This is a genomic window from Sphingopyxis terrae subsp. terrae NBRC 15098 (assembly GCF_001598815.1).
GTDB classification, from domain to species: Bacteria; Pseudomonadota; Alphaproteobacteria; order Sphingomonadales; family Sphingomonadaceae; genus Sphingopyxis; species Sphingopyxis terrae.
In genome coordinates this window covers 1-54,922 of sequence record NZ_BCZQ01000026.1, presented here as the reverse complement: position 1 = coordinate 54,922, position 54,922 = coordinate 1, and the positions used below count along the sequence as shown (strand labels likewise).

Genomic DNA, 54,922 nt, shown 5'->3' with positions numbered 1-54,922 from the left:
CGGCTTTCTCGGTCCTCGCCGCGATGGGCAAGGCCGAAGCGCGCGACCTGGGAATCGAGGGCGGCGCGCTCTATGATCCGGCGGTAAATTATCGCCGTGTTCGCGGTCAGATCTGGGATTGGGCCGACGATCCGAAGCCGCAGCAGCAGGCCACCGATACGCGCAGCATCCCCGCCGCCGATGCCAGCGTGCCTGCCATCGAGCCGCTTCCCCAACAATAAGGCTTGGCAAGCCCGCCCGCGCGCCGGTATGAACATGGTTAACCGGTATTTCCGGCGGAACTGAGGGGGCAAGCATGGGCGACATGTCGCGGGAGCCATCGATGGAAGACATTTTGTCGTCGATCCGGCGCGTCATCGCGCGTGACGAGGCCCCTGGCGCGCGCGCTCAGCGTGCGGCGGCGCCGAGCGAGGATATTCTCGACCTCAACGAAGAGGAAGACGACGCCGTCGCCGAATCGACCCTTGACGACAGCGGCGCCGCGACCGCGCAGGAAGAGCTGGTGTCGGTCGCCAGCGCCGATGCCGCGCGCCAGTCGCTCGAAGCGCTCACCGCGGCGATGGCGCCAGCCGCCGCGGCGGCCGCCGCGACGGTGCCCGCCGGGGGACGCAGCCTCGAGGATGTCGTCGTCGATGCGATGCGGCCGATGCTCAAGCAATGGCTCGACGCCAATCTGCCGGCGATGGTCGAATCGATGGTGGCGCGCGAAATCAGCCGCATCACCGGCAAGCGCCTCTAAGGCTCAGGCCACCCAATCCTCCAGCAGATAGCGCGCGATCGCCAGCGGCGGCGGTGCCATGAAGCTCGCGCCCATGTCGCCGGCGAGCGCCGCGCGCACCGCCGCACGATCCACCCACATCGCCGCTTCGAGTTCGGTCGTGTCGATCGTCAGCGCTGCGTCGCGCGCGACCGCGCGGCACCCGATCATCAGCGACGAGGGGAACGGCCAGGGCTGGCTCGCCACATAAGATACATCGGACACGGCGATGCCCGCTTCCTCGAACAATTCGCGCGCCACCGCTTCCTCAAGCGATTCGCCCGGCTCGACGAAGCCCGCAAGCGCCGAAAAGAAGCCCGGCGGGAAACCGGGCTGGCGGCCGAGCAGCACGCGGCCCTCATATTCGGCGAGCATGATAACAACGGGGTCGACGCGCGGAAAATGTTCGGCGCCGCACGAAGCGCAGCGACGCCCCCAGCCACCGCGAAACAATTCGGTCGGCGATCCGCAGACGGCGCAGAATCGGTGCCGCGCGTGCCAGTCGACGAGGCTGCGCGCGCCGCCATAGAGCGCCGCTTCTTCGGGCGAGAGCATCGGGAGCAGCCGCATCACGGTGCGCGAACGCGCATCGACGCGCGCCCCGGCATGCGCCTCGCGCACGAAGCGCGGCGCGCCGCTGTCGTCGATCCCGAGCAGCAACAGCGCGCGCTCGTCGGCCGGATCGAGCGCTTCCCACACCAGCCCGCCGCCCCCGCCCGGCACCGGATCGATGCCGTCGAGCAGCAGGCAGGTCGCGCGCGGATCGGCGATCGCCGCCGCGAAAGCGTCGGGATCGGTGCGGAGGCGGTCGGCGCGGTCGAGCCGCGCCCCGGTGAAGCCGAGCGGCAACGGCATCAGGCCATCACATCCTTGTAGAAGGCCTTGCCGAAGTCGCGCTGGAAGGGCAGCGCTTCCGACGGCATATATTGCGTATAGCCGCCGACGCGATAGCCGCGGCGGCGATCGACAAAGGCGATGGTGCCCGCTGCGCCGCCCCAGCCGTAAACCCCCTCGCCGGTCGGCGATCCGGCGAGCGACACGCGTCCGCCAGCGCCGAAGCCCTCACCGTCGATGAACGTATTCTTGCGATCGACCGAATCGGCAAGCAGGTTCGACATGCCGAGCCGCGCGGTTTCGGGCTTCATGATCCGCACGCCGCCGGTTTCGCCCTCGCCGAGCAGCATGGCGAGGAACCGGTCGTAATCGCGCGCCGTCGAAACGAGACCGCCGCCGCCATAGGGCATCGGCGGCGGGTCGAGGTAGATCGAGCTCGTCGCGGGATCGATCGGCAGCAGCACGCCGCCCAGCGGCGCATAGTTGGTCGACAGCCGCGCTTCTTCGTCGCCGGTGACGCGAAAACCGGTGCTCGCCATCCCCAGCGGATCGAAAATGCGCGCCTTCAGAAAGGCGTCGAAGGGCTGACCCGAGGCGACCTCGATCACGCGGCCCATCAGGTCGAGCCCGACCGAATAGCTCCAGCGGGTGCCGGGTTCATAGACGAGCGGCAGCGTCGCGAGCCGGTCGGCGAAAACCTCCAGACTCGGCGCGGGCGTGGTCGGCGGGAAGCCCGGAATCGGCAGACGGCTGACCTGTCCGCCCAATATCCCCGCCTCGTTATAGGCGTCGCGCAGCGGCCCCTTCTGGACAATATTGTAGCCGAGCCCGGCGGTGTGGGTGAGGAGCTGGCGGACCGTGATCGGCCCCTTCGCGGGATGAACGTCGGTGATCGACCCGTCGGGGGTGTTCTGCACCTTCATCGATGCGAAGGCCGGCAGGAAATCGGCGATCGGCTGGTCGAGGGTCATCTTGCCATCCTCGATCAGCAGCATGGCCGCCATGCCGGTGACGGGCTTGGTCATCGAATAGAGCCGCCAGATCGTGTCCGGGGCCACAGCGCGCTGCGAATCCATCGCCTGCTTGCCCGCGCCCAGATAGTCGGGCGGCGCCTGATCCTTGCCGATCGCAGCGATAGCGCCGGCGAGCTCGCGGCGGTCCACGAATCCCTTGATGAAGGCGTAGGTCGCCGGATAGAGCGCCTCGGCATTGGTCCAGGCGAAGGCGGCGCGCGGCAACAGCGTCGCGCTGCCCCCCAGCGCCAGGCTGCCGAGCAGCGCGCGGCGCGAAATCATCATCGTCATCGGTCACTCTCCCGCATCTTGTCGACCAGTTTGCGATACAGCGTCGGCAGACCCGCCGCGTCAAGCGCCGAAATCGGCCACCACTCACCTTCCCCTGCGGCATCCTCGACTCCGCGCCGGACGAGCGTCAATGTGAGGTCGAAATGGGTGAAGCCGTGCCGCACGGAGACGGCTCCGTCATCGGATGCGGGCGGTTCGTCCCACGCGCCGCCGGGCAATGCCCGCATCCCGCCGAGCATCCCCTTATCGGGGCGCCGTACCAGCCACAGCCGCGCATCCGATTCGATCCACCAGGCGCGTCCGTGGCGCTGCGGCTTCGCCTTTTTGGGCGGCTTGACCGGCAATGACTCGGCGGTGCCAGCCGCAAATGCGGCGCAATCGGCGACGACGGGACAGCGGGTGCAGGCGGGGCTGCGCGGCGTGCAGATCGTTGCACCCAGATCCATGAGAGCCTGCGCGAAGTCGCCGGGGCGATCGCGCGGAACGAGCGGCGCCAGCGCGGCACGGATCGCGCGCTTTGCGGCCGGCAGCGGCGTGGCGATCAGCCGGTGGCGCGCAATCACCCGCTCGATATTGGCGTCGACGACAACCGCGGGGCGGCCGAAGGCGATCGCCGCGACCGCCGCCGCAGTGTAATCGCCGACGCCCGGCAAGGCGCGCAACCCGGTCTCGCTATCCGGAAAAAGGCCGTCATGATCGGCGACCACCGCGCGCGCGCAGGCGAGCAGGTTGCGAGCGCGGGCATAATATCCGAGGCCCGCCCACGCCGCCATGACGTCCGCGTCATCGGCCGCCGCGAGATCGGCGACGCTCGGCCAACGCTCGGTAAAGCGGGCGAAATAGCCCGCGACCGCGGCAACGGTCGTCTGTTGCAGCATCACTTCGGCGAGCCAGATGCGGTAGGGATCGGGCGTCACCGCGCTGCCCGGCGCGATGCGCCAAGGGAGGTTGCGCGCCGCATGGTCGTACCAGGCGAGCAGCCGCGGCGCGAAATCCGCGACGGCCGCGATATCGGGGTCTGGCATCTGGACGCTCACCCCCCGCCTATGGCATGGCGGCGGCGATGGCGAAAGCAGGCTCCAGCGACGGCGACAAGCCCCCTAAAGCGCGCGCGAAGAAGGGCGCCAAAAAGGCGCCGGCGCGCAGCTATGAGCGGCCGCGCGGCGGCGAGGCGCGCGCGATCGCCGATATGGTTCCCGAAATCGGCCGGACCGCCTTTCGCAAATTCGGCTTCATCCAGTCGTCGGTCGTCAGCCGCTGGCGCGAAATCGTCGGCGACCGGCTCGCCGATGTCACCCAGCCCGCGATGATCCGCTTTCCCGCCGGACAAAAGGCGGGCGGAACGCTGCACCTGACGATCAGCGGCGCGCATGCACCCATGCTGCAGCATGTCGCCCCCGACATCGTGGCGGCGGTCAATCGCTTCTTCGGCTATGCCGCGATCGCGAGCGTCCGCATGACGCATGGTCAGGTCACGCCCGCCCCCGCCCCCGTTCAGCAGCCGGCAATGCTGAAGCCGGTACCCGCCGAACTGGGGGATAGCCTGCGCGACATCGGCGATCCGGAACTCAGGACCGTGCTCGAACGCATGGCCGCCGGACTTGCCAGCGCGCCGAAACTCCCGCGCATCAGTTGAAGGAAGACGGCACGTCCATGCCCAAGATATCCGGTCGCACCCTGTCCCGCCGCACCGCCATCGGCGCCCTGTCGATCGCCGCGCTGTCGCTGGTCGCCGCTGCGCCCGCCGCTCCGGCGCCGGCCTGGTCGTCGAAGATCAGCACCAGCGCGATCGGCGCCTATATCGTCGGAAACCCCGCCGCCAAGGTGCGTCTGGTCGAATATTTCAGCTATACGTGCAGCCATTGCGGCGAATTTGCGCGTGACGGCGACGTCCCGCTCAAGACCCAATATATCGACAAGGGACTGGTGGTCTTCGAATATCGCAACCTCGTCCGCGACCCGGTCGACCTGACCGCAGCGCTGCTGGCGCGCTGCGGCGGCGCCAAGACCTTCGCGGCCAACCACCACGCCATCTTCATGGCGCAGCCGGTCTGGCTGGCGAAAGTGCAAAAGGCGCCCGAAGCCATGGTCAAGAGCTGGTATGTTGGCACCGAGAGCGAACGCGCGCGCAAGATCGCGGCCGACACCGGGCTCGGCGCGCTGATGGCGAAGCGCGGCTACACCCAGGCGCAGATGAACGCCTGTTTCGATAGCGAGGTCACGCGCGCCGAACTCGAAGGCATGACCAATATCGGCTTGGGTGCCGACCATGTGCGCGGCACGCCGGCCTTCTTCATCAACGGACGCCATGTCGATGTGACCGTCTGGTCCGCGATCAAAACGCAACTCGACGCGGCGCTGAAGGCCTCGTAAAAGCCCGTTCACGCGAATTATCCGGAGACTATCCCCAATGACCAGATTGCCCCTTCGCCCGATCCTTCTCGCCTCGATCGGCGCCCTTGCGCTCGCCGGCTGCGGCAAGGGCACGACCGACCAGTCGAAGGAACAGGCGGTCGTCGCCAAGGTCGCGGCACCCGCAGGCAAGCAATGGTCGACAACGGTCACCAAGACCGCCGAGGGCGGCTATCTGATGGGTAACCCCGACGCGCCGATCAAGATCATCGAATATGCGTCGCTGACCTGCTCGCACTGCGCCGATTTCTCGAAGGAAAGCCACGAAGAGATCAAGCGCGACTTCATCGACAGCGGCCGTGTCAGCTTGGAAGTGCGCAACTTCATCCGCGATCCGCTCGACGCGATGGCCGCGGCGGTCGCGCATTGCAGCCCGGTCGATCGCTATTTCCCGCTACAGGAAAACGTCTTTGCCTCGCAAGCCGAACTGTTCGCCGGCGCGCAGGCCAATCCCAAGGGCGGCGAAGCCGCGATGGCGCTGCCCCCCGCGCAGCGCTTTCCCGCGCTCGCCAAGGCCGGGAAGCTTGAAGAGTTCTTCCAGTCGCGCGGCGTAACCGCCGACCAGATCAACGCCTGCCTGTCGAACGTCGACAATATCAGCAAGCTTGAGCAGATGACCAACAAGGGCATCGAACAGTTCAAGATCCAGGGCACGCCCACCTTCGTCATCAACGGCCAGGTCGCCGAGGGCATCACCACCTGGGGCCCGCTGCGTGACCGCCTGCGCACCATGGGCGCCCGCTAAAGGCAATAGTCCTCCCCGCCGCCCGCGACGGGGAGGCGGCACCCCTTGCGACTCGACCGCCCACGCGCCATGACGGTGCCAGGGGGATATGTGACAGCAAGGTTGCACCGGCTCCGATTCGCTGACCTGCACGAGGTGGCTTCGTGCAGATAAGACGCCTGCGCCTGACCGGTTTCAAAAGCTTCGTCGAGCCAACCGAATTGCGGATCGAACCCGGGCTGACCGGCGTCGTCGGTCCGAACGGCTGCGGTAAATCAAACCTGCTCGAAGCGATCCGCTGGGTGATGGGCGAATCGAGCCCCAAATCCATGCGCGGCGGCGGGATGGAGGATGTGATCTTCGCCGGCACGTCGCAGCGCCCGCCGCGCGATTTTGCCGAGGTTGCCATCCATTGCGATACCGAAGGCAATGTCGTCGCGGGCCTGTCCGACGCGAGCGAAGGGCATGAACTCGAGATCATCCGCCGTATCGAACGCGGCGCGGGCAGCGCCTATCGCGCCAACGGACGCGACGTCCGCGCCAAGGATGTCGCGCTGATCTTTGCCGACGCCGCGACCGGCGCGCACAGCCCCGCCCTCGTCAGTCAGGGCAAGATCGCGAACGTCATAGCCGCCAAGCCGACCGACCGCCGCGCGATGCTGGAGGAAGCGGCGGGCATCGCTGGTTTGCACGTCCGCCGCAAGGATGCCGAGCAAAAGCTGCGCGCGACCGAAACCAACCTCAATCGCCTGTCCGAAATCGTCGCCGACATGGAAGTGCGCGCAAATGCGCTGCGCCGTCAGGCGCGGGCGGCGGAAAAATATCGCAAACTCAGCGACGATATCCGTATCGCCGAAGGCCGGCTGATCTACGCGCGCTGGCGCGATGCCGCCGCCGTCGCCGATCAGGCGCGCCGCGACGCCGATGCCGCCGAAGCTGCCGTGAAGGCCGCGCAGACCGAACTCGAAACCGTTTCCGCCGCGCAGGTCGAAGTGGCGACGCGCGTCGGTAGCGCGCGCGCCGAGGCGCAGGCACAGCGCGATGCACTCGCCGAGGCGACCGCGACGCTTGTCCGCCTGCAGGGCGAGGAACGTGCCGCGCGGCAACGGCTCGACGATCTGGCGGCGCAGCAGGCGCGGCTCGCCGAGGACCGGGCGCGCGAGGGCGAATTGGCGCGCGACGCCCATGCCGCCCTGACCGCGCTCGACGCCGAAGCGAAGCGCCTGACGCAGGACATTGCCGCGCACGACGCGGGCAAGGCGGCGCTGGTCGAGGCGCATCAGGCGGCGCAGGCACGCCTCCGCGATGCCGAGGTCGCACTCGCGCAGGCACGAGCGAAGGCGGCGAGCGAAGCCGCCGACCGCCGCATAGCGGTGTCGGCGCGCGACACGGCCGAGGCCGCCGTCCGGCGCATCGCCGGCGACCGTCAGCGGGTCGAGGCGGAAATCGCCGCATTGGGCGACAGCGCCGCCCTCGCCGCGACGCAGGCCGAAAGCGCCCGCAGCGTCGAACAGGCCGAAGCGGCGATAGCTGCCGCGGAAACCGCGCTGCACGAGGCCGAGGCCGACCGCGAAGCGATCGCGGCCGATCTTGGCGCAATCGATGCCGGTCTTGCCGAAGCGCGTGCGGCGCTCGCCGCGCTCGACGGGGAGGCGGCAACGCTCGAACGCGCGCTCGCCGCCGCACGCACCGACGAAGACCGCATCCTCGACCGGCTGCGCGTGACGCCGGGCCACGAGGCGGCCCTCGCCGCCGCGCTCGGCGACGATCTCGACGCCGGGACCGACCGCGACTCCGCGCGCAGCTGGGGCGGCGCCGATGCCGACAAGAACGACCCGGCGCTGCCGGCAGGCACGCAGCCGCTCGCAGCCTTTGTCCAGGCGCCCCCGGCGCTCGCGCGGCGGCTCGCGCAGATTGCAGTTGCCGATCGCGACACCGGCCAACCGCTCGCCGTCGGCCAACGGCTGGTCACCCTGGACGGCGTGATGCGCCGCTGGGATGGTTTCGTCACGCGCGGCGACGGCGCGACGGCGACCGAGCGGCTGCAACGGCAGAATCGACTCGACGCGCTCGCCGCGCAGCGCCCGCAAGTCGAACTCGGGGTGCAGGAATTGCAGGATCGCCGCGATACTGCGGCAACGCAGCTTGCCGAGCGAACCGACGCCGCCGCGGCGGCGCGCAGGGCGCTCGCGAGCGCCGACGAGGCACGCCGCACCGCGCTGCGTGCCGCCGATCAGGCGCAGGCCGCGCTCGACCGTCACCGCGACGCCGCCGCGCTGTTCGACCGTCGGCTCGCCGAAATTGCGGCGGCCGGGAGCGACGCCGCTGCGGACCTTGCCGCAAAGGAGGCGGCGCTCGCCGCGCTCCCCGACGACAGCCTCGCGCGCGCGGCGCTTGAGGGTGAAGAAAGTGCAACCGACCGCGCCCGCAGCGACGCCAATGGCGCACGCGACGCGCTCGCCGATCATGAGCGCGCGCTCGCCGGGCTCAGCGAGCGGCACGCGGTCGTCGGTGCCGAGATCAAGAGTTGGAAGGCGCGCGCGGGCGAAGCGGCACGGCGTGTGACCGACATGGACAAGCGCGCAGAAGCGCTGACAACCGAAGCGGCGAAGCTTGCGGGCCTGCCCGGAAAGCTCGCCGCCGATAGCGAAGCCGCGGCGGCCCGGCAGGCGGAGGTGCGCGGCAAGGCGGGCGCCGCCGAGGCGCAGGAGCGCGAAGCCGAAGCGGCGCTGCGCGAAGCCGAAGCGGCGCTGACGACGATCCGCGAGCGCGTCGCCGCGGCGCGCGAGACACGCGCCGGCGCGGTGGCACGCTCCGAAAATGCCGAGCTGCGCCGCATCGAAATGGGGCGCCTGTCGGGCGAGCGCTTCGAATGTCCGCCCCCCTTGCTACCGCAGAAGGTCGGGTTCGAGAGCGATGGCGTCGACGATGCAAGTGCCGAGTCGGCCGCGCACGACCGGCTGATCGGCGAACGCGAGCGGCTGGGGCCGGTCAACCTCGTCGCCGCCGATGAGCTTGCCGAACTCGACGTCGAACGCGAACGAAGCGCCGCCGAGATCGAGGAGCTGCAACAAGCGGTCAACCGGCTGCGCGGGTCGATCGGCAATCTCAACCGCGAGGGTCGCGTTCGCCTGCTCGCCGCCTTCGCGACGGTGAACGAACATTTCCAGCGCCTGTTCACCACGCTGTTCAACGGCGGGCAGGCGCATCTCGAACTCGTCGATTCGGACGATCCGCTCGAGGCCGGGCTGGAGATCATGGCGCAGCCGCCGGGCAAGCGCCTCGGCACGCTGACCCTGCTCTCGGGCGGCGAACAGGCGCTGACCGCCGTCGCGTTGATCTTCGGCCTTTTCCTGACCAATCCGGCGCCGATCTGCGTCCTCGACGAAGTCGATGCGCCGCTCGATGACGCCAATATCGAACGCTTCTGCGACCTGCTCGACCGGATGACGCGCGAGACGAAGACCCGCTATCTGATCGTCACCCACAATGCGGTGACGATGGCGCGCATGCATCGCCTGTTCGGGGTGACGATGATCGAAAAGGGCGTCAGCCGCCTCGTCTCGGTCGACCTTGGCGGCGCCGAAGAACTGCTTGCGGCCGAATAGGCGCCCGCGTCAGGGCGCGCTGCCGACCACCAGCATCGCCGCGAAGACCAGCAACCCCGCAAAACGATTGCTGCGGAATTTGGCGAGCGCGTCGGCGCCATTGTCGGGGTCGAGCGTGACGACCTGCCCCGTCAGGTGCAGCGCGGCGGGGATCAAGGCAACAAGCACGAGGGCATCGGGACGAACATTCCAGAGCGCCCCCGCCCAGCCGCCAAGCGCTACGGCGTAGCAGAGCGCGACGCCGGCCTTCACATGCCGCCCCATCGCGCGCGCGCTCGATTTCACGCCGACGAGCGCGTCATCTTCGATATCCTGAAGCGCATAGATGGTATCATAGCCGATCACCCAGGCGATCGTTCCCGCATAGAGGAAGGGCAGCGCCAGCCCGCCTTGATCGTTCGCGCCGCCGCCGACCGCGATCCAGCCGACGAGCGCGCCCCAACTGAAGACAAGGCCGAGCCATGCCTGCGGCCACCAGGTGATCCGCTTCATGAAGGGATAGGCGGCGACCAGCGCGAGACTCGCCACCGCGACGATCTGCGCCGGCAGGGGCAGGCGCAGCAGTACAACGAGCCCGATCATCGACAGCAGCAATGTCCACATCAGGGCGTTGCGCACCGACACTTCGCCGCTCGCGACCGGACGCACCGCGGTGCGCGCCACCTTCGCGTCGAGGTCGCGGTCGACGATGTCGTTGTAGACGCAGCCCGCGCCGCGCATCACGATCGCGCCGAGCAGCATCCATAGCAGCAGCGGCCAGTGCGACCAGGCTCCACCCGCCAGCGCCACACCCCAGGCGCAGGGCCAATAGAGCAGCCACCAGCCGATCGGCCGGTCGAAGCGCGCAAGCAGCGCATAGGGGCGCATGCCTGCGGGCAGGATCGTCAGAAAGCCCTGATGCTGGCTGTCGGGGGTGTGCGTCGCTGTCATCGCCGCCCGCGCGATAGCAGGCGGCGCGGCGACAATAAATGGGGCATCGGCGTTCGGCCGCGCCCCGCGCGGATCAGGTGCAGGTCATCTTCGTTGCCGCCGGCGACGGATTATAGACGCCGTCGCCGCCCGCCGGGCCCTGCAGGTCGCGGCCTTCGCGGATATTGAAAGCCGCGGTCGTGCGGATGACGCGCGGCCCGAGCCAAGCGGCAAAGGCAAGCGGCTGATATTGGTAAGTGACTTCGACGAACATCACGGCGGTCCCGGTCGATGCGGTGACTTCCGCGCCCGGTTTGCCCATCCCTTTGAATGCGGTGCCCGTCTTGCCGGTCCCTTGCAGACCATAGGCCGAATTCACCGGATAATTCCCATAGCAGCGTTGCCAGTGTATCCACTGGCCGCCGCTCGAGTTGCGCTCGAGGCTCGACAGGATGATGCGGCCGTGCGCCTTGAAGTCCAGCCCGCGCGACTGCTCCTCGACGCCTGCGAAGACCTCATTGATATCGACTTCGCGCACCCGCGGCAGCGACAGGTCGCTGCCATAGGCGATACGCGATGCGTTATCGGCGGCGCTCAGCGCCACCTGGCTGATGCGCGTGTTCGCCAGCGTCAGATTGGCGATCTCCAGCCCCCCGAAGCCAAGAAACACGAGCAGCGGCATCGTGAAGGCGGTTTCGATGAGCACGACGGCCTTGTCGTCGCGCGCGAAGCGCACCAGCCGGGCGGTGCTGCGCCGGGCGTGGGCAAGGATGCGGGTCAGTGGCATATCACCTTACTCGTCACGGTATTGACGTTATACGGCTGGTTGCGGAGCACGGTCGTCGCGTAGAGATAGGTTTCCGGCGGCTGGCCGAGCATGCGCCACACCGGCAAAATGCGTTCGAACTTCATCTTCGCGGTATAGAGCACGACATCCTCGGCGCCGCCGTTGCCGTTCGCACCCTGGTCGGCATCCCAATTATTGTTGCCGTTGCGATCTTCGAAACATTCACCCGAATCATAGCGGTTGTTGTTGTTGGCATCGGTGAAGGGCTCGGGCTTGCCGACGTCGTTGAAACTTTCATAGGATTTGCGGGTGAAAGTGACCGGGGCGCCGGGAAAGACATTCTGAACCTGATCGCGCACCGCCGCGTCGATCAGCGTCTGGCTCGACGCCGCCGTTTCGAGGGTCGAGGCCCGCGCCGCGTTGCTGACGGCACCTTGCAGCACCTGCTTGGCGTACATCTGCCACGTATAATCGAACAGGCCCATCAACAGCAGGATGAAGACCGGCGCGATCAGCGCGAATTCCAGGATCGCCGTGCCGCGCTGGTGGCGGCGAAGGCGGCGGAGGAGCGACGGTATCCGGATCATTGCGAGAGCCTCAGCTTCGAAATCTGGCGCGCGATCGCCTGGAAATTGTCGTTGAGCTGCGAAGCGTTGGAGGCTTCATAGGCCTTGCCCGGCGTCGCGCAGGTCGTGAGCTGGGTGTTGAGCGAGGTGCCGAAGCCGACCACCCAGATGGTGATATTCTTCGCCTTCGCCTTTTCGCAAAGCTGGAGGAAGCGGTTGTTGTGCCGGTCGGTCAGATTGCTGTCGTTGGTTCCGCCGACACGCTGCATCGTCCATTCATAGCCCTGGAAGCTCAAATTCCCCATATTCGCCGACATGTCGCCGTCAGTCATGAAGACGATATGGCGGCTGATCGGGCGCTTGTTCGGCGCTTCGGCATTTTCGTCGGCAAACATGCCGTCGGGCGACAAGAGGCGGATGCCCCAGACCATGCCCGAATCATGATAGGTGCCGCCGACGGGCTGCAAGGCGTTGATGTAGGTGTTGAAGCTGGAACGGTCGCTCGCCGTCATCGTCGTCAGCTTCATCGACGGCGCAGGGCAGACGCCCCAGCCATTGCTCCAATATTTGGAGTAACGCTGCCAGCTGCCGTTCGAACTCGAGTCCGGCGTGATAACCTGCCGCCCGCGCGAGTCGGTTATGCTGACTGAGATGGCGCCTGTCGTCGATGGCGTACTTCCCGGACCGCTGGCGCGGGGAAACGCGATTTCTGGGATCAGCACCTTCCACTTGGTGTCGTCGTCGCTGCCAGGTGCGGTATCCACATCCATGTCGAGCGCGTCCGAGGGCGCCGACTGACTGGGGCCGAATGCCACCGTTTTGCGTTCGATCACGCAACCGCCCCAAGTTGCCGAATAGTTGGCCCCTAAGTCGCCGGTATTGGTGCTGATCGCAGATCCGGCCTTTGCTGCGCTGACGTCGAAGATACGATCTTGATAGGTATAAGAATTATCGAACTTCGGCGGCTGAGTCACCGTTTGCGGCGTAGTTGTTGTATACTGCATGGTACGACTCTGCAGATAGCATTTGCTCTTGCTGCTATTCCACGCATAGCGATATTCATAATATTGGTAATTTTGGGCTACATTATTGTTGGTGACCCGATTTCCCGAACTATCCATATATTGACCAGTTTGGGTGGTAGTTGGCGAACCGCTCGTCGTCGCCGTAGAGTTGGCGGGCGACGCGGTCTGGCCGCAGCTCGTGCTATTTTTGCCCGATATCGTTGTGCTTGTATCCTTCCAAGGCACCGCCTGGGTCGTCGCTCCGTTGGTCCCCGTGCCGTTTACCGTCGTTCCAGTTTCCCAACCGTTGTAGTTGGGGGTACGTGACGGCAGAAGGACGCTGTTTGCTAGCCAGTCGGGATTCTTCGCGTAGAGAATCTGGCCGACATTGGCGCTCGAGCTGTACGGCACGACGCCGAAACGCAGGCGACCATCGCCGACATCGGCGGTGGTCAGCGTGTCGAAGAAGTTCATCGTCGCGGTCTTGAGCGCGCTGATGCGGTTGACCGAGTCGCCCGAATTGGTCGTCGCCATCGATCCGGTAACGTCGAGGACCATCATGATGTCGGCGTTCGAGATTTCCAGCTTCGCGGTACAGTTGACCGCAAGGTCGAATTGCTTGGTCCCGAATATTTTCATGATATCGGTGGGCAGCGTAACCTTGGCTTCGCCGACGACGTTCGACGTCCCCTGCGCCTTCGATTTGAAATCGACGCCGCTGCTTGCATACATCCCCGACGGGAAGTTGAAGGCGAACATCTTGTTCGCTTCGCCTTCGGCGTTCGAATCATAATCGCCGCCCTGCATCGCGCGGCGGCCCGCGAGCACGCCCGCATCGCACGCCTGCTGCAGGCGAAGCTCGGCCATATAGGCACGGCCGATATCGACGCCCGACCCTACGAGCGCCACGATCGGCACGAGCGCGCCCGCCGTCAGCATCATCGTGTTGCCGCGCGTATCGCGGCAGAAGGTCGAGATGCCGGCCCGCAGGCGGCTGAAAACGGTCCCTCGCATGGTCTAAAACCCCTCTTGGCCCGGTCGCGCGACCCACCAGATGCGCGGCTGGTAGCCTTGCACCTAGGGGGAAACTGCTTACCAAATCGCTAATCGGCCTGACCGGGAATGGCAGTTTTTCGGGGATTCTGGCCCGAAACGGAACAATCGAGCCCGCGCAAAGCAAAAGATGCGCGAAGATTGTGCCTCTGCTATCGCCCAGCCATGCCCGCGACACCTGCCTGGCCGCCCGCCAGCACGCCCCGACTCTATACCGACACGCCGCTTGCCGCCGGCGCGATGGTGGCGCTCGACGGACCGGCGGCGCATTATCTGCTAAACGTCATGCGCGCGAAGCCGGGCGATCCGCTGCTGCTGTTCGACAATCGCAGCGGCGAGTGGCTCGGCGCGGTCGCCGAAGCGTCGAGGCGGGCGCTTTCGATCCGCATCGAACACCAGATGCGCCCGATCGAACGCGTGCCCGACCTCTGGCTCTGTTTTGCCCCGGTGAAAAAGGCGCGGCTCGACTGGATCATCGAAAAGGCAACCGAACTCGGCGTCGCGCGGCTCCAGCCCGTCATCACCGAACGCACCATCGTCGAGCGCGTCAAGCAGGAGCGGCTCGCTGCACAGATTGTCGAGGCCTGCGAACAATGCGGCCGGACCGCGCTCCCCGACCTCGCCGATCCGGTCAAACTCCCCCAGCTGTTGAAAGACTGGCCGGTCGGTCGCGCGCTACTCTTCGCCGACGAAGCCGGCGGGGCTCCGTTCGCTGCGGTCGCGGCACCCGCCCCCGCTGCCATTCTGACCGGCCCAGAAGGCGGTTTCACCGACCGCGAACGCGCGATGCTGATCGACCATGATTCGGTTAAGCGTATCGCGCTGGGACCGCGTATCCTGCGGGCCGAAACGGCCGCGATTGCAGCAACGGCGCTATGGATGGCGCAGCATGGCGACTGGCGCGGCGGTTAGAAGATGTTTCATATTGAAACAAGAATGCTGCCAAACTGGCAGTTATTAACTCCAAATTAGGGATGTCGCGGGCAGAGGGTCGCCATGCAACGGCGGGACCAAAGCCGAGGACGCTGGCGTGGGGGCCAGCGGACGCTGCCAATCAGGGCATGGACCATGCTCCTGTGGCTGGCGATGGCGCTCGTCGTTGCACCCGCTGCCCGTGCGCAGACCACCACGACATACAGCAACACGACCGGCGGCGCGATCAGCAACGGCACCCCCTGTTCATCGCCGCTCGTCCGCAATTTCACGGTATCGACCAGCTATATCGTCGGCGACGTCGATCTTGGCGTCCTCGCAACCCATACGTGGCGCGGCGACCTCAGGATCACATTGCAGTCGCCGGCGGGCACGCGGGTCCAGCTTGTGAATGGCGACACCAACAATATTTCGGGTGACAATTTCAACGTGCGGCTGAACGACGGCGGCGCGCAGACGGTCAACACCGACGGAAATAGCGTAACCCATTCGATCAGCGCGCCGCCCTATCAAAACGACTTCAGCCCCAATTCGCCGCTGTCGGCGTTCAACGGCGAAAATGCGCAAGGCACATGGCGGCTCGAGATTTGCGATCAATATCCGCAGGCGGACAACGGCAATTTCGTCCGCGCCGACCTGTATCTGACCAGTCTGCCCGCCAACTATGCCGATCTGTCGCTGACCAAGAGCGTCAGCAGTGCGGCTCCGGCGACGGGATCGAGCATCAGCTACACGCTGGCCGTCACCAATGCGAGCGGATCGCCGGCGACCGCGACCGGCGTCACCGTGCAGGACACGCTGCCCACGGGCTTCAGCTTCACGAGCGCGACCGGATTCGGCAGCTATAACAGTACGACCGGCGTCTGGACGGTCGGCAGCGTCCCGCCGGGTGCGACCCGCACGCTGACGATCAGCGGCACGGTCAACGCGACATCCGGCGCGACGATCCTCAACAGCGCCGAAATCACGGCATCTTCGGCACCCGACCTCGATTCGACGCCGGGCAATGGCGCGACCGGCGAAGATGATTATGCCGCAGCCAGTTTCACCGTCTCGGGCAGCCGCGTCGCGGGCGTGCCGCCGGTGCTGATCTGCCCGGCCGGATCGACGCTGCACGATTGGGACAGCGTGAGCTGGTCCGCCGGCACGGCGAGCGGCAGCTATGCGCTGACCGCCATCGGCACGATGAACTTCAACATCGCGATCAGCGGCGGCAGCTTTCTGAGCAACGCCACCTATGGCGGCCAGTCGCCGACACGGCAGAATGTCGTCACCGGCGGGCTGTCGCCTGCGCAATATTCGATCTTCGAGATCGTCGACTTCACAAGCCAGGCGGGCGTCGTCACGTCGACGATCAGTCTGCCGACCGCAGTGCCGGGCGCCCAATTCACGCTGTTCGACATCGATTATGCCTCGGGCCAGTTCGCCGACCGCGTGACCGTTACCGGCAGCTTCAACGGCACCATCGTCTATCCAACGCTGACCAACGGCGTCGCCAATTATGTCGTCGGCAACAGCGCCTATGGCGACGCCACCTCCGCCGACGGCAGCGCCAACGGCAATGTCGTCGTCACCTTTGCCGCGCCGGTCGACACCATCACCATCGAATATGGCAGCCACAGCCTTGCCCCGGCGAATCCGGGGCAGCAGGGCATGGCGATTCACGACATCAATTTCTGCCGTCCGGTCGCCAATCTGCTGATCGCGAAGACGAGCAGCATCGTCAGCGATCCGGTCAACGGCACGACCAATCCCAAGGCGATTCCCGGTGCCACCATGCGCTATTGCCTGCTGGTGACCAACGGCGGCAGCGCGACCGCGACGGCGATCTACGTCGCCGACCCGCTGCCCGCGACGACCAGCTTCGTTCCCGGTTCGCTGCGCAGCGGCACGAGCTGTGCCGGCGCGACGACCGGGGAAGACGACAATGCCACGGGGGCCGACGAAAGCGACCCGTTCGGCGCCGCAATCGCGGGGACAACGGTGTCGGCCTCGACCGCGGCACTTGGCCCCGGCAGCGCCTTTGCAACGGTCTTCGACGTAACCGTCAACTGACCCCTTCCAAGATGCCGCGAGGCCGCTTACATGCGCTGCCATGAGCACGCGGCAGGTTTCAGATCAAAACGATCCCATCATCGAAAGCCGCGACCAGCTCGCGGCCCCCATGATCAAGGGCGAAAAGCCCAAGGAGCGGTGGCGGATCGGCACCGAGCACGAGAAATTCGTCTATCGCACCAGCGATCACCGGGCGCCGAGCTACGACGAACCCGGAGGTATCCGCGACCTTCTGATGGCGCTCACGCGTTTCGGCTGGGAGCCGGTGATCGAGGGCGGCCATGTCATCGCGCTCGCGGGCAGCGACGGCACCGTCAGCCTGGAACCCGCGGGCCAGCTTGAACTGTCGGGCGCGCCGCTCGAAAATCTGCACCAGACCTGCGCCGAAACCGGCCGCCACCTGAAGCAGGTCAAGGAAGTCGGCGCCGAGCTCGGGCTCGGCTTCCTCGGCGTCGGCATGTGGCCCGACAAGACGCGCGCCGAACTGCCGGTCATGCCCAAGGGCCGCTACAAGATCATGCTGAACCATATGCCGCGCGTCGGCAGCATGGGGCTCGACATGATGCTGCGCACCTGCACCATCCAGACCAACCTCGACTATGCGAGCGAGGCCGACATGGTGCAGAAGTTCCGGGTGAGCCTGGCGCTTCAGCCGCTCGCGACCGCTCTCTTTGCTTCCTCGCCCTTTACCGAGGGCCGCCCCAACGGCTTCATGTCGTACCGGAGCCATATCTGGACCGACACCGATCCGGCGCGCACCGGTATGCTGCCCTTCGTGTTCGAGGATGGCTTCGGCTATGAACGCTATGTCGATTACATGCTCGACGTGCCGATGTATTTCGTCTTCCGCGACGGCCAGTATATCGACGCCGCGGGCCTCAGCTTCCGCGATTTCATGAAGGGCGAGCTGGCGGTCCTGCCGGGCGAATTGCCGCGGCTTTCCGATTGGAACGACCATCTGTCGACCGCCTTCCCTGAAGTGCGTTTGAAGAGCTTTCTCGAAATGCGCGGCGCCGACGGCGGCCCGTGGAACCGCATCTGCGCGTTGCCTGCACTCTGGGTCGGGCTGCTCTACGATCAGGGCGCGCTCGATGCCGCATGGGATCTGGTCAAGGGCTGGAGCATCGAAGAACAGCAGGCGCTGCGCGATGCGGTGCCCAGCGAGGGCCTCGACGCGCCGGCGCCCGGCGGCGGGACGCTCGGCGAACTTGCGCACCGCGTCCTCGATATCGCGGCCGCGGGCCTGGCGGCGCGGGGCGAGGTCAATTCGATGGGCGATAACGAGGTCGGCTTCCTCGAACCGTTGCGGCGTATCGCCAAGAGCGGCAAATCGCCCGCCCACGACCTGCTCGACCGGTACGAGGGTGCCTGGCATCACGACCTGTCGAAAATCTACGACGAGCAGAGTTTCTGAGCGCACTGGCGGGTCGGTGCGTCAGTCCTGCTGCGCGCCTTCGAACTGCTCGATGACCCAGTCTTCGGCCTGCGCGCCGCCGATCCATTCCTGCATATGCGGATGGCTGACGACCGCCTGGCAGTAAGGCAGGGCAAAGCGCGGCAACGGGATCGAATAGGTGATGAAGCGCGTCACGACCGGCGCGAACATCATGTCGGCGGCCGACCAGTCGCCGAACAGATAATCGCCCTCGCCCCCGAACCGCGCGCGCGCCTCGGCCCAGATCTGGAGGATGCGGACGACGTCGGCCTGCACCTCGGGCAACAGCTCCGCGGCGGGATAGATGCGGCGGATGTTCATGCTGTGGTGGCGGCGTAGCGCCGAGAAGCTGGCGTGCATTTCGGCCGCCATCGACCGCGCCATTGCGCGCGCCGCCATGTCGGCAGGCCAATAGCCGCGGGCGCCGCCCGTTTTTTCGTTGAGATAGTCGATGATCGCCAGACTGTCCCAGACGACGATATCGCTGCCGTCCCACAGGATCGGCACCTTGCCGCCCGACGGCGCGAATTCATCGCCCTCGCGGCGGCGATTCCAGTCCTCGTCATAGAGCGGAACCGTGACTTCCTCGAACGGCAGACCGCTGTGGCGGGTGGCGAGCCAGCCGCGCAGGCTCCAGCTCGAATAGGCCTTGTTCCCGATGAAGAGTTTCATGCGGTCTCCATATTCCCATCCCGCTTGCGGGAGGGGAGACATTTCGTCAACTCTCCACCGCCTCCAGCACCGCGGTGCGCAGCTCGGCGATGCCCATGCCCTTTTCGCTGCTCGTCACGATCACCTCGGGGTGCGCGGCGGGATGCTTGCGGGCCTCGGCCTCGGTGGCGGCGTGGACCGCGGCGAGTTCGCTCGCCTTGATTTTGTCGGCCTTGGTCAGCACGACGCGGTAGCTGACCGCAGCGGTGTCGAGCATTTCGAGCACCTCGCGGTCGACATCCTTGAAGCCGTGCCGGCTGTCGATCAGCACCAGCGTCCGTTTGAGTACCTGACGCCCGCGCAGATAGTCATTGACCAGAAAACGCCATTTCTTGACGACATCCTTGGGCGCCTTCGCAAAGCCATAGCCCGGCATGTCGACAAGGCGGAACACCAGCGGATTGCCGACGTCGAAATAGTTGAGCTCCTGCGTGCGCCCCGGCGTGACCGAGGTGCGAGCAAGCCCGTTGCGATTGGTCAGCGCGTTGAGCAGCGACGATTTGCCGACGTTCGAGCGGCCGGCAAAGGCGATCTCCGGCACGCTCGGCGCGGGCAGATGCTGGAGTGCGGGCGCCGATTTCAGAAAGGCGATCGGACCCGCAAACAGCTTGCGGGCGCGTTCGCCGCGATCTTCGGCCGCCGGATCGATCTCGCTCACTTTACCGGCGCCGCCCGAAGCTGCGGGAATTTGCGATACATCCACTGCTGCTGCGCGATCGACAGGCAGTTGTTGGTGATCCAGTAAAGCAGCAGGCCCGCCGCGAAGGGCGCCATGATGAACATGAACATCCACGGCATGATCTTGAACACCTGTTGCTGCACCGGATCGGTCGCCTGCGGATTGAGGCGGAACTGCAGGAACATGGTGATGCCCAGGAGCAGCGCGAGCGGCCCGAGCGCGAGCAGCGACGGCGGCGTGAAGGGCAGCAGGCCGAAGAGGTTTAGGAAGTGCAGCGGATCGGGCGCCGACAGGTCGCGAATCCACAATGCGAAGGGCTGGTGCCGCATTTCGATCGTCAGCATCAGCACCTTGTAGAGCGCATAGAAGATCGGAATCTGGATGACGATCGGCAGACAGCCCGCGAGCGGATTGATCTTTTCGTCCTTGTAGAGCTTCATCAGCTCCTGCTGCATCTTCGGCTTGTCGTCCTTGTGACGTTCCTGCAGCGCCTTCATCTTGGGCTGGACGAGGCGCATTTGCGCCATCGAATGGAACTGACGCTGCGCGATCGGGAACATCAGGCCGCGAATGATGACGGTGAGCAGCATGATCGCGACGCCGAAATTGCCGATCTGGCGGAACAGCCAGTCGAGCAGCTTGAAGATCGGCTTTTCGAAAAATTCGAACCAGCCCCAGTCGATCGCGTTCGACAGGCGCGTGATGCCCTGCTGGTCCTGATAATGCGACAGGATGCTGACTTCCTTCGCGCCGGCGAAGATACGGCTGGTGGTCGACACCTGCGTTCCCGGCGCCACCTGTTTGAAGTCGCGCGCGAACAGCGTCTGATAATTGTCCGCGGCCGGCGCGGTGATCGACGCGGTGACGCGTTCGCCCTTCGCCGGGATCACCGCGGCGAGCCAATATTTGTCGGTGAAGCCGAGCCACGCCGCCGAATTATATTTGAAGGCCTCCCCATTATCGAGATTCTGGTAATCGACATCGAACTCGGACTTTCCGTCTACGAAGCCCGTCGGCCCCACATGAATAGTGACGCTGTCCTTTTCGTGCGGGTCGGTCGGCTTGCCGAGGCGGTCGAGCAGTGCGAAGCTGCTTGCCGCGACCGGCGCGCTGCCCGCGTTCGCGATCGTCTGCTTCGCGGTGATCAGATACTTGTCGTCGATGCTATATTCGACGCGGAAGGTCTGGCCGGTCGTATTCGACCAGCTGAGCGTCACCGGGGTCGCCGGGGTCAGCTTCGTGCCGCTGGCGGTCCACAGCGTGGTCGGCCCCGGAACCTCGATCCCCTGCGCCGACCAGCCGACGCTCGCGAAATAGGCGGCCTTGCTGTTGCCCGGCGCGAACAGGCGCACCGGCGGCGCGTTCTTTTCGATCGTCTGGCGATATTTGGTCAGTGTGATGTCGTCGATGCGCGCGCCGACAAGGTTGATCGATCCCGCGAGCGACGGGGTTTCGATCGGCACCCGATTGCCCGTGGCAAGCGCCGCCTCGACCGGCAGAATCGTCGTCTTGGCGACCGGCGCCGCGACCGCGGGCGTGCCGGATGGGGGCGCGCTGGCGGGCTGGCCCTGCGTCGCCGCGGGGGTCGCACCGGGCGCGCCGGCGACGGTCTTGGTCACGTCGGGCTTTGCCGGGGTGGGAAAGAATTTCTCCGAAACGAAATTCCAGCCGAGCAGGATCGCCACCGACAGTAAAATTGCCGCGATCAGGTTACGCTTGTCGTCCACGCTCTTCGGTCTCTCTTCTGGTCAATGTGGGGAAATGCCGCATCAAGGTACGGGGTCGTAGCCGTGGCCGCCCCAAGGATGGCAGCGCAATAGCCGCTTTGTCGCCAGCCAGCCACCCTTGATCGCACCATGGCGTTTCAGCGCTATGATCGCATATTCGCTGCACGACGGCGCATAGCGGCACGTCGGCGGCAGGATGCGCGACGGGCCCAATTGCCAGGCACGGGCGATCAGGATGAGCAAGCGGGCAATCATGGAAAACGCCCGGAAAAATGCGCAACTTCACACGCGCTTGCACCAATTGCGGCGCCATGACTCGGGTCGGGAAGGGGCACGGAGCGCATATCCGCAGAAAACTGCGCAACTTCATTCGCGATTCGCGGTTTGCGGCGTGAAACGGATGGGGTCATGTCTGGACGCTATGCCATCGGAACAATGTAGGACAGCCGGTCATTTCGCCAGCTTCTTCGCCGCGCGCTGCAGCGCCGAATCGAGATGCTCACCCAGCTCGGCAAAAGCGATGTCGTTGCCGCCCGGCCGCCCGATCATCACATGGTCGGCGCCGGCGATTCCCCGCGCGGGGATCACCGCCCGGGCGAGAGCGCGGAAACGGCGCTTCATCCGGTTGCGGGTGACGGCGTTGCCGACCTTCTTGCTGACGGTAAAGCCGATGCCCGGCGCATCGTCGCCGTCGCCGCGCGAACGCACGAGCAGGACAAAGCCGGGCATGGGAAAGCGAAGGCCGCGGTTGGCGGCCAGAAATTCGCTGCGTTTGGAAAGCGATCGCACCAGCCCCAGCTCCTTTTGGGCTGGCGGCGAAGCGTCGGCGATTAGGCCGACAGCTTCTTGCGGCCGCGCGCGCGGCGGGCGGCGAGAACCTTGCGGCCGCCGACGGTCGCCTTGCGGGCGCGGAAGCCGTGACGGCGCTTGCGCACGAGGCGGCTCGGTTGATAGGTGCGCTTCATCGCGGTATCCCCAAATTCTCTTCAATCGGTGCAACGAAAAAGGGCCGCCAAGCGAGGGCGGCCGCTGATCGAGGCGCGGATAAGCGAGAGTCGGGCGAAAGTCAATCGCCCTCGATGCCCGATCGCGATCAATCCGCATCGAGCGCCTCGAGCGCGGCGCGGGCGCGGCGGCGCGCGGCGCTGACCCGGCGCATGACGCGGTCGGTCCAGGCACCATAGCGCGGATGGCGGCGCTTGAAGCGGACATAGCGGCGTTTTGCCCAGGCGCTGTTCTGCAGGACCAGCATCAGCCCGACCGGAAACAGGATGATGAAGCCGGGGCCGGGTAACGGGCCGATCAACACGGCGACGATCATCAGCAGCCCGCCGAGGCAGAACAGCGCGCTACGCACCTGCGCGTTCGATCGCAATCGCTGGTATAAGCCGCGCTTTGCCATGCCGGGCGATGTGGGGAGCGTCGAGGCGTGTTGCAAGGGTAAGGCAGCTCGGCGCGCCGACGCCTTTTTCGTCATCCCGCATCAAGTCCGGCATGACGATGATGGATATGGCAAAATACGGCCGCAACCGGCCCTTCCCAATGGAGCGACGGCGATACTCAGTTCAGCGGGACGAAGCGCGCCATATCGTCGCGGGTCAGGTAGCGCACCTGATCGAAGGGGGTGGCGTTGGTCAGCGCATAGAAGGCGCGGGCATGGGCATCGTCCATGCCCATTTCGCGGTAGAGGCCGATATATTCGGCATGGACGGGATCGCTGGCGGGATAGTCCTTTGCCTCACGCCCATATTCGTCGGCCCAGCTGTGGACGCCGAATTCGGCATCGGGAGCGGCGCGGCGGGTGGAACCGGCGAGCCAGAGCTCGACCGCACCCGACCGCACCGAACCGCCGCTCGGGACGACGGTTTCCAGACCCGCCCGGCGAATCGCGCGGGCGAGAATCAGATTGGCCTCTTCATCGAGGCTGCCGGGGCAGTCGATCATCTCCAGCCGCTTTACACCCGGAAAGGCCGCGAGCATCGCGGCGAACTGGCGCGGCGTCGCATCATCGACATCGCCGCTCATCCGCGCCGTCGTGCCGTCGACGACCGCAAAGGGACCAAAGCGCGCCTGCGCCGGGCCGCGCGTCGCCAGCCCGGCGCCGGGGGCGTAGCGCCGCGTCGCGCCCAGATCGGCCGCACCCGCAACCGCGGCATCGTCGAGCAGGGCGGCGGTGTCGTCGCCGGCCGCGACCGCGTCGGCTTCGTCGGCGTCCGCATCCCCGGCATCGGGCGCGTCATCATCGACCCATGTCACGGTAGTCGTCACCGTGGTCGTGATTGTCACGAGCTGCTGCGCCCGCGCCTGCGCCGGCGCGAAGGCGAGCAGCGCCGCGAACAACGCGACGAGCAGCGTCCGGAGAAGCGCGGCGGGGGCGACAGGCGAAACCATCGCCTCGCCTTCGCGCGCGCGCGGTTCCCAAATGGCAAAGCACCACCGTCAGCGCGGCGTTAACCGCATATCGGGACGCCCCCAGTCAGTTCGGAACGCGGAGGCTCAGTCGCGGTCGGGGGCGCCCAGCGGGAAATAGCTGCGATAGGGCCGCGCATCCTCGACGCAGCGCGCCACCGACGGCCGCGCGAGCAGGCGGGCGCGGTAGGCGCGCACTTTGGCGTGAGCCGGGTCGATCGGATGCACCCAGTCGGCATAGAAGAGCGCCGGCGCCGCGGCGCAATCGGCGAGCGTGAAACCATGGGGCGTCGCCCAGCCATCATCGCCGAGCCGCAACTCGAGCCAGCCATAGACTTGTTCGAGCTGATCGCGCGCGCGGGCGACGCGGGCCAGATCGGGCGTTTCGGTGATGAAGGGCAGATATTCGGCCACCGCGGCCTGAAAGCGCGCCTGGAAATGATTGTCGAATATCCGGTCGAGGAAGCGCACCTCCAGCGCCGCCTGCGGATCGGCAGGAATCAGCCGCGGGCCGGCGTCCGAGCGCTGATCGAGATATTCGGCGATGATGCTCGCCTCGAACAGCGGGCGCCCGTCATCGACGATCAGCGGAAATTGCCCGACCGGCCAATGCGCCCGCAGTTCGTCATAATGGGTGAAGGGCGGCTCGGTCTCAATCGCGCGGAATTCGTGCGCGACCTCCTTTTCGTAAAAGGCGATCTGCGCCTTCCACGTATAGGAGGAAAAGGGGTGGCCATAGAGGATCATCGGTCATTCTCCTGCCGCATCGACAGCCACGCAAGCGGCAGGCCGATGAAAGCGATATGCGGAAATAATGCGATCGCGCCGTTGGCGAGATCGGCAGGCGGAAAGGGTGCGCCGAAACGCAGCGGCAGCACGATCGCGTTCATCACCAGATAGAGGATGACGCCGTAAAGCGTGCCGCTGAGCCACCACGGCCTGCGCAGCGCGGGGATTCGCGCCGCCGCGGCGAACCAGACGCCGACCATCGCCGCCATGATCGCATAGTGGGTAGCGAGCCCCGCGAGCGCGCCCGCCGCGCCCCAGTCGGCAGCACCGTCGCCAAAGGGGCCCTTGGCGACGCCGCGTAGCATCCGCCCGGGATCGCTGCCCGCGAGCACGCTCCACACCGCAGCATAGAGGATGTCGAGCGTGCCGCAGAGCGCCCAGGCGAAGAGGAAGGGGCTACGCCGCGCCAACGGCGTCACCCCGCACCGCGGCCTCGATCGCCGCGATGTCGATCTTTTTCATCGTCATCATCGCATCGAAGGCGCGCTTCGCCACCCCCTTGTCGCTGCTCGTCGTCGCTTCGATCAGGATCCGCGGGGTGATCTGCCAGTTGAGGCCCCATTTGTCCTTGCACCATCCGCACGCGCTTTCGGCACCGCCGTTGCCGACGATGGCGTTCCAATAGCGGTCGGTTTCTTCCTGCGTTTCGGTCGACACCTGAAAGGAAAAAGCCTCGCTGTGCGGAAAGATCGGGCCGCCATTCAGCCCGACGCACGCGATACCCAGAACGGTGAACTCGACGGTCAGCGCATCGCCTTCCTTCCCGCCGGGAAAATCGCCGGGGGCGCGGTGGACCGGTCCGACCGCGCTGTCGGGAAAGGTCGCGGCGTAAAATTGCGCCGCTTCTTCGGCATCCTTGTCGTACCAGAGGCACAGCGTCACGGGGGGCTTGCCCATCATCCTTCTCCCTTCAGCGGATGGCCGATCGACCAGAGGTGGCCGAACGGGTCCTTCACCTGGGCGTAGCGATCGCCCCAGAACATATTTTCGGGTGCCATCACCGACGTCGCGCCCACCGCGATCGCGCGGTCGTACCAGCGGTCGGCATCGTCGACCTGCAGGTGCAGCGTCACGCCCGACGGCGCGGCCATCGCCTGGTCCGAATATTCGGGGAAATCGTCGTGCATCATCAGCGACGATCCGTTGATATGCAGATGCGCATGCATCAGCCGCACGCCGTCCTCGGCCGGCATCCGCACCTGTTCGACGGCGCCGAACGCCTGTTTGTAGAATTCGATCGCCTCGCTCGCGCGCTTGTCGGCGATCGCGATATGCGGGGTCAGTCCGCCGGTCGGCCCTTGATTCTCCATCGTCTCTCTCCCTTCTTTCGGTTCAGCGGCGCGGGCCGACGAGGCCGAAGGCGGCGCCCTGCGGGTCGAGCCCGGTTGCGGAAAATTCGCCGCCGGGGATTTCATGCGGGCCGCTGAGCAGTTGCCCGCCCTCGGCGGCAACGGCAGCCAGCGCGCGGTCGATGTCGTCGACGCCGATATAATAGGTCCAGGCGGACACCGGCATCTGCGGCATGCGCGGCATGACCGCGCCGATGCCGATGTCGCCAAGCTGCAGGAAGCGGTAGCTGCCCATCGCGCCCATATCCATCGCGCCCTCCTGCCCCCAGCCGAAGTGGCGGCGGTAGAAGGCGATCGCGGCTTCGGGGTCGTCGGTCGACAGCTCGTTCCAGCGGACATGCTGCGCCTCGGTCACCGAAAAGACGTCGCTCGTCATGCCCTCCATGCCCGGCGGCGGCACCGGGTTCATGACATAGAAGGGCGCGCCCTGCGGATCGCTGACCATCGCGATGCGGCCGACGGGCAGGTCGGTCGCGGGCATATGGACGCTGCCGCCGTCGGCGGTGATCGCGGCGACCGCCGCATCGACATCGGGCGTGTAGAGATAGCCGAGCCAGCCCGGCCGCGCGCCGCCCGCGAGCATATCGGCATTGAGCGCCAGCATGCCGCCAGCATTGCCGCCGTCGCTGCGCCCGATCATGCGGTAATCGACCCCACCAGGCGCCGCGGGATCGGCGGCGCCCGCAATCGTCCAGCCGACGACGGCGCCATAGAAGCGCGCCGCGCCATCGGGATCGCCGGTCATCAGTTCGTACCAGATGAAGCTGCCCTTGGGGTTCGTCATCATCATTCTCCGTTTCGTATCTGGGGAAGGAAGGGCCCTGAGGTCAGGCGTCGAGGATCGGCGCGAAGCCGCCGTAGATCATGCGCTTGCCGTCGAAGCACTGGTCGGCCGGGTCGTGCCGCATACGGTCGTCGGCCATGATCTTGTCCCAACCCGCGACGCGCGTTTCCTTGTCGGGCCATTCGATCCAGCTGAACACGATATTTTCGTCCGCTTCGGCGTGGGCCGCGCGGCGATAGTCGGTGACCTTGCCGTCCGGTACATCGTCGCCCCAGCATTCGAGGACGCGCGTCGCGCCATGATCGAGAAAAACGACCGCGGCCTTTTCGGCGAGCGCGCGATAGGCGTCGCGATTGGCGGTCGGAACCGCGACCACAAAGCCGTCGGTATACCCCATCGGGCCGCCCAGCCCTTCCTCGACGATCGAGGCGAAGCCCGCAACGATCATCCGCTGGCCGTCGAAGGGCATTGCCGCGCCCATCGCCTGCATACGCGGATCGCTCATCATCTTTTCGGTCGCGGCGTCGCGCACCGCGCGGTCGGGATATTCGAACCAGGAAAAGACGATCTCCTCGCCTTCCTTTGCCTGCACCGCGGTGCGGAAGTCGTTGACCTTGCCGACGGGGACGTCATCGCCCCAGCATTCGACATGGCGGCGAACGCCGAATTCCTTGAACAGCGCCACCGCATCGGCGGCATGCTCGCGATAGGCGTCCTTCGCATTGGCAGGCACCGCCAGCACAAAGCCTTCGACATAGGTCATCGTCTCTCTCCATTTTTCTTTCCAGGGGGATCAGGTCATGCGGCGCTCGGCTCCTCGGTGAAGGCGGCGAGCTGCGCCGCGAGCGCACGGCCGAAGGCGGGGCGGTCGAGGCAGCGCGCGAGATAGGTTTCGAGCCGCGGATGTTCGGCGACGACGCCCGCCTCTATCCCTTCGCGCAGCACCGTCGCCATCGCGATATCGGCGACGCTGAAGTCGCCCGCGAGATACGGCCGGTTGCCCAGCGCCTCCGCAAGCTTGCCGAGCCGGGTGCGAATGAATTCGAGCAGGCCGGGACGGCGCAGCCGCGCCCATTCCTCGCCCGCCGCGAAAATCTCTATGTTCGACAGTTCGAACATCAGCGGTTCGACGCTGTTGTAGGCGGCGAAGAGCCAGCTCGTCACCGTGGCGCGCCCTTGCGGGTCGCGCGGCAGCAGCGCGGCGTCCTGTTCGGCGAGATGGAGCAGGATCGCGCCGCTTTCGAACAGGCGGACATTGCCGTCGCGCAGCACCGGCACCTGCCCCCACGGCTGGTCGCGATAATGATCGGCCGGCCGGTTGACCGCGCTGATCAGCCGCTCGGCATAATCGACGCCCATTTCCTCGCACGCCCAGCGCGGACGCAGGTCGCGGACGAAGCCCTGCGCGAAATCGGGAACCCAGTCGAAAGCGGTGATTTCGATCGCCGCATCGGATTTGACGCCCATGGCCCTACTCCCTTTTGCCCTTGATGAACGCGACGATCGACATGGCGTGGCCATGGCCGAGGTCGAAATCCTGCTTCAACCAGTCGACCACCGCGCCCGCCTTCACCCCGGCGGCAAGCCCGCCCGCGTCGGCGAGGCCGCGCTCGACGGCGAGCGCGCGCAGCGCCTCGGCCGACTTGCCGGTCTTGGCCTCGACATTGTCGAGATACGCCTGGAAACTCATTGCGACACCTCGGGGACCGCCGCCTCGCCGTTCGCGACGGCGGGGTCCATCCAGAACGGCCCCCAGACATGGCCGTCGGGATCGAGGAGGTCGCGGCCGTACATGAAGCCATGATCCTGCACCGGGTTGATGTCGGCGGTGCCGCCGTGCGCCGCGCCGGCGGCGATCATCGCGTCGACCGCCGCGCGGTCGTCCATCGCGAGCGCGAGCGACACCTCGCTGGCGCTGGTCGGCGGGATCGGGCGATCGGTGAAGCTCTGCCACTTGTCGTGCGTCAGCAGCATCACGAAGATACTGTCGGACCAGACCATCGCCGCCGCAGTTTCGTCGGTGAAGCGCGGTTCGTTGGTGAAGCCGAGCGCCTCGTAAAAGGCCATCGACCGGGCGAGATCGCCGACGGGCAGGTTGACGAAAATCATCTTGGGCATGGGGAACACTCCTCTTCCTGGGGGGATTATTGGTCAGGTCCGCCCGAACAGCATGCGGACATAACGCGTCAGATGCGCGACACTTTCCCGCGCAATCGCCGGGTCATTGGTCGTTTTCGCCAGAACGAAGCCGCCCTGCAGCACCGACTGGATGTGCCGCGCGAGATCGAGCGCGCTCATCCCCGCGGGCGCGCCATAGGCCTGCATCGCGGCTTCGATGTCGGGGGCGAGCGCTTCGCAATAGGCGGCGATGCTCGCCTCGCACGCCAGCCGGATCGGCTCGCTGGTGGCATAGGCATCCTGCACCATCGTCCCGACGAAGCAGGTGAAGCCGTCGACCGGGCCGTGCAGCAGCGAAAAACGGAAATCGATATGGCCGAGCAGCCGGTCGAGCGGGTCCTCCAGCTTCGTGTGCGGCAGCATGTCGAACATTGGCCGCGCGCGTTCGGTCCAGGCCTCGGCCGCGGCGACCGCCAGCGCCTCCTTCGATTCGAAATGATGGAAAAAGGCGCCCTTGGTCACGCCCGCGGCGGCGCAGATCTGGTCGACCGTGGTCGCGGCATAGCCCTGACGCCGCACCTCCTGATGCGCGGCGGCGATCAGCTTGTCGCGCGCACTGCCGCGCGGTGCGCGAGGGGCCGGAAGCGGGTCGGACGATGAGTGAGTCGCGGTCATGAATGCTTACATACCAACTGGTCGGTATGTTGTAAAGAGGTGCGGGGGACGCATCCAGGATGGCGCCGAAAGGACTCGACCTTTCCGGCACTTGGCTTATGACGGAACGCAGAACAAAGCAGGCACAATCTGCGCCACTATGGGGGCAAAATGGTCGCGATCGTTTCTACCGTCGCCTATCTCGGGCTCGAAGCGCGGGGCGTCGAGGTCCAGTGCCAGATCGCACCGGGCGTGCCCGCCTTCGCGGTCGTCGGCCTGCCCGACAAGGCGGTCGCCGAGAGCCGCGAACGCGTGCGCGCCGCGCTGTCGGCGATCGGCCTCGCGCTGCCGCCCAAGCGGATCACCGTCAATCTGTCGCCCGCCGATCTGCCCAAGGAAGGGTCGCATTACGATCTGCCGATCGCGCTGGCGCTGCTCGGCGCGATGGGCGTCGTCGATGCCGAGACGCTGGGCGCCTATGTCGTCGTCGGCGAGCTGGGACTCGACGGACGGGTCGCCGCCTCACCCGGCGTGCTGCTCGCCGCGCTGCACGCGGGCAGCGTCGAGCGCGGGCTGATCTGCCCCGCGGCGCAAGGCCCCGAAGCGGCATGGGCGGGCAATGTCGAGGTGCTGGCGGCGACCGACCTGCTCGCGCTGCTCAACCATTTTCGCGGCACCGCGACGCTTTCCCCGCCCGTTCCCGGCGAAGTCGAGCCGCCGCGGCGCACCGCCGACCTGGCGCAGGTCAAGGGGCAGGAAACCGCCAAGCGCGCACTCGAAATCGCGGCCGCCGGCGGGCACAATCTGCTGATGAGCGGGCCGCCGGGTGCGGGCAAATCGCTGATGGCGGCGTGCCTGCCCGGCATCCTGCCCGACCTGACCCCCGCCGAAGCGCTCGAAGTGTCGATGATCGCCTCGGTCGCGGGCGGGCTCGAAAGCGGGCGGCTGGTGCGTGCGCGACCCTTCCGCGCGCCGCATCATTCGGCGTCGATGCCCGCGCTGGTCGGCGGCGGGCTGCGCGTGCGCCCGGGCGAAGTCAGCCTGGCGCATCTGGGGGTGCTGTTTCTCGACGAACTGCCCGAATTCCAGCGCGGCGTGCTCGACAGCCTGCGCCAGCCGCTCGAAACCGGCGAGGTCAGCGTTGCGCGCGCCAATGCCCATGTCACCTTTCCGGCGCGCGTGCAGCTTGTCGCGGCGATGAACCCGTGCCGCTGCGGCCATCTCGGCGACCCGGCGCTCGCCTGCAGCCGCGCCCCGCGCTGCGCCGCCGATTATCAGGCCAAGCTGTCGGGACCGCTGCTCGACCGGATCGACCTGCACGTCGAGGTCGAGGCGGTGAGCGCCGCCGACCTGACGCTGCCGCCGCCCGCCGAGGGCAGCGCCGAAGTCGCGGCGCGCGTCGCCGCGGCGCGCGCGGTCCAGACCACCCGCTATGCCGCACACAAGGTGCGCACCAATGCCGAGATCGACGGCGAGTTGCTGGAAGCGGTCGCGACCCCCGACGAACCGGGGCGGCAATTGCTGGCGCAGGCGGCCGAGGCGATGCGGCTGTCGGCGCGCGGCTATACCCGCATGCTGCGCGTCGCGCGAACGATCGCCGATCTTGCCAGCGCCGATTCGATCGGCCGCGTCCATATTGCCGAAGCGCTGAGCTACCGTCGGCAGGCGCCGCGGAATTAGGGTCAGGCGAAAGCGCCGACGCTTTCGATGAATTTGATGACCGAAATCGGCTTCGAGACATAGGCCTCGGCGCCCGCGGCGCGAATCTGTTCCTCGTCGCCCTTCCCGGCATAGGCGGTGACGGCCATGATCGGCACTGCGCGCAGCGTCAGGTCGGCCTTCATCTGGCCGATCAATTCGAGCCCGCTGACGTGCGGCAGCTGGATGTCCATGATAATGAGGTCGGGCGCGATTTCGCGCGCCTTGGCGAGCGCATCGCGTCCGTCGCGCACCGGATGCGCGCTATAGCCATGGGCGTTGAGCAGGTCGCAGAACAGGCGCAGATTAAGCTCGTTATCCTCGACGACCAGAACGGTCTTTCCCATGATGTTGAAGCTTTCCCCGCTTGCGTCCGCGGCCGGTTTAGGCGAATCGGCGGCGCGACACAATTGCTTCGCAGGGAAGGATTTTCGGCGTGAATGACGGCGACGCGGCGCTGGCGCTGCACGCGCTCGGCTGGATTCTGGCCGACGAGCCGCGGGCCGAACGGCTGCTCGGCATGACCGGCCTGTCGCCCGAAGGTCTGCGCGCCTCGCTCGGCGATCGCGCGACGCTGGCGGCGATCCTCGGCTTTCTTGCCGCGCACGAACCCGACCTTGTCGCCTGCGCAGAAGCACTCGATATAGACGCCGAAGCCTTGGCCGCTGCCGCGCGCCGCCTCGAAGGACTGGAAGGACCGACGCCATGACCCGCCCGCTCGTCATCACCGATTGCGACGAGGTGCTGATGCACATGGTCGTCCCCTTTGCGCAGTGGGTCGACGAGGAACATGGCGTGATCTTTCGGATGGAGGACACGAGTTTCGCCGGCGCGCTGAAGCGCAAGGAATGCGGCACGCCGCTGGAAGCGGCCGAGGTCTGGCCGCTGCTCGACGGCTTTTTCCGCACCGAAATGCCGCGCCAATATCCGATTCCCGGCGCGCTTTCCGCGATGGCCGAAATCGCGCGCCACGCCGACATCGTCGTGCTGACCAATGTCGGCCCTGACCATCAGGCGGCGCGCATGGCGCAGCTTGCGGCCCTTGGCTTCGACGCACCGGTGATCGGCAGCCGCGGCGGCAAGGGCGAGCCGGTGCGCGCGCTGATCGAGGAGCGCCGGCCGCCGGTCGCGGTGTTCATCGACGACCTTGCGAACCATCATCATTCGGTCGCGATCGAGGCGCCCGACGTGTGGCGCCTGCACATGGTCGGCGAGCCCGCGATCGCGGACAAGATACCCGCCGCGCGCCATGCCCATGCCCGCATAGACGACTGGGCAGCGGCGCAGGACTGGATTTTGGCGCGGCTTGCCGAAAAGGCTCCGGCCCCGGCGCCGCAGGCCGTATAATCCCCCAATCGAGACAGAAGGAATCACCATGGATATTGCCGCCAAGCTCGCCGACCTCGGCCTCGAGCTTCCCAAACCCGCCGCGCCGGTTGCCGCCTATGTCCCCGTCGTCGAGGCCGGCGGGCTGCTGCATATCAGCGGCCAGCTTCCCTTCCGCGACGGGCAGGTCGTGACCGGACGGCTGGGCGCCGACACCGACGAGGCAAGCGGCTATGACGCCGCGCGGCGCTGTGCCCTGATGCTCGTCGCCCAGATCGGCAAGGCGCTGGACGGCGATTGGTCGCGGGTCGAAAAGATCGTCAAGCTGGGCGTGTTCGTGAACAGCGATCCCGCCTTCACGCAGCAGCCCAAGGTCGCGAACGGCGCTTCCGAGCTGATGGAATCGCTGTTCGGCGAAGCGGGTCGCCACGCGCGCAGCGCCGTCGGCGTGTCGGTGCTGCCGCTCGGCGCGGCGGTCGAAGTCGACGCGATCGTCGCGGTGAAGCCCGCGTAAGCCCATCGTGGCCGAGGCAGACCCGCCCGCCCGCACCCTGTCGCTCGGCACCGGCGTCGCCGCGGTCGAGGCGGCGGCGTGGGACGCGCTGGCAGGCGGCGGCAATCCCTTCGTCGGCCATGCCTTTCTGGCGCTGCTCGAAGAATCGGGGAGCGTCGGGCCGGGAACCGGATGGCAGCCCGCGCCCTTGCTGGTCGAGGATGGCGCGGGCCAGCTCGTCGCCGCGGCGCCCGCCTATCTGAAGACGCACAGTCAGGGCGAATATGTCTTCGACCATATATGGGCCGACGCGTGGGAGCGCGCCGGGGGCGCCTATTATCCCAAGCTTCAGATCGCGGTGCCCTTTACCCCGGTACCCGGACCGCGGCTGCTCGCGGCCGAGATCGACGATGCGACGCTGCTGCTGCGCGCGGCCGAGGCGGTGGTCCGGCAGAACGACCTGTCGTCGGCGCATGCGACCTTTGTTGCGCCCGAACAGATGCCGCTGTTCGAGGCGGCGGGCTGGCTGCTCCGCCGCGACATCCAATTCCATTTCGCCAATCGCGGCTATCGCGATTTCGACGATTTCCTCGCCACGCTGACCTCGGCAAAGCGCAAGCAGCTTCGCAAGGAACGCGCGCGTGCGGTCCAGGGTCTGCGAATCGAGGATGTCAGCGGCGACGCGATCCGCCCCGAACATTGGGACGCGATGTGGGCCTTTTATCAAGACACCGGCGCACGCAAATGGGGACATCCCTATCTGACCCGCGCGGCATTCGACATGATCGGTGCGCGCATGGCCGACAAGGTGTTGCTGAGCATCGCGTGGCAGGACGGGCGGCCGGTGGCGGGCGCGATGCACCTGATCGGCGCCGACACGCTTTATGGCCGCTATTGGGGATGCCTGATCGACATTCCCTATCTGCATTTCGAGCTATGCTATTATCGCGCCATCGACCTTGCGATCGCGCGCGGTCTCGCGCGAGTCGAGGCCGGCGCACAGGGCGGGCACAAGCTGGCCCGCGGCTATGCCCCCGTTGCGACCTGGTCGGCGCATTTCATCGCCGATCCGGGATTCCGCCGCGCGGTCGCGGACTTTCTGGAACGCGAACGGGCGGCCGAGGAATCCGAAATGCAATGGCTGGAAGGACAGATGCCGTTCCGACGGAGCGGCTGAGGAATCAGGCGGCGTAGCGACGGGCGGCCGGGCGGCGGGCGGTTTCGTCGAGCCATGCGCGCGCTTGGCGCTGCGCCTCGGCGATCTCGTCGCGGCTCATTTCGGCCGAAACGTCGGCGCGGCACTGCTGGCCTTCGATATTGCCGCCGAGCGCCGAAAGATTGAACCATTTATGCGCCTGGATCAGATCGACTTCGACACCGCCGGTGCCGGTCGAGAAGGCCACGCCAAGGTCGAAATAGGCACTGGCATCACCGCGCGCCGCATCGAGCAGCCGGCTTTCGATCAGATACTGGGCAGACTTCAGACTGTTAGCCATGATAACCCCCTGTCGTCTCCACCCCACATGGAGACTTCGGGGTCAAACCTTGCGGCTTATGGTCAACAAAGCGTTAACGGCGCGGTGATTTTTTTGGGGATAAGCGGCGCAAACGACAGAAATCCGCCAATTTTTCGCTTGATCAATCGACCGCATAATTGTCGATCAGGCGCGTTTTCCCCATCCGCGCCGCCGCCAGAAGACGTGCCGGCGCGCGGAATATCGTCAATCTTTCGAGGCTGTCGGCGTCGGCGAGCGCGACATAATCGACGCTGTCGAACCCGCCCGCGATGATTGCCGCCTCGGCATCGGCGAGCGTTTCGGCGACATCGGCGCCGCCCGCGATTGCCGCCACGGCGGCCTTGAGCGCGTCCGGAAGGGCCGCCGCGGCGGCGCGCTGTTCGGGCGACAGATAGGCGTTGCGCGACGACAGCGCGAGCCCGTCGCCATCGCGCGCGATCGGCGCGCCCAATATATCGAGCGCGAAATCGAGATCGCGCGCCATGCGGCGGATGATCGCCAGCTGCTGCCAATCCTTTTCGCCGAAGATGGCGACGTCGGGGCGCACCTGGTTGAACAATTTGGCGACGACGGTTGCGACGCCGTCGAAATGCCCCGGCCGCGCCGCGCCGCAATAGTCGGCGCCGAGTTCGGCCACCTCGATATGCGTGGCATGGCCGCCCGGATACATGGTCGCGACATCGGGCGCCCAGAGCAGCGCCACGCCTTCCTCGACCAGCAGCGCGGCGTCGCGCGCCTCGTCGCGCGGATAGGCGGCATAATCCTCGTTCGGCCCGAACTGGGTCGGGTTGACGAAGATCGACACCACGACATGGTCGGCAACGCGGCGGCCCATGCGGACGAGCGACAGATGCCCGGCGTGCAGCGCGCCCATCGTCGGCACCAGCGCGACGCTCTTGCCGCCCTGCTTCAGCGCCGCGACCGCGCGGTGGAGCGTGGCGATGTCACGGATGATTTGCACGCTTGCCCTGCCTCCGATATTGGCGGCGCCAATACGCCCTTCATGCGGCCGCCATGCCGCGCCAACAGGAAAATCGCAACGGTCATGACGAAAGCCCCACCGCACCGGATCATCTTCGCCAATGAAAAGGGCGGCACGGGCAAATCGACCTGCGCGGTGCATTTCGCGGTCGCGCTGGCGAGCCAGGGCTGGCGCGTCGCGGGGATCGACCTCGACCCGCGCCAGCGCACCTTTCACCGCTATCTCGAAAACCGCACCAACACCGCCAAGCGCCGCGGGATCGACCTGCCGATGCCACAGTTCGAGGTGTTCGAAGGCTCGACCGTCGAGGAACTCGACGAACAGGTTGCGCGGCTGGCCGACGGGGTCGATTATTTCGTCGCCGACACGCCCGGCCGCGACGATGTGTTCGCCCGCCACCTTGCCACCACCGCCGATACGCTCGTCACCCCGATCAACGACAGCTTCATCGATTTCGACCTCATCGGTCAGGTCGACCCCGAGAGTTTTCAGGTCACCCGCCCCAGCTTCTATTCCGAACTGATCTGGGACACGCGCAAGGCGCGGGCGAAAAGCGACGGGCGGACGATCGACTGGATCATCCTGCGCAACCGTCTGCAGCATGTCGACGCGCACAATATGCGCCGCGTTGGCGAAGCGCTGAACCAATTGTCGCGGCGCGTCGGCTTTCGCGTCATTCCGGGGCTGGGCGAGCGCGTGATCTATCGCGAGTTGTTCCCGGCCGGCCTCACCCTGCTCGACAAGGCGCATCTCGGCGGCATGGGGATCGGCCATGTCGTCGCGCGGCAGGAATTGCGCGAGGCGATGGCGGGGCTCAACCTGCCGCAGCGCGAACGGCTCCACCCCGACGGCGACCTGTTCGCCGTCGCCTGACCCTCCATCCTCCCGAGAGGCATCCATGACCCATCGATTCCACCCGACCATGCTGCGCGAATATGACATTCGCGGGGTGGTTGGCGACACGCTGTCCGATGCGGACGCCCATGCCATCGGGCGCAGCTTCGCGACGCTGATCGCACGTGCCGGCGGCAAGCGGGTGGCGGTCGGTTACGACGGGCGGCTGTCGTCGCCGATGCTCGCCGACGCGCTGATCGCCGGGATCAATGCCGCGGGCATCGACGCGCTCAATGTCGGGCTGGGGCCGACGCCGATGCTCTATTATGCCGCATCAACCGAAGATGTGGACGGCGGCATACAGATAACCGGCAGCCACAACCCCCCCGACTATAATGGCTTCAAGATGGTGTTTCAGGGCCGCCCCTTCTTCGGCGCCGATATCCAGCGGATCGGCGAAATGGCCGCCGCGGGCGACTGGGAAGCCGTCAACCCGGGAGGAGAAGGCACGGCGCAGAGCATCGATATCGTCGATGCCTATGTCGACCGGCTGGTCCAAGGGTTCGCCGGCGGCGCCTTCCGCATCGGCTGGGATGCGGGCAACGGCGCCGCGGGCACGGTGATCGAAAAGCTCACCGCGCGCCTGCCCGGCGAACATCATCTCCTCTACACCGATATCGACGGCCATTTTCCGAACCACCATCCCGATCCCACCGAGGAAAAGAACCTCGCCGACCTGAAGGCGCTCGTCGCCGCGAAGAAGCTCGACTTCGGCGTCGCATTCGACGGAGATGGCGACCGCATCGGCGCGATCGACGGCGAAGGCCGGGTGATCTGGGGCGACCAGCTGCTGCAGATCTATGCCGCCGCAGTGCTGAAGGAACGGCCGGGGGCGACGGTGATCGCCGATGTGAAGGCCAGTCAGGCGCTGTTCGACCGGGTCGCCGAACTCGGCGGCAAGCCGCTGATGTGGAAGACCGGACACAGCCTGATCAAGGCAAAGATGAAGGAAACCGGCAGCCCGCTGGCCGGCGAGATGAGCGGGCATATCTTCTTCGCCGACCATTATTACGGCTATGACGACGCGCCCTACGCGGCGGTCCGGCTGATCGAGGCGGCGACGAAGCTCGGCAAGAGCGTCACCCAATTGCGCGGCGAAATGCCCGCGATGGTCAACACCCCCGAACTGCGCTTCCAGGTCGACGAGGTGCGCAAATTCGCCATTGTGGACGAGGTTCTGGCGCGGCTGACCGCGGCGGGCGCAACGGTCGACCGCACCGACGGCGCGCGCGTGCTGACCGACGACGGCTGGTGGCTGCTGCGCGCATCGAACACGCAGGACGTTCTCGTCGCCCGCGCCGAGGCGAAGGATGAGGCGGCGCTTGCGCGGCTGATGGCGGCGATCGACGATCAGCTTGCGGCGTCGGGCGTCGTGCGCGGGCCGCAGGCGGCGCATTGATTATGGCGCGTGTCCCCGCGAAGGCGGGGATCCATCTCCCGCCAGTGCCAGTTTGAACCGGTCGGAGATGGGCACCCGCCTTCGCGGGTGCACACGCTCCTTTTAGCACCCGACCTTTTTATCGCCCTGATGGCTTCTCCATTTATCCCTGCAAAAATCTTGCCAGATTGACCTCCGCCGCGTCGCTGGGGTAACGCGCGCATGGGGGCAGCGACAGGAACCCAGAACGGAACCGAAGATCCTATGACCGATCAATCCACCGCCGGCACGCTTTCCGACACCGATCACGGCGTCGCCGAGCATACCGCGCACGTCCAGCAGGACGCGGCGGCGGGCAACGGGCTGGCGGTTATTTCGATCGCCAAAAGCTATGACAAGCGCACCGTCCTGTCGGACGTGTCGCTGTCGGTCGCCAAGGGCGAGGTCGTCGGCCTGCTCGGCCCCAATGGCGCGGGCAAGACGACCTGCTTCTATTCGATCATGGGGCTGGTCAAGCCCGACGCCGGACGCATCATGCTCGACGGCGCCGACATCACCGCGCTGCCCATGTATCGCCGCGCGATCCTGGGCCTTGGCTATCTGCCGCAGGAAACCTCGATCTTTCGCGGGATGACGGTCGAACAGAATATCGCCGCGGTGCTCGAACTCGCCGAACCCGACAAGATCGCGCGCCAGCAGCGGCTCGACGAGCTGCTCGACGAATTCGGCCTGACCCGGCTGCGCAGCGCGGCGGCGATGGCGCTGTCGGGCGGCGAGCGGCGACGCGCCGAAATCGCGCGCGCGCTCGCGGCGAACCCGTCGATCATGCTGCTCGACGAACCCTTCGCCGGCATCGACCCCATTTCGATCAGCGATATCCGCGACCTTGTCGCCGACCTCAAGACACGCGGCATCGGCGTGCTGATCACCGACCATAATGTGCGCGAGACGCTGGACCTCGTCGACCGCGCCTGCATCATCTACGACGGCAAGGTGCTGCTTGCCGGATCGCCCGCCGAGCTGGTGGCCGACCCAGAGGTCCGCCGCCTGTATCTTGGCGAGGGCTTTTCGCTTTGATGCGGTAGTCGCCGATGGCGTTGGGTCCACGCCTCGATTTACGCCAGTCGCAATCGCTGGTGATGACGCCGCAGCTGCAGCAGGCGATCAAGCTGCTCGCGCTGTCGAACCTCGAACTCGAAGCCTATCTGGCCGAGGCGCTCGAAGGCAATCCGCTGCTCGATGCGACGCCGGGCGACCGCGAACCCGGCGATGACGAGGGGGGCGACGAAGCGCCGCCGTCCGACGGCCCGCCCGCCGACACCGACCTGGCGCTGTCGTCCGAAGCGGGTACCGCCGACGATCTCGACGTCGATTTTGCCGAGGAACGGTTCCACCACGACAGCGCGAGCGATTCGGTGGGGCTGTCGGGCGACGGCGAGGGCATCGATTTCGACAGCTTCGCGGGCGACGACGGCACGCTTTACGACCATCTGCTCGCCCAGGTCGGCGAGCGATTCTCGGGCATCGAGGCGATGGTCGCCGAACAGATCGTCGCGCTGATCGACGAGGCGGGCTATCTGCGCGCCGATCTCGCCGAGCTGGCGCAGCGGCTCGGCGTGCCGCTCGCGCTGGTCGAGGCCGTGCTCGCGGGCGTCCAGAGCTTCGACCCTTCAGGCGTCGGCGGCCGCGACCTCGCCGAATGTATCGCGATCCAGGCGCGCGAGGCCGACCGCTACGATCCCGCGATGGCGACGATGATCGCGCATCTCGACCTAGTGGCGAAGGGCGCTTTCCCGCAGCTCAAGCGCATCTGCGGCGTCGATGACGAGGATCTGGCCGACATGATCCGCGAACTGCGCGGCTATGACCCCAAGCCCGGCCTGCGCTTCGGCGGCACCGCGACGCAGGCGGTGGTGCCCGACCTTTATGTCCGCCAGACCGCGAAGGGCTGGGCGGTCGAGGTGAACAGCGGCACGCTTCCGCGGTTGCTCGTCAATCGCCGCTATTACACCGAACTGGCAAAGGATGCCGCGGCCAAGAGCAAGGCGTGGCTGTCCGAACAGCTCGCGGGCGCCAACTGGCTGGTGCGCGCGCTCGACCAGCGCCAGCGCACGATCGTCAAGGTCGCGAGCGAGATTGTGAAGCAGCAAGAGGGCTTTTTCCTCCACGGCGTCGCGCATATGCGCCCGCTGACGCTGCGCCAGGTGGCCGAGGCGATCGGGATGCACGAATCGACCGTCAGCCGCGTCACCAGCAACAAATATCTGTCGTGCGCACGCGGCCTGTTCGAACTCAAATATTTCTTCTCGTCGGGGATTTCGGCGACCGAGGGCGACGGCGCGGTGTCGGCCGAGGCGGTGAAGAGCCGGATCAAGGCGATGATCGAGGCCGAGGATCCCAAGGCGATCCTGTCCGACGAGACGATCGCGCAGAAGCTGTCGGCCGAAGGCCACGACATCGCGCGGCGCACCGTGGTCAAATATCGCGAGGCAATGGGCTATGGCTCGTCGGTGCAACGGCGACGGCAGAAGGCGCTCGCGGGATAAAACTGTCGTCACCCCGTACCCTTCGACAAGCTCAGGACAGACTTGATCCGGGGTCCACGACTTCGGCGCGGCAATGGATTCCGGATCAAGTCCGGAATGACGAAATAAGGGTGGGACCCGGTTGACTTTTCACCCGCTTCCCCATAGTTGCGCCGCTTCGCGTAACAACGCCAAGATTTACGGAACAGACCAATGAAGATTCGCAACAGCCTGAAGTCGCTGAAGGACCGCCACCGGGATAACCGCGTTATCCGTCGTCGTGGCCGCACCTATGTGATCAACAAGACCAACCGCCGCTTCAAGGCGCGCCAAGGCTAAACGCCTTGCCGGGACCGCGTGTCCCCGCGCATTTGCGAGTAAGCGTAACGCCGTCGGATGCTTCCGGCGGCGCTTTCGCGTGTCCGGAGCAGCCATGATTCGCCAGAGCGTCATTTTCGATGTCGGCCGCGTCCTGTTCGACTGGGACCTGCGCTATCTGTTCGCCAAGCTGATCGACGATGCGGGCGAGCTCGAATGGTTCGTGACCAACGTCGTCACGCCGCAGTGGCATTTCCAGCACGACGCGGGGCGGCCGCTCGCCGAAATGCTGCCCGAGCTGAAGGCCGAATATCCGGCGCATGCGACGCTGATCGACGCCTATGCGGCGCGCTTCAACGAGACGATTCCGGGGCCGATGCCCGGCAGCCTCGAACTGGTCGAGCGGCTCGACGCGGCGGGAGTTCCGCTATTCGCTATCACCAATTTTGGGCATGAATTCTGGGAGGGCTTCCGCCCGACCCAGCCAGTGTTCGACCGCTTCCGCGATATTATCGTCTCGGGTACCGAGAAGCTGATGAAGCCCGATCCCGCGATCTATCGCCTCGCCATCGAACGATTCGGCATCGATCCCGCTGGCGCCCTCTTCATCGACGACGTCGCGCACAATATCGCGGGCGCCGAATCGGTCGGGATCGCGGGGCACCGGTTCGTCGATGCGGCGGCGCTGGAGCGCGAGTTGGTGGCGCGGGGCTATCTGGCATAACCATTCGTCATCCCCGCGAAGGCGGGGATCCAGCTTTCAACGGCGCGAGCTGGATCCCCGCCTTCGCGGGGATGACGAATAGGGGTTCCTACTTCTCCACCCCCAACTGCGTCAGCACGAAGGCATATTCCTCGGCATCTTCGTGGAGCGCGCCCCAGCGGCCCGATTTGCCGCCGTGGCCCGCGCCCATGTTGGTGCGCAGCAGCAGCGTCGCGTCGTTCGTCCGCGTCGCGCGGAGCTTGGCGACCCATTTGGCGGGTTCCCAATAGGTCACGCGCGGGTCATTGAGCCCCGCCGACACCAGCATCGGCGGATAGGCCTTTGCGGTGACATTGTCGTAGGGGCTGTAGCTCAGCATATAGTCGAACGCGGCCTTGTCGGTGATCGGGTTGCCCCATTCGGGCCATTCGCCGGGGGTCAGCGGCAGCGTTTCGTCGACCATCGTGTTGATCACATCGACGAAGGGGACGCCCGCAAGCACCGCGCCCCACAGCTCGGGCGCCTCGTTATAGATCACGCCCATCACCTGCCCGCCCGCCGAGCGGCCCTCGACCGAAATCTTGCCAGCGCTGGTGTATTTCTTCGCGATCAACCCGCGCGCGACGTCGATGAAGTCGTTGAACGTGTTTTTACGCTCGGTCGTCTTGCCTGCGAGATACCAGCCGCGGCCCAGATCGTCGCCGCCGCGGACATGCGCGATCGCATAGATCATGCCGCGATCGACGAGGCTGAGCCGCGTCGTCGAAAAGCCCGGCGGGACGCGATAGCCGTAAGACCCATAGGCATAGAGATGCATCGGCGCGCTGCCGTCGAGCTTGGTGCCCTTTTTGTAGACGAGCGAGGCGGGGATCAGTGTCTTGCCGTCGCGGCTCGGAAGATTAACCCTTTCGGTTACATATTGCGTGGCATCGTAACCCGAAGGGATTTCCTGCACCTTCAGCGTTTCGAGCGTTCCGCTCGCCAGATCATAATCATAGACGGTGTCGGGCGTGACCATCGATTCATAATCGAGCCGCAGCTTGTCCTGATGATATTCGGGATTGTCGCCGAGGCCCGCCACATAAGTCGCCTCGGGAAATTTGATCCGGCCGGGGGTCAGCGGCGCGTCATAGCGGCGGACATCGACCTGATCGAGCCCGTCCTCGCGCGCTTCGATGACGAAATAGTCGCGGAATATCGACAGACCGGTGATGTAACTATGGTCCGATCCGGGGATCAGCGTGGTCCACTTGCCCGGATCCTTCACGCTCGCGGTGGCGATGCGGAAGTTGGGATGCTCGTCATTGGTGTGGATATAGAGCGTGCCGTCGCGCTCATCGACGCTGTACTCGCGGCCCTTCTGGCGCGCCGAGACGAGCTGCATCGGCGCTTCCGGGTTATCGGCGGGGAGAAGATAGACCTCGCTCGTCTCGTTATCGCCCGTCGCGATCACGATATAATTGTCGGCGGCGGTCTTGCCGATCCCGACCCCGAAGCCGATGTCGGGCTCCTTGTAGAGCAGCTTGTCGTCGGCGACGGGGGTGCCGAGCTTGTGCAGCCGGACATTGTCGGTGCGCCAATTCTCGTTCGCGAGGCCATAGAGGATCGCGTCATTCCCCGACGTCCAGACGAGCGAGGACAGCGTTCCGGGGATAACGTCGGGCAGTTGTTCGCCCGTTTCCAGATTGCGCACGCGCGCCTCGAAGCGTTCGGAGCCATTGTCGTCGAACGAATAGGCCATCAGCCTGCCGTCGGGGCTGATCGACAGTTCGGCGAGGCGGAAATATTCCTTGCCCTCCGCCATCGCGACCTCGTCGAGGATCAGCTGGGTCTCGCCCATGCCGGACGCGGGCTTGCGATACCATTTCTTATATTCGGCGCCCTCTTCATATTCGACCCAATAGAGCCAGTCGCCGTCCTTCTGGGGCACCGACGAATCGGCTTCCTTGATCCGCCCCTTCATCTCCTGAAACAACGTCTCGACCAGCTGGGCGTGCGGTTTCATCGCGGCATCGAAATAGGCGTTTTCGGCCTTCACATAATCGAGGATGTCCGCGTCATCGATCACCGGATAGCTCTGGTCGCGGAGCCAGAAATAGGGATCGGACAGCGTCTTGCCGTGCAGCGTGACTTGGTGCGGCCGCTTGTCGGCGACCGGAGCGGCGGGGCTGGTGGTCAATATCGTCTCTTTCTCTTCGGCGAACGCGCTGCCGGACGCGACAAGCGGGGTGGTAATTGCGGCCAGAAACATCCAAATAGCGCGCATCAAGAAAACCCCCGCAGCATCGCCCCGATCGGGCAGGAATTGGCTGCGATGTAGGAACAAGGAACAGCGCATGTCCACCCCCGACCATGCAGATCGCCTCGCCCGCCTGCGCGCCGAACTCGCGCGCCGCGGCCTCGACGGCTTTGTCGTGCCGATCAGCGACGAGCATATGAGCGAATATGTCGGCGCCTATGCGCAGCGCATGGCGTGGCTGACCGGCTTCGGCGGATCGGCCGGAACCGCCGCGGTGCTGCCGGCGAAGGCGGCGGTGTTCGTCGACGGCCGCTATACGGTGCAGGTGCGCGACCAGGTCGACGGATCGCTTTACGATTATGTCGGAGTGCCGCAGTCTAGCGTCGCCGAATGGCTGGGCGCCAATGTCAGCGCCGGGCAGAAGATCGGCTATGATCCGTGGTTGCACGGCATCGACTGGGCGCGCGGCCTGGCGGCGGCGCTGACCGCGAAGGGCGCCAGCCTGATTGCGGTCGACACCAACCCCATCGACGCGGTGTGGGACGACCAGCCCGCGCCGAGCGCCGCGCCGATCGCGGTCTATGATACCGAGCAGGCGGGGCAGTCAGCGGCCGACAAGCGCGGCGTGATCGCCGACTGGCTGAAGGCGCAGGGGCTCGACACCACGGTGATGACCGCGCTCGATTCGATCGCCTGGACCTTCAACATCCGCGGTGAAGACGTCAGCCACACGCCCGTCGGGCTTGCCTTTGCTCTGCTCCATGACGACGCCACCGCCGACCTGTTCGTTGCGCCCGAAAAGATCACCGACGCAGTGCGCGCGCATCTCGGCAACAGCGTGCGCATCCACGACCGCACCGCCTTCGAGCCTGCGCTCGCGGCGCTGGCGGGCAAGCGTGTCGCGGTCGATCCCGACCGCGCGGTCGCGGCGATCTTTACCGCGCTCGAAGGTGCGGGCGCAAAGATCGCGCGCCACCGCGACCCGGCGGTGCTGCCCAAGGCGATCAAGAACAGCGCCGAGCTTGCCGGGACCCGCGCCGCGCATGTCCGCGACGGCGTCGCGGTCGCGCGCTTCCTCAAATGGATGGAAGAGGTCGCGCCGCAGGGCGGGCTCGACGAACTCGGCGCGGCGGCGAAATTGCGCGCCTTTCGCGACGAAAGCGGCGTTTTGAAGGATCTGTCCTTCGATACCATCTCGGCCGCCGGTCCTAACGGCGCACTGCCGCATTACAAGGTCGATGAAACGACCAATCGCGCGATCGAGACGGGCACGCTCTATCTCGTCGATTCGGGCGGGCAATATGCCGACGGCACGACCGACATCACGCGCACCATCGCGATCGGCGAACCCAGCGCCGAAATGCGCCGCCGCTTCACGCAGGTGCTGAAAGGGCATATCGCGCTCGCAACCGCGCGCTTTCCCAAGGGCACGCGCGGCAGCCAGCTCGACATTCTGGCGCGGCAATATCTGTGGGCCGACGGGGTAGATTATGCGCATGGCACCGGCCACGGCGTCGGCGCCTATCTGGCGGTTCACGAAGGGCCGCAGCGCATCGCCAAGCCCGCCGGCGGACAGGCGGGGACCGAGGAGCCGCTGCATGCGGGCATGATCCTGTCGAACGAGCCCGGCTATTACAAGGCCGGCCATTTCGGCATCCGCATCGAGAATCTGGTGGTGGTCGAACCCGTCCGGATCGAGGGGGCCGAGGAGGATATGCTGGGCTTTGAAACGATCACCTTCGCGCCGATCGCGCGCAACCTGATCGTCGGGGCGATGCTGTCGCCCGCCGAAGCCGACTGGCTCGACGCCTATCATGCCGAGGTGGTAGAGAAGCTGTCGCCCGGGATGGTCGCGGCCGACCGCGAATGGCTGGCCGCCGCCTGCGCGCCGATCGATCGCGGCGTCGCCGCGCTCGCGGCCTGAGGAGCGCGGCATGGATCAGGCCAACTGGGCTGTCCCGCGCGACGATTTTCGCGTCCAGCAGGATGTGCGCGTCCGCTTCAACGAGATCGACGGCCAGAATATCGTCTTCAGCGGCAATTATCTGATTTACGCCGACATCGGGGTGACCGAATATTTTCGCGCGCTGGGCGAAGGACAGCCGGGGCCCTATTTTCACCAATATGGTACAGATATCCGCGAAGTGCATAGCGAAATCGACTATCACGCACCGGCGCGGCTCGACGAGTTGATCACCATCGCGGCGCGCGTCAGCCACTTCGGGCGGACGAGTTTCACGCTGCATTGTGCGATATTCCGCGGCGCCGAACGGCTGACCGATATCGAGATCAGCTACGCGCATCTCGACCTAGACACGGGCAAGCCGACCGCGCTTCCGGGCAGCTTTATCGCCGAAGTCCGGCGATTCGAAACCCGCTTGCCCATTCAGGATTAAGGTAGGCGATTCGCGCCAAACGCCGCCGATTCGCGTTTCTCCACCAAAAAGGTCGAAAAAAAGGGCCGCCCGAGGGCGACCCTTGAAAGTTTTTGGGAGAGGATGCCTAAAAGGCAAGTGTGATATTGCACTGCACAATTGATTGTGCAACTGCGAAATGAGCATCCGGCATTGCAAAAATTGCAATCATTGGCATCGATAGCATGCAAAGCATGCAATCCCTTCCGCGCGCGCACCCCCTCGCAAATGGGCGCGACATCGCCTAGATTGGCGCCATGTCTATGCTCAAAAATTGGGATGTCGGCGGCGGCCTGTCGGATTTCTGGGCCTATATCCGCGAACCGCGCCCGCACCGCTGGACGGTGTGGGGCCTCGCGATCGTGCTGCCGCTGCTGATCTTCTACGGCTTTTCCAAATATCTTGTGCCCTATGAAAGACCCAAGCCGCAGATCATCTATTTCGAAAACTGGAAGGCCGACCGCAGCGAAGCGGAGATACGCGCCGACTGGGTGGCGCGCGCCAAGGAAACGACGCGCGCCAACGCCAAGCGCCGCGCCGAATTCCAGCGGCTCGCGGACATGATGGGGGTCGAGTATGACGCCAGCGAAGCCGAGAAGGTGACGCGCGAGACGCTGGGCAAGGAAGCCGACGCCATCGAAAAGAAACCCGAGCCGCCAAAGCGCTCGACGCTCGCCGAGCGTGCGGCGCGCGGCGCGGCGGCGCCCGCGGCCCAGCCCTGACCCCGGTGCGCGCCGACGCCGACTGGATGGCCGCGGCGATCGCGCTGTCGCAGCGCGGTCGCCCCCAGGCCGTCCCCAACCCCAATGTCGGCTGCCTGATCGTCAAGGACGGCCGCGTAGTCGCGCGCGGCTGGACGCAGGCGGGCGGCCGGCCGCACGCCGAAGCGATGGCACTGGCGGCGGCGGGCGACGCCGCGCACGGCGCAACCGCCTATGTCAGTCTGGAACCCTGCGCCCATGCGAGCGCCCGCGGCCCGTGCTGCGCCGACTTGCTGATCGCCGCGGGCGTCGCACGCGTCGTTGTCGCCGCGCAGGATCCCGATCCGCGCACCGACGGACAGGGCATCGCCCGGCTGCGCGCGGCCGGAATAGCGGTCGAGACCGGCCTGCTTTCCGGCGAAGCGCAGGCGGCGATGGCCCCCTGGTGGTCACGCGCGACGCGCGGCCAGCCGTTCGTCACGCTGAAACTCGCGACCTCGCTCGACGGCTGCATCGCGATGGCCGACGGGTCGAGCCGCTGGATCACCGGCGCCCCTGCCCGCGCGCACGCGCATCTCGAACGCGCGCGGCATGGCGCGATCCTGGTCGGGCGCGGTACCTTCGCGGCCGACGCGCCGACACTCGACGTCCGCCTGCCCGGACTTGCGTCGCGGAGCCCGCAGCGCCTGCTCCTGACGCACGGCGATGCCCCCGACGGCTGGACCGCGCTCGCGGCGCCGGACGCTGTGGATGCGCTGCCGATCGATTCGCTGCTCGTCGAGGGCGGCGCCGGGGCCGCGGCCGCCTTTCTTGCCGCCGACCGCGTCGACCGGCTGCTTCTCTATCGCGCGCCGATCCTGATCGGCGCCGGCCGCCGCGCGCTTGGCGACATCGGCCTCGGCGATCTGGCGGGCGCGCACGGGCGCTGGCGCCCGGCCGACAGCCGGATGCTTGGCAGCGACCGGATCGACGTCTACGAGCGCATCAGGAAGGAATGACCGCTCCCATGTTTACCGGCATCATCACCGACATCGGCACCATCCGCAGCCGCGAGGATCGCGGCGACACGCGCCTCGTCATCGGCACCGGCTATGACGTCGACACGATCGACCTGGGCGCCTCGATTGCCTGTTCGGGCGCGTGCCTGACCGTCGTCGATAAGGGCGTCGATGACGGCAGCAACGGTCCCGGCGGCTGGTTCGCGATCGACGCAAGCGGCGAAACGCTCGCGCGCACCGCGCCGGGCATGTGGGACGCGGGGCGCCGCCTGAACCTGGAGCGCGCGCTGCGCGTCGGCGACGAACTGGGCGGACATATCGTGACGGGACATGTCGATGCGGTCGGCCGGATCGTCGCGGTCGATCCCGTCGGCGACAGCGTCAAATTGACCGTCGAGGCACCTGCATCGCTCGCGCCGCATATTGCGCCCAAGGGATCGATCACGCTCGACGGCATATCGCTGACCGTGAACGACGTCAGCGATCAGCCGGACGGTACCGCGCATTTCACGCTGAACATCATCCCGCACACGCAGGAGATGACGACGCTGAACGAAGTCGCGGTGGGGCGTCCGGTCAATCTGGAGATCGACGTCCTCGCGCGTTATCTGGCGCGGATGCAGGCGCGCGGATGAGCGACCCGCGCCGCAAGGCGATCGTCCGGCTGCGCATCGCGATCTGGGCCTGCGCCATCCTGTTGTTCGCGATCCAGTTCGTCCATCACGAAATCGGCCTGTTCCTGCCCGCGATGGCGCTCGCACTCGTGCTGCTCGCCGCAGCGGTCCAGCATGTCGAAACGCGCTTGCAGCGGCCGGCCAAAAGCTATGCCCGGGTGGGCATCGCATCGGCCGCGGCGGCGCTGCTGTTCATCGCGCTGCCCGCCTATTGGCACGGCATCATGTGGATCGGTGCGCTGCTTTGGGTCGGCTTTACCGCCGCGGGGCTTGCCTGGTGCATCCAATATGAGCGCACCGAGCCGCTCGACCGCCCCTGAAACAGGCCGTCAGCGCTCGGCCCAGCCGGCCGCGATTTCGGGATCGGCGGCGATCATCGAACGGCGCATCGCGAGCCGGCCGATCCGCAGCAGTTCGGCCTTGCGCCGCGCGGGCGCGAGGTTGCAGCTCGCGGCCTCGCGCACCACGGCGGCGCCATAGCGGTCAGCGACGATCAGGCCCGAGGTTTCGGGGCGATAGCCCTCGGTCTCGAGGATCGCAGGATCGAGGCCCGACGCGAGCGCCCAATAGAAGCGGTCGCACCAGTCGCAATAGTCGGGCCATTTGCCGTCACCGTGCAGATCGGCGCGGCTGACCTTGATCTCGACGATTGTGATATGGCCCTTCGCGTCGATCGCGGTGAGGTCGGTACGGCGGCCGTTGGGGAGCGTCACCTCGGGGATCGCGACGAGCCCCTGCTGCGCGAACAGCCGGCACACGCCGCGCGCGACGTCCGCGGCGGTCAGCAGGTCACTCGCCATGGCTCAGAAATCCTCAGAAGGGGACGTCGTCGTCCAGATCGTCGTCGAACGGCGGACGGCCGCCGCCCGAGCCGCCACCGCCACCCTGGTTCCAGCCACCGCCCGAGCCGCCGCCGGGCGCGGCGCCACCCTGATCCCAGCCGCCGCCCGATCCGCCGCCCTGCGACCAGCTATCGCCGCCGCGCGAGCCGCCACCGCCGCCGCCAGGCGCACCGTCGAGCATGGTCAACGTGCCGCCCATGCCCGCAATCACGACTTCGGTCGTGTAGCGGTCGTTGCCGTCACGGTCCTGCCACTTGCGGGTGCGCAAAGACCCTTCGATATAAACCTTCGAGCCTTTTTTAAGGTAGCGCTCGACGACGCCGACGAGGCCGTCGCCGTTGATGACGACATTGTGCCATTCGGTGCGCTCCTTGCGCTCGCCGGTCATGCGGTCCTTCCACTGTTCGGAGGTCGCGATGCGGATATTGGCAATCTTGCCGCCGTTCTGGAACGACTTGATTTCGGGATCGGCGCCCAGATTGCCGATCAGAATAACTTTGTTGACGCTGCCAGCCATGCCGCTCCGCTCCGCTTGAATGTTGGAAGGATCAGCCTAGTCCAAAGGCAACGGCTGTCCAGTAGGTGATACCTGCCGCGGCATAGGCGAGCGCGAACAAATAGCCAACCATGAAGAGCGGCCATCTCCATCCATTGGTCTCGCGCCGGGTGATCGCGATCGTCGAGATACATTGCGGGGCAAAGACGAACCAGGCGAGGAAGGCGAGCGCGGTCGCGATGCTCCAGCGGCCCTGAAGCCGCTCGCTGAGCGATTGCGCGACGGCGTCCTCGTCATCGCCCGCGTCGATCGCATTAGCGGTTGCGAGCGCCGAGACGGCCACCTCGCGCGCCGCCATCGCAGGGATCAGCGCGAGCGCGATGTCGTGGTTGAAGCCGATCGGCTTCACCACGACTTCCAGCCCGCTCGCGATGCGGCCGGCGATACTGTAATCGACCTGGCGGACGTCGCCGCCCGCCGGCGCCTGCGGATAGCTGAGCAGCAGCCACAGCACCGCAGTGGTCGCTGCGATGATCGTGCCGGCGCGGCGCAGGAAGATCCACGCGCGCTGCCACAGCGCGATGCCGACATCGCGCAGCCGCGGCCATTGATAGCGCGGCATTTCCATCATGAAGCCCGCCGCATTGCCCTTTGTTACCGACCGCCGCAGCACGAAGGCGACGACCAGCGCGCCGACGATGCCCGACACATAGAGGCCGAACAGCACGAGTCCCTGCAGGCCAACGGGCGATCCGCCGACGCTGCGGTTCGGGATGAAGGCGCCGATGATCAGCGTGTACACGGGCAGCCGCGCCGAACAGGTCATCAGCGGCGCGATCAGGATCGTCGTCAGCCGGTCCTTCGCATCGGGAATCGCACGCGTCGCCATGATGCCGGGAACCGCGCAGGCGAAGCTGGAAAGCAGCGGGATGAACCCGCGTCCCGACAAGCCGACCTTTGCCATGATCCCGTCCATCAGGAAGGCGGCGCGAGTCATATAGCCCGAGGCTTCAAGCAACAGGATGAAGAGGAAGAGAATCAGGATCTGCGGCAGGAAGACGACGACCGCGCCGACGCCGGCGAGCAGTCCTTCGACCACCAGCCCGCGCAGGAAGCCTGCGGCCATATGATCGCTCGCCAGCGCCTGCAGCGCGGCGATGCCGTCCTCGATCCAGGCGATCGGTGCTTCGGACCAGGCATAGACCGCCTGGAACATCACGAACATCAGCGCGAGCAGGATCAGCAGCCCGAAGACCGGATGGAGCGCGACCGCATCGACGCGCTGCGTCCAGCGGCGCACCGGCGTTTCGGCGAGCGTCGCGGCGCGCGCGATGGCGCGGGCGCGCTGGTGCAGCGCGGTGTCGCCGGGCGGCGGCGCAGGCTGGTCGGTCGCCGACAGGCCGTGCGAGAGGATCGCGCCATCGACCGCCGCAAGCAGTTCGGTCAGGCCGCGCTTGCGCACCGCAACGGTGGGCACCACCGGCACGCCGAGTTCGGCGGCGAGCCGGTCGGGATCGAGCGTCAGCCCGTCGCGCTCCGCCAGGTCGAGCATGTTGAGCGCGACGACGGTCGGCAGGCCGAGCGCGATCAGTTCGAGCGCGAAGCAGAGATGATTGTCGAGGTTCGCCGCGTCGACGACGACGATCAGCGCGTCGGGGCGCTTCTCGCCCGTCTGGCGGCCGAGCACGACATCGCGCGTCACCGCTTCGTCGGGGCTGGCGGGCGACAGGCTGTAGCTGCCCGGCAGATCGACCAGCGCCAGCGGCCGGCCGTCGGCAAAGCTCGCATGGCCCGATTTGCGTTCGACTGTGACGCCCGGATAATTGGCGATCTTCTGCCGCGCGCCGGTCAGCGCGTTGAACAGGCTCGATTTGCCGGCGTTCGGATTGCCGACCAGCGCGATCGTGGGTGCGGGACCGGTCATGTCGTCGCCGGTTCGACCTCTATGGCGGCGGCCTGCTTGCTGCGGATGATGACTTTCATCCGCCCGATCGTCAGCGCGAGCGGATCGCGCGAGAACAGGCTCCCGCGATGCAGCGGGGTGACTTCGCTCCCCTCCAGCAAGCCGAATTCGCGCAGCCGGCGCCCTTCGTCGTGCGACATCGACGTCCAGTCGATGCGCGCGATGCGCACCGCGATGCCAAGCGGGGAGGAATCGAGCTTCGCGATCATTTGCGAGCGATTATCAATAACAGCAGCGAAGCGCCAGCCCCAATTTTGCCGGCGCCGCCCCCTCAGCGTCCCGGGTAGCGCAGCCGCCCCACGAAGCGCGCGAGGCTGGGCCGTTCGATGCGGTGCGCAGCGCGGCGGTGCTTCCACGCTTCGAAGCGCATCACATTGTCGATCCGCCGCGCAAGGAAGGCACGCGTTTCGGCAAAATTTTCGCTCTCGTCGTTGAGGAAGACCGCCATCGTCGATCCATAGACTCCGGTGAGGATCGCGCGCTTGCTGTAGTGATTATAGTCGGTCGCGGTGTCGCCCGCGAGGCGCCACATCAGGTCGGCGGCGCGCCAGCCGAGCCTGGCCGCGTGCGGCGCATTGCCCGGCAGCGCGAGCAAGGCCAGCGCGCGGCGCAGCGATTCGCGGTTGGCGGCAAGCAGGTCGATCCGCGTTTCGACGAGCCGGGTGATGCGTTCGCGAATCTTCATCGTCGCGAGCGCCTCCGCCGGACAGCACTCCGCCATCGCGGTATCGATCGTAGCAAACCAGGCATCGACCATGTCGCGCGCGCCGCCGGGAAAGGCGAGCCGCGCAACGTCGCGGTCGATCCCGAGCGCGTCCGCGGCTTCGTCGAGCGTGGTGGCCGTGAAGCCGTCGAAGGCAGCGGAAGCCGCGACGAGCGGCGCCAGCGCGGCGCGAATCTCGTCGAGCGTCGGATCGGCGGGCAGGGTTGCGGCGGACGGATGCTGGGCCATGACCATCAGATAGGCGCCGCGCGGCGGCTCGGCAACCGAATCAGCACCAGCGCCGCAGCGACCATCGCGCCGCCGAACAATTCCATAACGCTGAGCGTCTCGCCGAAGATCAGCCACCCCGCGGTCGCCGCAACCACCGGCTGGACGAGCAAGGTCAGGCCGACGACGAGCGGCGAGAAACGCGGCAGTGCCCAGATGAGCAGCCCCTGCCCGACCAGCTGGCTCATCAGCGCCAGCACGATCAGCGGTGTCCAGTTGTGCGGCAGAATCGCTTCGCCGAACAGCAGCGCGGTGCCGAGCAGCACCGGAATGCCCGCCGCGGAGGATATGGCGAGCGCCGACCAAGGGCCGATGTCGCCGCGCACCCGCTGCATCATCAGCACATAGCCCGTATAGAGCGCCCCCGCGAGCAGGCTGAGCAGATCGCCGACCAGATAGGCCGCCGACGCCTCGTAGCTTTGCCCCATCAGCAGCGCCGACCCCGCGAAGGCGAGCAGCACCGCCACCGCCTGCCACCCGCGCGGCAGGGTGCGCGCGACCGCAATCCCCCACAGCACGAGGAGCAGGCTGGCGCTGTTGCCGAACAGCGTCGCATTGGCCACCTTGGTTTGAAGGATGCCGAGGTGCCAGGCGGCAAGGTCGAGCGCGAAGAAGAGCCCCGCCCCCGCCGCCACCGTCAGGGCGCCGCGCGGCGGCAGGCGGCCGCCCGTTTCGCGCCGCATCAGCAGCGCGAGCAGCGGCAGCGCGAGCGCGAGCCGCCAGAAGGCCGCGGCCACGGGGCCGGTATCGGCGAAGCGCACCACCATCGCGGTCAGCGACAGCGCCAGATTGCCGCCGACAAGCGCGGCAAAGGCCCAGCGGTTCACCGTGGCGGCGACCGGCTTGGCCACCGGATCGACCGGCGAAACGGTGGGCGGGCTGATTGGCTTGTTGCTCATTTAGATTTTCTTTTGCTACCCACCATTGTGCAGCGGCCGCCGCATCCATAGCTTCGGTGGCCATAGCGGCGACAGCACGGGCCGTCGCCGGTAAAGTGAAAGGTGGAATCTATGCCCGCATCGCTTCTCGACCCGATCAAGCTTGGCGCGATCGACGCGCCCAACCGCATCCTCATGGCGCCGCTGACGCGCGGCCGTGCCGGCCCCGGCTTCGTCCCCAACGAACTTGCGGTTGAATATTATCGCCAGCGCGCCTCGGCCGGGCTGATCATCTCCGAAGCGACGGGAATTTCGCAGGAAGGGCTCGGCTGGCCGTCGGCGCCGGGGCTGTGGACCGACGCGCAGGTCGAAGGCTGGAAGCCCGTCACCGAGGCGGTCCATGCCGCGGGCGGCCGCATCGTCGCGCAGCTGTGGCACATGGGCCGGCTCGTCCATTCGGTGTTCAACGACGGCAAGCAGCCGGTGTCGGCTTCGGCAACGAAGGGCGAAGGCCGCGCGCATACGCCGGTCGGGCGGCTCGAGCTCGAAGAAGCACGCCCGCTGCGCCTCGACGAGATTCCGCGCGTGATCGCCGACTATGTCGCGGCTGCCGAAAATGCGAAGCGCGCCGGGTTCGACGGGGTGCAACTGCACGGCGCCAACGGCTATCTGATCGACCAGTTCCTGCGCGACGGCACCAATTTGCGCGACGATGATTATGGCGGTCCGGTCGAAAACCGCATCCGTCTGCTCCGCGAAGTGACCGAAGCGCTGATCGGCGTGTGGGGCAAGGATCGCGTCGCGGTGCGCCTGTCGCCCAATGGCGAGACGCAGGGTGTCGATGACAGCGCGCCCGAAATACTGTTCCCCGCCGCCGCCGCGGCGCTCGACGCGCTGGGCATCGCTTTCCTCGAACTGCGCGAGCCCGGCCCCGACGGTACCTTCGGCAAGACCGACGTGCCAAAGCAGTCGCCGGCGATCCGTCAGGTGTTCAAGGGGCCGCTGGTGCTCAACAGCGATTATGACGTGGCGAAAGCCGAAGCCGATCTGGCGAGCGGCCTTGCCGATGCGATCAGCTTCGGGCGGCCGTTCATCGGCAACCCGGATCTGGTCGAACGCATCCGCACCGGCGCGGCCTGGGCCGCCGACAATCCGCAGAGCTGGTATTCGCCGGGGCCCGAGGGCTATATCGATTATCCGGCGCTGGTTGACGCCTGAGCTGATGATCCTCCCTGTCGCGTTGCGATGGGGAGGTGGCAGCCCGCAGGGCTGACGGAGGGGCTGAGACCTA

62 protein-coding genes and 1 pseudogene (1 of these 63 cut by a window edge) are annotated in these 54,922 nt (G+C 66.5%); 27 read left to right on the top strand and 36 right to left on the bottom strand.

The features are described from left to right. A protein-coding gene (locus tag STE01S_RS15090; RefSeq protein WP_062769136.1) for a TolC family outer membrane protein crosses the window boundary here: on the top strand, positions 1-221 show its final stretch. The gene continues 1,264 nt to the left of window position 1, outside the view; only the last 221 of its 1,485 coding nucleotides appear in the window; the start codon falls outside the window, past its left edge; the stop codon is at positions 219-221. Positions 222-295: 74 nt separating this feature from the next. Beyond that, the gene (locus STE01S_RS15085) at positions 296-739 is read left to right on the top strand and encodes a DUF2497 domain-containing protein (RefSeq protein WP_003046634.1); all 444 of its coding nucleotides are present in this window, start codon (positions 296-298) and stop codon (positions 737-739) included. Positions 740-742: 3 nt separating this feature from the next. On the opposite strand, the gene nudC is transcribed toward STE01S_RS15085, so the two are convergent. The 3 genes from nudC to STE01S_RS15070 are packed head-to-tail and all read right to left on the bottom strand — an operon-like array spanning position 743 to position 3,920. Then, positions 743-1,612 carry an NAD(+) diphosphatase gene (nudC, locus tag STE01S_RS15080; protein ID WP_062769133.1) on the bottom strand — a complete coding sequence of 290 codons (870 nt, stop codon included), beginning with the start codon at positions 1,610-1,612 and terminating at the stop codon, positions 743-745. Continuing rightward, entirely contained in the window at positions 1,612-2,895 is a 1,284-nt protein-coding gene (locus STE01S_RS15075) for a serine hydrolase domain-containing protein (protein WP_003046640.1), read from the bottom strand. The genes nudC and STE01S_RS15075 overlap by 1 nt, the downstream gene beginning before the upstream one ends. Further along, positions 2,892-3,920 (bottom strand): A/G-specific adenine glycosylase, encoded by a 1,029-nt coding sequence (locus STE01S_RS15070; RefSeq protein WP_062769130.1) that lies wholly within the window; start codon positions 3,918-3,920, stop codon positions 2,892-2,894. The genes STE01S_RS15075 and STE01S_RS15070 overlap by 4 nt, the downstream gene beginning before the upstream one ends. A gap of 38 nt (positions 3,921-3,958) precedes the next feature. On the opposite strand from STE01S_RS15070, the gene STE01S_RS15065 reads away from it, so the two are divergent. The 4 genes from STE01S_RS15065 to smc all read left to right on the top strand — a co-directional run bounded on the left by STE01S_RS15065 (position 3,959) and on the right by smc (position 9,639). Further along, positions 3,959-4,531 carry a DUF721 domain-containing protein gene (locus STE01S_RS15065; RefSeq protein WP_003046645.1) on the top strand — a complete coding sequence of 191 codons (573 nt, stop codon included), beginning with the start codon at positions 3,959-3,961 and terminating at the stop codon, positions 4,529-4,531. A gap of 17 nt (positions 4,532-4,548) precedes the next feature. Beyond that, positions 4,549-5,268: a DsbA family protein gene (locus tag STE01S_RS15060; protein WP_003046649.1), complete on the top strand. Its 720-nt coding sequence runs from the start codon at positions 4,549-4,551 to the stop codon at positions 5,266-5,268. A gap of 37 nt (positions 5,269-5,305) precedes the next feature. Then, entirely contained in the window at positions 5,306-6,052 is a 747-nt protein-coding gene (locus STE01S_RS15055; RefSeq protein WP_062769127.1) for a thioredoxin domain-containing protein, read from the top strand. 143 nt (positions 6,053-6,195) lie between these two features. Further along, a complete protein-coding gene (smc, locus tag STE01S_RS15050) occupies positions 6,196-9,639 on the top strand; it encodes a chromosome segregation protein SMC (protein WP_062769124.1) in 3,444 nt (1,147 codons plus the stop codon). Positions 9,640-9,648: 9 nt separating this feature from the next. On the opposite strand, the gene ubiA is transcribed toward smc, so the two are convergent. The 4 genes from ubiA to STE01S_RS15030 all read right to left on the bottom strand — a co-directional run bounded on the left by ubiA (position 9,649) and on the right by STE01S_RS15030 (position 13,919). Then, a complete protein-coding gene (gene ubiA / locus STE01S_RS15045) occupies positions 9,649-10,569 on the bottom strand; it encodes a 4-hydroxybenzoate octaprenyltransferase (RefSeq protein ID WP_062769121.1) in 921 nt (306 codons plus the stop codon). Positions 10,570-10,642: 73 nt separating this feature from the next. Continuing rightward, positions 10,643-11,335 carry a TadE/TadG family type IV pilus assembly protein gene (locus STE01S_RS15040; RefSeq protein WP_062769118.1) on the bottom strand — a complete coding sequence of 231 codons (693 nt, stop codon included), beginning with the start codon at positions 11,333-11,335 and terminating at the stop codon, positions 10,643-10,645. Continuing rightward, the gene (locus tag STE01S_RS15035; protein ID WP_062769115.1) at positions 11,326-11,922 is read right to left on the bottom strand and encodes a TadE/TadG family type IV pilus assembly protein; all 597 of its coding nucleotides are present in this window, start codon (positions 11,920-11,922) and stop codon (positions 11,326-11,328) included. The genes STE01S_RS15040 and STE01S_RS15035 overlap by 10 nt, the downstream gene beginning before the upstream one ends. Then, complete coding sequence (locus STE01S_RS15030; RefSeq protein ID WP_062769113.1) at positions 11,919-13,919, bottom strand: TadE/TadG family type IV pilus assembly protein; 2,001 nt, start codon at positions 13,917-13,919, stop codon at positions 11,919-11,921. Before STE01S_RS15030 ends, STE01S_RS15035 begins: the two co-directional genes overlap by 4 nt. 204 nt (positions 13,920-14,123) lie before the next feature. Here STE01S_RS15030 and STE01S_RS15025 point away from each other — a divergent pair, with 204 nt between their 5' ends. From STE01S_RS15025 to STE01S_RS15015, 3 genes are all read left to right on the top strand, one after another. Then, positions 14,124-14,870, top strand: coding sequence for a 16S rRNA (uracil(1498)-N(3))-methyltransferase (locus STE01S_RS15025; protein ID WP_062769110.1), 747 nt, complete (start codon positions 14,124-14,126; stop codon positions 14,868-14,870). A 156-nt stretch (positions 14,871-15,026) separates the two neighbouring features. Continuing rightward, positions 15,027-16,946 (top strand): proprotein convertase P-domain-containing protein, encoded by a 1,920-nt coding sequence (locus STE01S_RS15020; RefSeq protein ID WP_062769107.1) that lies wholly within the window; start codon positions 15,027-15,029, stop codon positions 16,944-16,946. Between the two features lie 40 nt (positions 16,947-16,986). Continuing rightward, entirely contained in the window at positions 16,987-18,360 is a 1,374-nt protein-coding gene (locus STE01S_RS15015; protein WP_003046674.1) for a glutamate--cysteine ligase, read from the top strand. Positions 18,361-18,381: 21 nt separating this feature from the next. Here the strand turns inward: STE01S_RS15015 and STE01S_RS15010 are convergent, their stop codons facing one another. From STE01S_RS15010 to STE01S_RS14925, 19 genes and pseudogenes are all read right to left on the bottom strand, one after another. After that, entirely contained in the window at positions 18,382-19,053 is a 672-nt protein-coding gene (locus STE01S_RS15010; RefSeq protein WP_058811006.1) for a glutathione S-transferase family protein, read from the bottom strand. 46 nt (positions 19,054-19,099) lie between these two features. Beyond that, positions 19,100-19,750, bottom strand: coding sequence for a ribosome biogenesis GTP-binding protein YihA/YsxC (gene yihA, locus STE01S_RS15005; protein ID WP_003046680.1), 651 nt, complete (start codon positions 19,748-19,750; stop codon positions 19,100-19,102). Next, positions 19,747-21,498: a membrane protein insertase YidC gene (gene yidC, locus STE01S_RS15000; protein ID WP_062769104.1), complete on the bottom strand. Its 1,752-nt coding sequence runs from the start codon at positions 21,496-21,498 to the stop codon at positions 19,747-19,749. The genes yihA and yidC overlap by 4 nt, the downstream gene beginning before the upstream one ends. Positions 21,499-21,540: 42 nt before the next feature. After that, a complete protein-coding gene (gene yidD / locus STE01S_RS14995) occupies positions 21,541-21,753 on the bottom strand; it encodes a membrane protein insertion efficiency factor YidD (RefSeq protein WP_003046687.1) in 213 nt (70 codons plus the stop codon). 195 nt (positions 21,754-21,948) lie between these two features. Further along, entirely contained in the window at positions 21,949-22,287 is a 339-nt protein-coding gene (gene rnpA / locus STE01S_RS14990) for a ribonuclease P protein component (RefSeq protein WP_062769101.1), read from the bottom strand. A gap of 41 nt (positions 22,288-22,328) precedes the next feature. Next, positions 22,329-22,463, bottom strand: a complete 135-nt coding sequence (gene rpmH / locus STE01S_RS14985) for a 50S ribosomal protein L34 (protein ID WP_003046693.1) — start codon at positions 22,461-22,463, stop codon at positions 22,329-22,331. 128 nt (positions 22,464-22,591) lie between these two features. Next, on the bottom strand, positions 22,592-22,900 hold the full coding sequence (locus STE01S_RS14980) for a PGPGW domain-containing protein (protein ID WP_051066415.1): 309 nt from the start codon (positions 22,898-22,900) through the stop codon (positions 22,592-22,594). A 158-nt stretch (positions 22,901-23,058) separates the two neighbouring features. Continuing rightward, positions 23,059-23,889, bottom strand: coding sequence for a hypothetical protein (locus STE01S_RS14975; protein ID WP_062769098.1), 831 nt, complete (start codon positions 23,887-23,889; stop codon positions 23,059-23,061). A 105-nt stretch (positions 23,890-23,994) separates the two neighbouring features. Beyond that, a complete protein-coding gene (locus tag STE01S_RS14970) occupies positions 23,995-24,654 on the bottom strand; it encodes a glutathione S-transferase family protein (RefSeq protein ID WP_062769095.1) in 660 nt (219 codons plus the stop codon). Continuing rightward, positions 24,651-25,115 carry a hypothetical protein gene (locus STE01S_RS14965; protein WP_062769092.1) on the bottom strand — a complete coding sequence of 155 codons (465 nt, stop codon included), beginning with the start codon at positions 25,113-25,115 and terminating at the stop codon, positions 24,651-24,653. The genes STE01S_RS14970 and STE01S_RS14965 overlap by 4 nt, the downstream gene beginning before the upstream one ends. After that, on the bottom strand, positions 25,093-25,596 hold the full coding sequence (locus tag STE01S_RS14960; RefSeq protein ID WP_062769089.1) for a VOC family protein: 504 nt from the start codon (positions 25,594-25,596) through the stop codon (positions 25,093-25,095). Before STE01S_RS14960 ends, STE01S_RS14965 begins: the two co-directional genes overlap by 23 nt. Further along, positions 25,593-26,006, bottom strand: a complete 414-nt coding sequence (locus tag STE01S_RS14955) for a VOC family protein (protein WP_062769086.1) — start codon at positions 26,004-26,006, stop codon at positions 25,593-25,595. The genes STE01S_RS14960 and STE01S_RS14955 overlap by 4 nt, the downstream gene beginning before the upstream one ends. Positions 26,007-26,028: 22 nt before the next feature. After that, positions 26,029-26,829: a VOC family protein gene (locus tag STE01S_RS14950; RefSeq protein ID WP_062769199.1), complete on the bottom strand. Its 801-nt coding sequence runs from the start codon at positions 26,827-26,829 to the stop codon at positions 26,029-26,031. Between the two features lie 43 nt (positions 26,830-26,872). Continuing rightward, positions 26,873-27,226, bottom strand: a complete 354-nt coding sequence (locus STE01S_RS20850; RefSeq protein ID WP_255265973.1) for a DUF1428 domain-containing protein — start codon at positions 27,224-27,226, stop codon at positions 26,873-26,875. A 69-nt stretch (positions 27,227-27,295) separates the two neighbouring features. Beyond that, positions 27,296-27,592 (bottom strand): annotated as a pseudogene (locus STE01S_RS20845) (DUF1428 domain-containing protein); the annotation flags it as partial. 35 nt (positions 27,593-27,627) lie between these two features. Further along, positions 27,628-28,296 (bottom strand): glutathione S-transferase family protein, encoded by a 669-nt coding sequence (locus STE01S_RS14940; protein WP_062769083.1) that lies wholly within the window; start codon positions 28,294-28,296, stop codon positions 27,628-27,630. 4 nt (positions 28,297-28,300) lie between these two features. Then, positions 28,301-28,519: a DUF4287 domain-containing protein gene (locus STE01S_RS14935; protein ID WP_062769080.1), complete on the bottom strand. Its 219-nt coding sequence runs from the start codon at positions 28,517-28,519 to the stop codon at positions 28,301-28,303. After that, positions 28,516-28,947: a VOC family protein gene (locus tag STE01S_RS14930; RefSeq protein WP_062769077.1), complete on the bottom strand. Its 432-nt coding sequence runs from the start codon at positions 28,945-28,947 to the stop codon at positions 28,516-28,518. The genes STE01S_RS14935 and STE01S_RS14930 overlap by 4 nt, the downstream gene beginning before the upstream one ends. Before the next feature lie 33 nt (positions 28,948-28,980). After that, positions 28,981-29,622 carry a TetR/AcrR family transcriptional regulator gene (locus STE01S_RS14925; RefSeq protein WP_058810994.1) on the bottom strand — a complete coding sequence of 214 codons (642 nt, stop codon included), beginning with the start codon at positions 29,620-29,622 and terminating at the stop codon, positions 28,981-28,983. A gap of 150 nt (positions 29,623-29,772) precedes the next feature. On the opposite strand from STE01S_RS14925, the gene STE01S_RS14920 reads away from it, so the two are divergent. Continuing rightward, the gene (locus STE01S_RS14920) at positions 29,773-31,281 is read left to right on the top strand and encodes a YifB family Mg chelatase-like AAA ATPase (protein WP_062769074.1); all 1,509 of its coding nucleotides are present in this window, start codon (positions 29,773-29,775) and stop codon (positions 31,279-31,281) included. Between the two features lie 2 nt (positions 31,282-31,283). Here the strand turns inward: STE01S_RS14920 and STE01S_RS14915 are convergent, their stop codons facing one another. Beyond that, on the bottom strand, positions 31,284-31,646 hold the full coding sequence (locus STE01S_RS14915; RefSeq protein ID WP_003046733.1) for a response regulator: 363 nt from the start codon (positions 31,644-31,646) through the stop codon (positions 31,284-31,286). A gap of 89 nt (positions 31,647-31,735) precedes the next feature. Here STE01S_RS14915 and STE01S_RS14910 point away from each other — a divergent pair, with 89 nt between their 5' ends. Genes STE01S_RS14910 through STE01S_RS14895 form a run of 4 tightly spaced genes read left to right on the top strand, consistent with a single transcriptional unit; the run spans position 31,736 to position 34,295 of the window. Then, on the top strand, positions 31,736-32,008 hold the full coding sequence (locus tag STE01S_RS14910) for a DUF3572 family protein (protein WP_082813356.1): 273 nt from the start codon (positions 31,736-31,738) through the stop codon (positions 32,006-32,008). Continuing rightward, a complete protein-coding gene (locus STE01S_RS14905; protein WP_058810991.1) occupies positions 32,005-32,646 on the top strand; it encodes an HAD family hydrolase in 642 nt (213 codons plus the stop codon). The genes STE01S_RS14910 and STE01S_RS14905 overlap by 4 nt, the downstream gene beginning before the upstream one ends. Positions 32,647-32,674: 28 nt before the next feature. Next, positions 32,675-33,139: a RidA family protein gene (locus tag STE01S_RS14900; RefSeq protein ID WP_003046743.1), complete on the top strand. Its 465-nt coding sequence runs from the start codon at positions 32,675-32,677 to the stop codon at positions 33,137-33,139. Between the two features lie 7 nt (positions 33,140-33,146). Next, positions 33,147-34,295 carry a GNAT family N-acetyltransferase gene (locus tag STE01S_RS14895; protein WP_062769068.1) on the top strand — a complete coding sequence of 383 codons (1,149 nt, stop codon included), beginning with the start codon at positions 33,147-33,149 and terminating at the stop codon, positions 34,293-34,295. Positions 34,296-34,299: 4 nt separating this feature from the next. On the opposite strand, the gene STE01S_RS14890 is transcribed toward STE01S_RS14895, so the two are convergent. Together STE01S_RS14890 and panC are read right to left on the bottom strand one after the other, a co-directional pair. Then, positions 34,300-34,614 (bottom strand): SEL1-like repeat protein, encoded by a 315-nt coding sequence (locus tag STE01S_RS14890; protein WP_058810989.1) that lies wholly within the window; start codon positions 34,612-34,614, stop codon positions 34,300-34,302. A gap of 142 nt (positions 34,615-34,756) precedes the next feature. Continuing rightward, positions 34,757-35,596 (bottom strand): pantoate--beta-alanine ligase, encoded by an 840-nt coding sequence (gene panC, locus STE01S_RS14885; RefSeq protein WP_062769065.1) that lies wholly within the window; start codon positions 35,594-35,596, stop codon positions 34,757-34,759. Positions 35,597-35,680: 84 nt separating this feature from the next. Between panC and STE01S_RS14880 the strand changes: the two genes are divergently transcribed. The 6 genes from STE01S_RS14880 to STE01S_RS14855 all read left to right on the top strand — a co-directional run bounded on the left by STE01S_RS14880 (position 35,681) and on the right by STE01S_RS14855 (position 41,456). Next, positions 35,681-36,490 (top strand): division plane positioning ATPase MipZ, encoded by an 810-nt coding sequence (locus STE01S_RS14880; RefSeq protein WP_062769196.1) that lies wholly within the window; start codon positions 35,681-35,683, stop codon positions 36,488-36,490. Between the two features lie 25 nt (positions 36,491-36,515). Continuing rightward, complete coding sequence (gene pgmG / locus STE01S_RS14875; RefSeq protein WP_040590214.1) at positions 36,516-37,910, top strand: phosphoglucomutase/phosphomannomutase PgmG; 1,395 nt, start codon at positions 36,516-36,518, stop codon at positions 37,908-37,910. Between the two features lie 243 nt (positions 37,911-38,153). After that, positions 38,154-38,966, top strand: a complete 813-nt coding sequence (gene lptB, locus STE01S_RS14870; RefSeq protein WP_003046761.1) for an LPS export ABC transporter ATP-binding protein — start codon at positions 38,154-38,156, stop codon at positions 38,964-38,966. A 14-nt stretch (positions 38,967-38,980) separates the two neighbouring features. Beyond that, positions 38,981-40,435 (top strand): RNA polymerase factor sigma-54, encoded by a 1,455-nt coding sequence (gene rpoN, locus STE01S_RS14865; protein WP_062769062.1) that lies wholly within the window; start codon positions 38,981-38,983, stop codon positions 40,433-40,435. 192 nt (positions 40,436-40,627) lie between these two features. Continuing rightward, on the top strand, positions 40,628-40,753 hold the full coding sequence (ykgO, locus tag STE01S_RS14860) for a type B 50S ribosomal protein L36 (protein ID WP_003046794.1): 126 nt from the start codon (positions 40,628-40,630) through the stop codon (positions 40,751-40,753). A 94-nt stretch (positions 40,754-40,847) separates the two neighbouring features. After that, entirely contained in the window at positions 40,848-41,456 is a 609-nt protein-coding gene (locus STE01S_RS14855) for an HAD family hydrolase (RefSeq protein ID WP_062769059.1), read from the top strand. 88 nt (positions 41,457-41,544) lie between these two features. On the opposite strand, the gene STE01S_RS14850 is transcribed toward STE01S_RS14855, so the two are convergent. Further along, positions 41,545-43,701 (bottom strand): S9 family peptidase, encoded by a 2,157-nt coding sequence (locus STE01S_RS14850; protein WP_255265971.1) that lies wholly within the window; start codon positions 43,699-43,701, stop codon positions 41,545-41,547. A gap of 70 nt (positions 43,702-43,771) precedes the next feature. On the opposite strand from STE01S_RS14850, the gene STE01S_RS14845 reads away from it, so the two are divergent. From STE01S_RS14845 to STE01S_RS14820, 6 genes are all read left to right on the top strand, one after another. Continuing rightward, complete coding sequence (locus tag STE01S_RS14845; RefSeq protein ID WP_062769056.1) at positions 43,772-45,598, top strand: aminopeptidase P family protein; 1,827 nt, start codon at positions 43,772-43,774, stop codon at positions 45,596-45,598. Between the two features lie 10 nt (positions 45,599-45,608). Continuing rightward, positions 45,609-46,070, top strand: coding sequence for an acyl-CoA thioesterase (locus STE01S_RS14840; RefSeq protein ID WP_062769053.1), 462 nt, complete (start codon positions 45,609-45,611; stop codon positions 46,068-46,070). Between the two features lie 275 nt (positions 46,071-46,345). Continuing rightward, positions 46,346-46,810, top strand: coding sequence for a hypothetical protein (locus STE01S_RS14835; RefSeq protein ID WP_255265970.1), 465 nt, complete (start codon positions 46,346-46,348; stop codon positions 46,808-46,810). Positions 46,811-46,836: 26 nt separating this feature from the next. Then, entirely contained in the window at positions 46,837-47,787 is a 951-nt protein-coding gene (gene ribD / locus STE01S_RS14830) for a bifunctional diaminohydroxyphosphoribosylaminopyrimidine deaminase/5-amino-6-(5-phosphoribosylamino)uracil reductase RibD (protein ID WP_062769190.1), read from the top strand. A gap of 8 nt (positions 47,788-47,795) precedes the next feature. Further along, on the top strand, positions 47,796-48,422 hold the full coding sequence (locus tag STE01S_RS14825; RefSeq protein WP_062769187.1) for a riboflavin synthase: 627 nt from the start codon (positions 47,796-47,798) through the stop codon (positions 48,420-48,422). Further along, positions 48,419-48,781: a hypothetical protein gene (locus STE01S_RS14820; protein WP_062769047.1), complete on the top strand. Its 363-nt coding sequence runs from the start codon at positions 48,419-48,421 to the stop codon at positions 48,779-48,781. The genes STE01S_RS14825 and STE01S_RS14820 overlap by 4 nt, the downstream gene beginning before the upstream one ends. Before the next feature lie 9 nt (positions 48,782-48,790). Here STE01S_RS14820 and STE01S_RS14815 read toward each other — a convergent pair whose 3' ends face one another. From STE01S_RS14815 to STE01S_RS14790, 6 genes are all read right to left on the bottom strand, one after another. Continuing rightward, a complete protein-coding gene (locus tag STE01S_RS14815; RefSeq protein ID WP_003046818.1) occupies positions 48,791-49,261 on the bottom strand; it encodes an MmcB family DNA repair protein in 471 nt (156 codons plus the stop codon). 13 nt (positions 49,262-49,274) lie between these two features. After that, complete coding sequence (gene ssb, locus STE01S_RS14810; RefSeq protein WP_003046820.1) at positions 49,275-49,820, bottom strand: single-stranded DNA-binding protein; 546 nt, start codon at positions 49,818-49,820, stop codon at positions 49,275-49,277. 31 nt (positions 49,821-49,851) lie between these two features. After that, positions 49,852-51,723 (bottom strand): ferrous iron transporter B, encoded by a 1,872-nt coding sequence (gene feoB, locus STE01S_RS14805; RefSeq protein ID WP_058810979.1) that lies wholly within the window; start codon positions 51,721-51,723, stop codon positions 49,852-49,854. Further along, entirely contained in the window at positions 51,720-51,971 is a 252-nt protein-coding gene (locus tag STE01S_RS14800; RefSeq protein WP_003046824.1) for a FeoA family protein, read from the bottom strand. The genes feoB and STE01S_RS14800 overlap by 4 nt, the downstream gene beginning before the upstream one ends. Before the next feature lie 62 nt (positions 51,972-52,033). Next, positions 52,034-52,720, bottom strand: a complete 687-nt coding sequence (locus tag STE01S_RS14795; RefSeq protein WP_120694199.1) for a COQ9 family protein — start codon at positions 52,718-52,720, stop codon at positions 52,034-52,036. Beyond that, a complete protein-coding gene (locus tag STE01S_RS14790; protein WP_062769044.1) occupies positions 52,720-53,652 on the bottom strand; it encodes a DMT family transporter in 933 nt (310 codons plus the stop codon). Before STE01S_RS14790 ends, STE01S_RS14795 begins: the two co-directional genes overlap by 1 nt. A gap of 111 nt (positions 53,653-53,763) precedes the next feature. Between STE01S_RS14790 and STE01S_RS14785 the strand changes: the two genes are divergently transcribed. Continuing rightward, a complete protein-coding gene (locus STE01S_RS14785) occupies positions 53,764-54,849 on the top strand; it encodes an alkene reductase (protein ID WP_003046829.1) in 1,086 nt (361 codons plus the stop codon). Positions 54,850-54,922 lie beyond the last annotated feature (73 nt).

Coding starts and splice junctions, on each gene's coding strand:
- STE01S_RS15075 (WP_003046640.1), bottom strand. CDS start 2,895: ATGACGATGATGATTTCGCGCCGCGCGCTGCTCGGCAGCCTGGCGCTG.
- STE01S_RS14820 (WP_062769047.1), top strand. CDS start 48,419: ATGAGCGACCCGCGCCGCAAGGCGATCGTCCGGCTGCGCATCGCGATC.
- STE01S_RS15010 (WP_058811006.1), bottom strand. CDS start 19,053: ATGAAACTCTTCATCGGGAACAAGGCCTATTCGAGCTGGAGCCTGCGC.
- ssb (WP_003046820.1), bottom strand. CDS start 49,820: ATGGCTGGCAGCGTCAACAAAGTTATTCTGATCGGCAATCTGGGCGCC.
- STE01S_RS14935 (WP_062769080.1), bottom strand. CDS start 28,519: ATGAGTTTCCAGGCGTATCTCGACAATGTCGAGGCCAAGACCGGCAAG.
- STE01S_RS14850 (WP_255265971.1), bottom strand. CDS start 43,701: ATGCGCGCTATTTGGATGTTTCTGGCCGCAATTACCACCCCGCTTGTC.
- STE01S_RS14790 (WP_062769044.1), bottom strand. CDS start 53,652: ATGAGCAACAAGCCAATCAGCCCGCCCACCGTTTCGCCGGTCGATCCG.
- rpmH (WP_003046693.1), bottom strand. CDS start 22,463: ATGAAGCGCACCTATCAACCGAGCCGCCTCGTGCGCAAGCGCCGTCAC.
- STE01S_RS14880 (WP_062769196.1), top strand. CDS start 35,681: ATGACGAAAGCCCCACCGCACCGGATCATCTTCGCCAATGAAAAGGGC.
- STE01S_RS15020 (WP_062769107.1), top strand. CDS start 15,027: ATGCTCCTGTGGCTGGCGATGGCGCTCGTCGTTGCACCCGCTGCCCGT.
- STE01S_RS14940 (WP_062769083.1), bottom strand. CDS start 28,296: ATGGGCGTCAAATCCGATGCGGCGATCGAAATCACCGCTTTCGACTGG.
- STE01S_RS15015 (WP_003046674.1), top strand. CDS start 16,987: ATGAGCACGCGGCAGGTTTCAGATCAAAACGATCCCATCATCGAAAGC.
- STE01S_RS14785 (WP_003046829.1), top strand. CDS start 53,764: ATGCCCGCATCGCTTCTCGACCCGATCAAGCTTGGCGCGATCGACGCG.
- STE01S_RS15035 (WP_062769115.1), bottom strand. CDS start 11,922: ATGATCCGGATACCGTCGCTCCTCCGCCGCCTTCGCCGCCACCAGCGC.
- STE01S_RS15030 (WP_062769113.1), bottom strand. CDS start 13,919: ATGCGAGGGACCGTTTTCAGCCGCCTGCGGGCCGGCATCTCGACCTTC.
- STE01S_RS14955 (WP_062769086.1), bottom strand. CDS start 26,006: ATGGAGAATCAAGGGCCGACCGGCGGACTGACCCCGCATATCGCGATC.
- STE01S_RS15055 (WP_062769127.1), top strand. CDS start 5,306: ATGACCAGATTGCCCCTTCGCCCGATCCTTCTCGCCTCGATCGGCGCC.
- STE01S_RS14905 (WP_058810991.1), top strand. CDS start 32,005: ATGACCCGCCCGCTCGTCATCACCGATTGCGACGAGGTGCTGATGCAC.
- ribD (WP_062769190.1), top strand. CDS start 46,837: ATGGCCGCGGCGATCGCGCTGTCGCAGCGCGGTCGCCCCCAGGCCGTC.
- ubiA (WP_062769121.1), bottom strand. CDS start 10,569: ATGACAGCGACGCACACCCCCGACAGCCAGCATCAGGGCTTTCTGACG.
- STE01S_RS14855 (WP_062769059.1), top strand. CDS start 40,848: ATGATTCGCCAGAGCGTCATTTTCGATGTCGGCCGCGTCCTGTTCGAC.
- STE01S_RS14795 (WP_120694199.1), bottom strand. CDS start 52,720: ATGGTCATGGCCCAGCATCCGTCCGCCGCAACCCTGCCCGCCGATCCG.
- lptB (WP_003046761.1), top strand. CDS start 38,154: ATGACCGATCAATCCACCGCCGGCACGCTTTCCGACACCGATCACGGC.
- STE01S_RS14920 (WP_062769074.1), top strand. CDS start 29,773: ATGGTCGCGATCGTTTCTACCGTCGCCTATCTCGGGCTCGAAGCGCGG.
- STE01S_RS14825 (WP_062769187.1), top strand. CDS start 47,796: ATGTTTACCGGCATCATCACCGACATCGGCACCATCCGCAGCCGCGAG.
- STE01S_RS14960 (WP_062769089.1), bottom strand. CDS start 25,596: ATGATGGGCAAGCCCCCCGTGACGCTGTGCCTCTGGTACGACAAGGAT.
- STE01S_RS15060 (WP_003046649.1), top strand. CDS start 4,549: ATGCCCAAGATATCCGGTCGCACCCTGTCCCGCCGCACCGCCATCGGC.
- STE01S_RS14980 (WP_051066415.1), bottom strand. CDS start 22,900: ATGGCAAAGCGCGGCTTATACCAGCGATTGCGATCGAACGCGCAGGTG.
- STE01S_RS14845 (WP_062769056.1), top strand. CDS start 43,772: ATGTCCACCCCCGACCATGCAGATCGCCTCGCCCGCCTGCGCGCCGAA.
- pgmG (WP_040590214.1), top strand. CDS start 36,516: ATGACCCATCGATTCCACCCGACCATGCTGCGCGAATATGACATTCGC.
- STE01S_RS14975 (WP_062769098.1), bottom strand. CDS start 23,889: ATGGTTTCGCCTGTCGCCCCCGCCGCGCTTCTCCGGACGCTGCTCGTC.
- STE01S_RS15040 (WP_062769118.1), bottom strand. CDS start 11,335: ATGCCACTGACCCGCATCCTTGCCCACGCCCGGCGCAGCACCGCCCGG.
- STE01S_RS14800 (WP_003046824.1), bottom strand. CDS start 51,971: ATGATCGCGAAGCTCGATTCCTCCCCGCTTGGCATCGCGGTGCGCATC.
- STE01S_RS14840 (WP_062769053.1), top strand. CDS start 45,609: ATGGATCAGGCCAACTGGGCTGTCCCGCGCGACGATTTTCGCGTCCAG.
- STE01S_RS15065 (WP_003046645.1), top strand. CDS start 3,959: ATGGCGAAAGCAGGCTCCAGCGACGGCGACAAGCCCCCTAAAGCGCGC.
- STE01S_RS14890 (WP_058810989.1), bottom strand. CDS start 34,614: ATGGCTAACAGTCTGAAGTCTGCCCAGTATCTGATCGAAAGCCGGCTG.
- STE01S_RS14835 (WP_255265970.1), top strand. CDS start 46,346: ATGTCTATGCTCAAAAATTGGGATGTCGGCGGCGGCCTGTCGGATTTC.
- STE01S_RS15070 (WP_062769130.1), bottom strand. CDS start 3,920: ATGCCAGACCCCGATATCGCGGCCGTCGCGGATTTCGCGCCGCGGCTG.
- STE01S_RS14915 (WP_003046733.1), bottom strand. CDS start 31,646: ATGGGAAAGACCGTTCTGGTCGTCGAGGATAACGAGCTTAATCTGCGC.
- yidD (WP_003046687.1), bottom strand. CDS start 21,753: ATGATTGCCCGCTTGCTCATCCTGATCGCCCGTGCCTGGCAATTGGGC.
- ykgO (WP_003046794.1), top strand. CDS start 40,628: ATGAAGATTCGCAACAGCCTGAAGTCGCTGAAGGACCGCCACCGGGAT.
- STE01S_RS20850 (WP_255265973.1), bottom strand. CDS start 27,226: ATGGGGTATACCGACGGCTTTGTGGTCGCGGTTCCGACCGCCAATCGC.
- STE01S_RS14815 (WP_003046818.1), bottom strand. CDS start 49,261: ATGGCGAGTGACCTGCTGACCGCCGCGGACGTCGCGCGCGGCGTGTGC.
- STE01S_RS14900 (WP_003046743.1), top strand. CDS start 32,675: ATGGATATTGCCGCCAAGCTCGCCGACCTCGGCCTCGAGCTTCCCAAA.
- nudC (WP_062769133.1), bottom strand. CDS start 1,612: ATGCCGTTGCCGCTCGGCTTCACCGGGGCGCGGCTCGACCGCGCCGAC.
- STE01S_RS14950 (WP_062769199.1), bottom strand. CDS start 26,829: ATGACGAACCCCAAGGGCAGCTTCATCTGGTACGAACTGATGACCGGC.
- STE01S_RS15025 (WP_062769110.1), top strand. CDS start 14,124: ATGCCCGCGACACCTGCCTGGCCGCCCGCCAGCACGCCCCGACTCTAT.
- STE01S_RS14970 (WP_062769095.1), bottom strand. CDS start 24,654: ATGATCCTCTATGGCCACCCCTTTTCCTCCTATACGTGGAAGGCGCAG.
- STE01S_RS15085 (WP_003046634.1), top strand. CDS start 296: ATGGGCGACATGTCGCGGGAGCCATCGATGGAAGACATTTTGTCGTCG.
- STE01S_RS14930 (WP_062769077.1), bottom strand. CDS start 28,947: ATGCCCAAGATGATTTTCGTCAACCTGCCCGTCGGCGATCTCGCCCGG.
- rpoN (WP_062769062.1), top strand. CDS start 38,981: ATGGCGTTGGGTCCACGCCTCGATTTACGCCAGTCGCAATCGCTGGTG.
- feoB (WP_058810979.1), bottom strand. CDS start 51,723: ATGACCGGTCCCGCACCCACGATCGCGCTGGTCGGCAATCCGAACGCC.
- STE01S_RS14925 (WP_058810994.1), bottom strand. CDS start 29,622: ATGACCGCGACTCACTCATCGTCCGACCCGCTTCCGGCCCCTCGCGCA.